Annotated in this window: 56 protein-coding genes and 7 tRNA genes (1 of these 63 cut by a window edge); 42 read left to right on the top strand and 21 right to left on the bottom strand. The window is 51.0% G+C overall.

The window, feature by feature from the left end:
- The 4 genes in view from gyrB to dnaA are tightly spaced (at most 18 nt apart) and all read right to left on the bottom strand, a layout consistent with a single transcriptional unit that may run on beyond the window.
- Positions 1 to 2,067: the 5' portion of a DNA topoisomerase (ATP-hydrolyzing) subunit B gene (gene gyrB / locus BZG76_RS13900; RefSeq protein ID WP_077461796.1), read on the bottom strand. 351 nt of this gene lie to the left of the window's left edge; only the first 2,067 of its 2,418 coding nucleotides appear in the window; its start codon is at positions 2,065 to 2,067; the stop codon falls past the left edge of the window.
- 18 nt (positions 2,068 to 2,085) lie between these two features.
- Positions 2,086 to 3,165: a DNA replication/repair protein RecF gene (gene recF, locus BZG76_RS13895; protein WP_077461795.1), complete on the bottom strand. Its 1,080-nt coding sequence runs from the start codon at positions 3,163 to 3,165 to the stop codon at positions 2,086 to 2,088.
- Between the two features lie 3 nt (positions 3,166 to 3,168).
- Positions 3,169 to 4,269 carry a DNA polymerase III subunit beta gene (gene dnaN / locus BZG76_RS13890; protein WP_025744543.1) on the bottom strand — a complete coding sequence of 367 codons (1,101 nt, stop codon included), beginning with the start codon at positions 4,267 to 4,269 and terminating at the stop codon, positions 3,169 to 3,171.
- Positions 4,270 to 4,271: 2 nt separating this feature from the next.
- Positions 4,272 to 5,669 (bottom strand): chromosomal replication initiator protein DnaA, encoded by a 1,398-nt coding sequence (gene dnaA / locus BZG76_RS13885; protein WP_025744542.1) that lies wholly within the window; start codon positions 5,667 to 5,669, stop codon positions 4,272 to 4,274.
- A 346-nt stretch (positions 5,670 to 6,015) separates the two neighbouring features.
- On the opposite strand from dnaA, the gene BZG76_RS13880 reads away from it, so the two are divergent.
- The 34 genes from BZG76_RS13880 (at position 6,016) to BZG76_RS13715 (ending at position 31,024) form a co-directional block, all read left to right on the top strand.
- Positions 6,016 to 6,768, top strand: a complete 753-nt coding sequence (locus BZG76_RS13880; RefSeq protein WP_025744541.1) for an amino acid ABC transporter substrate-binding protein — start codon at positions 6,016 to 6,018, stop codon at positions 6,766 to 6,768.
- A gap of 57 nt (positions 6,769 to 6,825) precedes the next feature.
- Positions 6,826 to 7,497, top strand: coding sequence for an amino acid ABC transporter permease (locus tag BZG76_RS13875; protein ID WP_077461794.1), 672 nt, complete (start codon positions 6,826 to 6,828; stop codon positions 7,495 to 7,497).
- Positions 7,494 to 8,240, top strand: coding sequence for an amino acid ABC transporter ATP-binding protein (locus BZG76_RS13870; protein ID WP_077461793.1), 747 nt, complete (start codon positions 7,494 to 7,496; stop codon positions 8,238 to 8,240). The genes BZG76_RS13875 and BZG76_RS13870 overlap by 4 nt, the downstream gene beginning before the upstream one ends.
- A gap of 209 nt (positions 8,241 to 8,449) precedes the next feature.
- Positions 8,450 to 8,584 (top strand): 50S ribosomal protein L34, encoded by a 135-nt coding sequence (gene rpmH, locus BZG76_RS13865; protein WP_025672864.1) that lies wholly within the window; start codon positions 8,450 to 8,452, stop codon positions 8,582 to 8,584.
- A gap of 13 nt (positions 8,585 to 8,597) precedes the next feature.
- Positions 8,598 to 8,969: a ribonuclease P protein component gene (rnpA, locus tag BZG76_RS13860; RefSeq protein ID WP_025744540.1), complete on the top strand. Its 372-nt coding sequence runs from the start codon at positions 8,598 to 8,600 to the stop codon at positions 8,967 to 8,969.
- The gene (gene yidD, locus BZG76_RS13855) at positions 8,921 to 9,181 is read left to right on the top strand and encodes a membrane protein insertion efficiency factor YidD (RefSeq protein ID WP_077456636.1); all 261 of its coding nucleotides are present in this window, start codon (positions 8,921 to 8,923) and stop codon (positions 9,179 to 9,181) included. Before rnpA ends, yidD begins: the two co-directional genes overlap by 49 nt.
- Before the next feature lie 2 nt (positions 9,182 to 9,183).
- Complete coding sequence (gene yidC / locus BZG76_RS13850) at positions 9,184 to 10,800, top strand: membrane protein insertase YidC (RefSeq protein WP_077461792.1); 1,617 nt, start codon at positions 9,184 to 9,186, stop codon at positions 10,798 to 10,800.
- 99 nt (positions 10,801 to 10,899) lie between these two features.
- Complete coding sequence (gene mnmE / locus BZG76_RS13845) at positions 10,900 to 12,264, top strand: tRNA uridine-5-carboxymethylaminomethyl(34) synthesis GTPase MnmE (RefSeq protein ID WP_077461791.1); 1,365 nt, start codon at positions 10,900 to 10,902, stop codon at positions 12,262 to 12,264.
- Positions 12,265 to 12,483: 219 nt separating this feature from the next.
- The gene (gene mioC / locus BZG76_RS13840; protein ID WP_077461790.1) at positions 12,484 to 12,936 is read left to right on the top strand and encodes an FMN-binding protein MioC; all 453 of its coding nucleotides are present in this window, start codon (positions 12,484 to 12,486) and stop codon (positions 12,934 to 12,936) included.
- A 392-nt stretch (positions 12,937 to 13,328) separates the two neighbouring features.
- A complete protein-coding gene (gene mnmG, locus BZG76_RS13835; protein WP_077461789.1) occupies positions 13,329 to 15,218 on the top strand; it encodes a tRNA uridine-5-carboxymethylaminomethyl(34) synthesis enzyme MnmG in 1,890 nt (629 codons plus the stop codon).
- A gap of 1 nt (position 15,219) precedes the next feature.
- Positions 15,220 to 15,846, top strand: coding sequence for a 16S rRNA (guanine(527)-N(7))-methyltransferase RsmG (rsmG, locus tag BZG76_RS13830; protein ID WP_077461788.1), 627 nt, complete (start codon positions 15,220 to 15,222; stop codon positions 15,844 to 15,846).
- Between the two features lie 13 nt (positions 15,847 to 15,859).
- Positions 15,860 to 16,657 (top strand): ParA family protein, encoded by a 798-nt coding sequence (locus BZG76_RS13825; RefSeq protein ID WP_025744729.1) that lies wholly within the window; start codon positions 15,860 to 15,862, stop codon positions 16,655 to 16,657.
- A gap of 8 nt (positions 16,658 to 16,665) precedes the next feature.
- On the top strand, positions 16,666 to 17,556 hold the full coding sequence (locus BZG76_RS13820; protein WP_077461787.1) for a ParB/RepB/Spo0J family partition protein: 891 nt from the start codon (positions 16,666 to 16,668) through the stop codon (positions 17,554 to 17,556).
- Between the two features lie 180 nt (positions 17,557 to 17,736).
- The gene (locus BZG76_RS13815; protein ID WP_077461786.1) at positions 17,737 to 18,126 is read left to right on the top strand and encodes a F0F1 ATP synthase subunit I; all 390 of its coding nucleotides are present in this window, start codon (positions 17,737 to 17,739) and stop codon (positions 18,124 to 18,126) included.
- An 8-nt stretch (positions 18,127 to 18,134) separates the two neighbouring features.
- Positions 18,135 to 18,923 (top strand): F0F1 ATP synthase subunit A, encoded by a 789-nt coding sequence (atpB, locus tag BZG76_RS13810; RefSeq protein WP_025744730.1) that lies wholly within the window; start codon positions 18,135 to 18,137, stop codon positions 18,921 to 18,923.
- Positions 18,924 to 18,993: 70 nt separating this feature from the next.
- On the top strand, positions 18,994 to 19,245 hold the full coding sequence (atpE, locus tag BZG76_RS13805; protein WP_025672872.1) for a F0F1 ATP synthase subunit C: 252 nt from the start codon (positions 18,994 to 18,996) through the stop codon (positions 19,243 to 19,245).
- Between the two features lie 52 nt (positions 19,246 to 19,297).
- Positions 19,298 to 19,768: a F0F1 ATP synthase subunit B gene (atpF, locus tag BZG76_RS13800; protein WP_077461785.1), complete on the top strand. Its 471-nt coding sequence runs from the start codon at positions 19,298 to 19,300 to the stop codon at positions 19,766 to 19,768.
- Positions 19,769 to 19,783: 15 nt separating this feature from the next.
- Positions 19,784 to 20,317, top strand: a complete 534-nt coding sequence (gene atpH / locus BZG76_RS13795) for a F0F1 ATP synthase subunit delta (RefSeq protein ID WP_077461784.1) — start codon at positions 19,784 to 19,786, stop codon at positions 20,315 to 20,317.
- A gap of 16 nt (positions 20,318 to 20,333) precedes the next feature.
- Positions 20,334 to 21,875: a F0F1 ATP synthase subunit alpha gene (gene atpA / locus BZG76_RS13790; protein WP_077461783.1), complete on the top strand. Its 1,542-nt coding sequence runs from the start codon at positions 20,334 to 20,336 to the stop codon at positions 21,873 to 21,875.
- A 47-nt stretch (positions 21,876 to 21,922) separates the two neighbouring features.
- Complete coding sequence (gene atpG, locus BZG76_RS13785) at positions 21,923 to 22,789, top strand: F0F1 ATP synthase subunit gamma (protein WP_025744734.1); 867 nt, start codon at positions 21,923 to 21,925, stop codon at positions 22,787 to 22,789.
- A gap of 36 nt (positions 22,790 to 22,825) precedes the next feature.
- Entirely contained in the window at positions 22,826 to 24,229 is a 1,404-nt protein-coding gene (gene atpD / locus BZG76_RS13780; RefSeq protein ID WP_025744735.1) for a F0F1 ATP synthase subunit beta, read from the top strand.
- Positions 24,230 to 24,248: 19 nt separating this feature from the next.
- On the top strand, positions 24,249 to 24,671 hold the full coding sequence (locus tag BZG76_RS13775) for a F0F1 ATP synthase subunit epsilon (RefSeq protein ID WP_077461782.1): 423 nt from the start codon (positions 24,249 to 24,251) through the stop codon (positions 24,669 to 24,671).
- Positions 24,672 to 24,823: 152 nt separating this feature from the next.
- Positions 24,824 to 26,182: a bifunctional UDP-N-acetylglucosamine diphosphorylase/glucosamine-1-phosphate N-acetyltransferase GlmU gene (gene glmU, locus BZG76_RS13770; RefSeq protein WP_077461781.1), complete on the top strand. Its 1,359-nt coding sequence runs from the start codon at positions 24,824 to 24,826 to the stop codon at positions 26,180 to 26,182.
- Positions 26,183 to 26,299: 117 nt separating this feature from the next.
- Positions 26,300 to 26,374, top strand: a tRNA-Gln gene (locus BZG76_RS13765).
- 2 nt (positions 26,375 to 26,376) lie between these two features.
- Positions 26,377 to 26,453: transfer RNA gene (locus BZG76_RS13760), tRNA-Arg, on the top strand.
- Positions 26,454 to 26,495: 42 nt separating this feature from the next.
- Positions 26,496 to 26,580: transfer RNA gene (locus tag BZG76_RS13755), tRNA-Leu, on the top strand.
- Positions 26,581 to 26,619: 39 nt separating this feature from the next.
- Positions 26,620 to 26,694: transfer RNA gene (locus BZG76_RS13750), tRNA-Gln, on the top strand.
- A 9-nt stretch (positions 26,695 to 26,703) separates the two neighbouring features.
- Positions 26,704 to 26,780, top strand: a tRNA-Met gene (locus BZG76_RS13745).
- A 41-nt stretch (positions 26,781 to 26,821) separates the two neighbouring features.
- A tRNA-Leu gene (locus BZG76_RS13740) sits at positions 26,822 to 26,908 on the top strand.
- Positions 26,909 to 26,954: 46 nt separating this feature from the next.
- Positions 26,955 to 27,039, top strand: a tRNA-Leu gene (locus BZG76_RS13735).
- Between the two features lie 153 nt (positions 27,040 to 27,192).
- Positions 27,193 to 27,957, top strand: a complete 765-nt coding sequence (locus BZG76_RS13730) for a DeoR/GlpR family DNA-binding transcription regulator (RefSeq protein WP_077461780.1) — start codon at positions 27,193 to 27,195, stop codon at positions 27,955 to 27,957.
- Positions 27,958 to 27,978: 21 nt separating this feature from the next.
- Positions 27,979 to 29,814 carry a glutamine--fructose-6-phosphate transaminase (isomerizing) gene (glmS, locus tag BZG76_RS13725; RefSeq protein WP_077461779.1) on the top strand — a complete coding sequence of 612 codons (1,836 nt, stop codon included), beginning with the start codon at positions 27,979 to 27,981 and terminating at the stop codon, positions 29,812 to 29,814.
- Positions 29,815 to 30,093: 279 nt separating this feature from the next.
- Complete coding sequence (locus BZG76_RS13720; protein WP_021022741.1) at positions 30,094 to 30,465, top strand: helix-turn-helix transcriptional regulator; 372 nt, start codon at positions 30,094 to 30,096, stop codon at positions 30,463 to 30,465.
- A gap of 187 nt (positions 30,466 to 30,652) precedes the next feature.
- Positions 30,653 to 31,024: a helix-turn-helix transcriptional regulator gene (locus tag BZG76_RS13715; protein WP_021022740.1), complete on the top strand. Its 372-nt coding sequence runs from the start codon at positions 30,653 to 30,655 to the stop codon at positions 31,022 to 31,024.
- A gap of 45 nt (positions 31,025 to 31,069) precedes the next feature.
- Here the strand turns inward: BZG76_RS13715 and ilvA are convergent, their stop codons facing one another.
- Genes ilvA through ilvG form a run of 5 tightly spaced genes read right to left on the bottom strand, consistent with a single transcriptional unit; the run spans position 31,070 to position 37,351 of the window.
- Positions 31,070 to 32,629: a threonine ammonia-lyase, biosynthetic gene (ilvA, locus tag BZG76_RS13710; RefSeq protein ID WP_077461778.1), complete on the bottom strand. Its 1,560-nt coding sequence runs from the start codon at positions 32,627 to 32,629 to the stop codon at positions 31,070 to 31,072.
- Positions 32,630 to 32,631: 2 nt separating this feature from the next.
- Positions 32,632 to 34,473, bottom strand: a complete 1,842-nt coding sequence (gene ilvD, locus BZG76_RS13705) for a dihydroxy-acid dehydratase (RefSeq protein WP_077461777.1) — start codon at positions 34,471 to 34,473, stop codon at positions 32,632 to 32,634.
- A gap of 17 nt (positions 34,474 to 34,490) precedes the next feature.
- Positions 34,491 to 35,432 (bottom strand): branched-chain-amino-acid transaminase, encoded by a 942-nt coding sequence (gene ilvE / locus BZG76_RS13700; RefSeq protein WP_021022737.1) that lies wholly within the window; start codon positions 35,430 to 35,432, stop codon positions 34,491 to 34,493.
- Positions 35,433 to 35,450: 18 nt separating this feature from the next.
- The gene (ilvM, locus tag BZG76_RS13695) at positions 35,451 to 35,708 is read right to left on the bottom strand and encodes an acetolactate synthase 2 small subunit (RefSeq protein WP_021022736.1); all 258 of its coding nucleotides are present in this window, start codon (positions 35,706 to 35,708) and stop codon (positions 35,451 to 35,453) included.
- On the bottom strand, positions 35,708 to 37,351 hold the full coding sequence (ilvG, locus tag BZG76_RS13690) for an acetolactate synthase 2 catalytic subunit (RefSeq protein ID WP_077461776.1): 1,644 nt from the start codon (positions 37,349 to 37,351) through the stop codon (positions 35,708 to 35,710). The genes ilvM and ilvG overlap by 1 nt, the downstream gene beginning before the upstream one ends.
- Before the next feature lie 488 nt (positions 37,352 to 37,839).
- Between ilvG and BZG76_RS13685 the strand changes: the two genes are divergently transcribed.
- Positions 37,840 to 39,363, top strand: coding sequence for a YifB family Mg chelatase-like AAA ATPase (locus tag BZG76_RS13685; protein ID WP_077461775.1), 1,524 nt, complete (start codon positions 37,840 to 37,842; stop codon positions 39,361 to 39,363).
- Here BZG76_RS13685 and BZG76_RS13680 read toward each other — a convergent pair whose 3' ends face one another.
- From BZG76_RS13680 to def, 9 genes are all read right to left on the bottom strand, one after another.
- Entirely contained in the window at positions 39,364 to 40,080 is a 717-nt protein-coding gene (locus tag BZG76_RS13680; protein WP_021022733.1) for a thiol:disulfide interchange protein DsbA/DsbL, read from the bottom strand.
- A 32-nt stretch (positions 40,081 to 40,112) separates the two neighbouring features.
- Positions 40,113 to 41,093, bottom strand: a complete 981-nt coding sequence (locus BZG76_RS13675) for a serine/threonine protein kinase (protein WP_021022732.1) — start codon at positions 41,091 to 41,093, stop codon at positions 40,113 to 40,115.
- A gap of 105 nt (positions 41,094 to 41,198) precedes the next feature.
- Complete coding sequence (gene ccoG / locus BZG76_RS13670) at positions 41,199 to 42,626, bottom strand: cytochrome c oxidase accessory protein CcoG (protein ID WP_077461774.1); 1,428 nt, start codon at positions 42,624 to 42,626, stop codon at positions 41,199 to 41,201.
- Positions 42,627 to 42,804: 178 nt separating this feature from the next.
- Positions 42,805 to 43,080, bottom strand: a complete 276-nt coding sequence (locus tag BZG76_RS13665) for a YihD family protein (protein WP_021022730.1) — start codon at positions 43,078 to 43,080, stop codon at positions 42,805 to 42,807.
- A 94-nt stretch (positions 43,081 to 43,174) separates the two neighbouring features.
- Complete coding sequence (locus BZG76_RS13660; protein WP_077461773.1) at positions 43,175 to 44,206, bottom strand: GGDEF domain-containing protein; 1,032 nt, start codon at positions 44,204 to 44,206, stop codon at positions 43,175 to 43,177.
- A 141-nt stretch (positions 44,207 to 44,347) separates the two neighbouring features.
- Positions 44,348 to 45,724, bottom strand: a complete 1,377-nt coding sequence (trkA, locus tag BZG76_RS13655) for a Trk system potassium transporter TrkA (RefSeq protein ID WP_077461772.1) — start codon at positions 45,722 to 45,724, stop codon at positions 44,348 to 44,350.
- Between the two features lie 22 nt (positions 45,725 to 45,746).
- A complete protein-coding gene (gene rsmB, locus BZG76_RS13650) occupies positions 45,747 to 47,033 on the bottom strand; it encodes a 16S rRNA (cytosine(967)-C(5))-methyltransferase RsmB (protein WP_077461771.1) in 1,287 nt (428 codons plus the stop codon).
- Between the two features lie 108 nt (positions 47,034 to 47,141).
- Positions 47,142 to 48,089, bottom strand: coding sequence for a methionyl-tRNA formyltransferase (fmt, locus tag BZG76_RS13645; protein ID WP_021022726.1), 948 nt, complete (start codon positions 48,087 to 48,089; stop codon positions 47,142 to 47,144).
- Positions 48,090 to 48,096: 7 nt separating this feature from the next.
- Positions 48,097 to 48,609 carry a peptide deformylase gene (gene def / locus BZG76_RS13640; RefSeq protein ID WP_077461770.1) on the bottom strand — a complete coding sequence of 171 codons (513 nt, stop codon included), beginning with the start codon at positions 48,607 to 48,609 and terminating at the stop codon, positions 48,097 to 48,099.
- Positions 48,610 to 48,726: 117 nt separating this feature from the next.
- Here def and BZG76_RS13635 point away from each other — a divergent pair, with 117 nt between their 5' ends.
- From BZG76_RS13635 to BZG76_RS13620, 4 genes are read left to right on the top strand one after another with little or no spacing between them, the layout of a single operon-like run.
- Complete coding sequence (locus BZG76_RS13635) at positions 48,727 to 49,782, top strand: LysM peptidoglycan-binding domain-containing protein (RefSeq protein ID WP_077461769.1); 1,056 nt, start codon at positions 48,727 to 48,729, stop codon at positions 49,780 to 49,782.
- On the top strand, positions 49,772 to 50,881 hold the full coding sequence (gene dprA, locus BZG76_RS13630) for a DNA-processing protein DprA (protein WP_077461768.1): 1,110 nt from the start codon (positions 49,772 to 49,774) through the stop codon (positions 50,879 to 50,881). The genes BZG76_RS13635 and dprA overlap by 11 nt, the downstream gene beginning before the upstream one ends.
- A gap of 2 nt (positions 50,882 to 50,883) precedes the next feature.
- A complete protein-coding gene (locus BZG76_RS13625; RefSeq protein WP_021022722.1) occupies positions 50,884 to 51,357 on the top strand; it encodes a DUF494 family protein in 474 nt (157 codons plus the stop codon).
- A 27-nt stretch (positions 51,358 to 51,384) separates the two neighbouring features.
- Entirely contained in the window at positions 51,385 to 51,942 is a 558-nt protein-coding gene (locus tag BZG76_RS13620) for a DNA topoisomerase family protein (protein WP_021022721.1), read from the top strand.
- Here the strand turns inward: BZG76_RS13620 and BZG76_RS13615 are convergent.
- Both BZG76_RS13615 and purE read right to left on the bottom strand, forming a co-directional pair.
- Positions 51,939 to 53,087, bottom strand: a complete 1,149-nt coding sequence (locus BZG76_RS13615; RefSeq protein ID WP_077461767.1) for a 5-(carboxyamino)imidazole ribonucleotide synthase — start codon at positions 53,085 to 53,087, stop codon at positions 51,939 to 51,941. The genes BZG76_RS13620 and BZG76_RS13615 overlap by 4 nt on opposite strands.
- A gap of 5 nt (positions 53,088 to 53,092) precedes the next feature.
- Positions 53,093 to 53,575, bottom strand: coding sequence for a 5-(carboxyamino)imidazole ribonucleotide mutase (gene purE, locus BZG76_RS13610; RefSeq protein WP_077461766.1), 483 nt, complete (start codon positions 53,573 to 53,575; stop codon positions 53,093 to 53,095).
- A 178-nt stretch (positions 53,576 to 53,753) separates the two neighbouring features.
- Here purE and hemF point away from each other — a divergent pair, with 178 nt between their 5' ends.
- From hemF to BZG76_RS13595, 3 genes are read left to right on the top strand one after another with little or no spacing between them, the layout of a single operon-like run.
- On the top strand, positions 53,754 to 54,671 hold the full coding sequence (gene hemF / locus BZG76_RS13605; RefSeq protein WP_077461765.1) for an oxygen-dependent coproporphyrinogen oxidase: 918 nt from the start codon (positions 53,754 to 53,756) through the stop codon (positions 54,669 to 54,671).
- 3 nt (positions 54,672 to 54,674) lie between these two features.
- Positions 54,675 to 55,499: a shikimate dehydrogenase gene (gene aroE / locus BZG76_RS13600; RefSeq protein WP_077461764.1), complete on the top strand. Its 825-nt coding sequence runs from the start codon at positions 54,675 to 54,677 to the stop codon at positions 55,497 to 55,499.
- Entirely contained in the window at positions 55,496 to 55,756 is a 261-nt protein-coding gene (locus BZG76_RS13595; protein WP_077461763.1) for a DUF1488 family protein, read from the top strand. The genes aroE and BZG76_RS13595 overlap by 4 nt, the downstream gene beginning before the upstream one ends.
- Here BZG76_RS13595 and BZG76_RS13590 read toward each other — a convergent pair.
- Positions 55,753 to 56,292, bottom strand: a complete 540-nt coding sequence (locus tag BZG76_RS13590) for a gamma carbonic anhydrase family protein (RefSeq protein WP_021022715.1) — start codon at positions 56,290 to 56,292, stop codon at positions 55,753 to 55,755. The genes BZG76_RS13595 and BZG76_RS13590 overlap by 4 nt on opposite strands.
- Positions 56,293 to 56,845 lie beyond the last annotated feature (553 nt).

Below are 56,845 nucleotides of genomic sequence, written 5' to 3'. Positions count from 1 at the left end.
CCCATATTCTTTCGAATTCAGGAAGTCATAGCTGACCTGGTACTTATAATCAACGCCATGGGTTCGCACCACCAGCTCAGGCACCCAAACTTGATGCTCTTCATCAAAGCGACAAGACGCTTGATAGTGGCTTTCACCGGTAGATTTGCGATTAAGGATGTCGACAATGTTCTCAACCCACTTCTTCGCGGCCCATTCGTCACGAAGTTCCTCGACCGCTAAACGCGGTTGGTACAGTAGCTCATTCAGCAATGCCGCGGGATAACGACGCTTCATACGCTGAATCAGTTTAAGCACACCATTGTACTCTTTGACCAGCTTTTCAAGCGATTCACCGTGCATCGCTGGCGCATCAGGGTTCACAAATAATGAGGCATTTTCCAGTGCCAGCGCGACCTGATATTGCTCCATCGCTTCATCGTCTTTAATGTACTGCTCTTGCTTACCCTTCTTCACTTTATAAAGAGGTGGCTGAGCGATATAAATATAACCACGCTCAATCAACTCAGGCATTTGGCGATAGAAGAAGGTTAATAACAAGGTACGAATGTGCGAGCCATCAACGTCAGCATCCGTCATGATAATGATGCTGTGGTAGCGTAGCTTATCGGGGTTGTACTCTTCGCGACCAATCCCACAGCCCATGGCGGTGATCAGGGTCGCCACTTCTTGCGACGATAACATCTTATCAAAACGGGCTTTTTCCACATTTAAGATCTTACCTTTAAGCGGCAATATCGCTTGGTTTTTGCGATTACGCCCTTGTTTCGCAGAGCCACCGGCTGAGTCACCCTCCACAATGTAGAGCTCAGACAGGGCGGGATCTTTTTCTTGGCAGTCGGCCAATTTACCAGGCAAGCCAGCTAAGTCCAGTGCCCCTTTACGACGTGTCATTTCACGCGCTTTACGCGCTGCATCACGTGCACGTGCGGCATCAATAATCTTGGAGCACACCACTTTGGCATCGGCTGGATGTTCAATTAAAAAGTCAGACAAGTGGCTGCTCATCGCCGACTCAACCGCCGATTTCACTTCCGATGACACCAGTTTGTCTTTGGTTTGGCTCGAAAACTTAGGATCAGGGACTTTGACCGATACCACCGCCGTCAAACCTTCACGGGCATCATCGCCAGACGTCGCTGCTTTAGCTTTTTTCGAGTAGCCTTCTTTGTCCATAAAGCTGTTTAAGGTTCGCGTCAGTGCACCGCGGAACCCAGCCAAATGCGTACCACCGTCGCGCTGTGGAATATTGTTGGTAAAACAGTAGATGTTCTCTTGGTAACCATCATTCCACTGCATTGAGACTTCGACGCTAACGCCATCATCACGCATATGTTCAAAATGGAACACCGATGGATGAATCGCGGTTTTCTTTTTATTCAAATGCTCAACGAACGCACGGATACCGCCTTCATATTTAAAGTGATCCGATTTGTCTTCCTCGCGCTCGTCAATCAATCGAATCGACACACCCGAGTTAAGGAAAGACAATTCACGTAAGCGCTTGGCGAGGATCTCGTAGTTGAAGTGAATATCCGTGAAGGTTTCTTCACTCGGCCAAAAACGAATGCGGGTACCGGTTTGATCGGTTTCGCCCAGTTGAACCAAGGGACCCAGTGGCTCACCATGAGAAAAATTGAGTTGGTGGGCATAACCGTTACGCCAAATTGTCAATTCAAGCTTTTCTGACAGTGCGTTAACCACAGAGACACCGACACCGTGTAGGCCGCCCGACACTTTATACGAGTTATCATCAAATTTACCCCCGGCGTGCAGCACGGTCATGATAACTTGGGCAGCTGAAACACCCTCTTCTTCGTGAATATCGACAGGGATACCACGACCGTCGTCGCGGACCGACACAGAGCCGTCTTCGTGAATGGTGGTCACGATATCGTTACAATGTCCGGCCAGTGCTTCATCGATCGAGTTATCGACCACCTCAAACACCATATGGTGTAGGCCGGTACCGTCGTCGGTGTCGCCGATATACATTCCCGGACGCTTACGGACGGCATCCAAGCCCTTCAGTACCTTGATACTCGATGAATCGTATTCGTTGGACATTGAGTTACTCTCGCTTATTTATCCTGCGTTAATTTTGCCATGTTCCACATGAAACATCTTACTATTTTCGTCGCAAATTTCCGCGACTTGATCGGCACTAATGGCGCTGACAAAAACCTGCGCCCCGATCCGGGTCAATTCACTGGCGAGCAGTGCCCGGCGGCGGCTGTCTAATTCTGAGGCAAAGTCATCGATCAGGTAAATACAGGCGATGCCTTGCTCTTCGCTATATAGCTGTCCTTGTGCAAGCCGAAGCGCACAAACCATCAATTTTAGTTGCCCTCGAGAGAGCACATCATCGACCGGGGTACCGGCCACCTTGATGCGTAAATCGGCTTTGTGTGGTCCAGACACCGTGTAGCCCATTTGCTGATCGCGTTCGAAGTTAGTCGCCAACAAAGCCTGGTAATCTGCACCGCGCTCCCAGCCTTGGGAGAACCGAAACTGAATCGAGAACTCGGGTAAAAATGCCTGGCATAACGCCGTTGCGCGCTCGGCCACAGCATTAACATAAGCTTGTCGCCAAACACTAATTTGCTCGGCCAAGCTAGCAAGTTCTGCATCCCACACTTGTATATCACGGTAATTGCGCGCAGTTTTAAGCGCGGCGTTCCGTTGCTTGGTGAGCCGCTTGACCCGCGTCCACGCTTCAAAAAAACCGGGTTGGGAATGAAACACCCCCCAGTCAATATACGCACGGCGAAATTTAGGACCATCTGTTAATAGCTCAAACCCTTCAGGGGTAATCAGCTGCAAGGGCAAGACTTTGGCCAGTACCACTAGCTTTTGCCCTTTTTCTTGACCTATTTTAACATCGGCACTGCCGTCTCGGCGCTTTTGAATGCCAACCGGAAGCAAGATCCCATCTTGCGTTTTCACCCGGCCATGGACCGTTAAGCTCGGTTGTTGATGACGGATCACACGGCTGTTCAGTGCGCTGCGAAATGAGCGCCCGTGGCCAAGAAAATGAATCGCCTCCAAGACACTGGTTTTTCCACTGCCGTTGGGGCCAATTAAAAAGTTAAAGCCTGACGACAGTTCGATATCGCAGGCTTCAATATTTCTGAAGTCATGAATGACCAGTCGAGTGAGCGCCATAATCTAGAGGCGAATGGGCATCACGACATACATGGCATCATCGCGATCACAGTCCTCAATCAAAGTACTGCCGACCGCGTCTGTCATTGAAAAACGGACAGTGTTACAGCGCAAAACGTTGAGCACATCTAAAACATAACTGACGTTAAAACCAATCTCGATGGCCTCGCCTTGATAATTCACTTCCAAAAATTCTTCGGCTTCTTCTTGCTCGGGGTTATTGGCAGAGATACGCAGCTCACTGCCATCAATATTCATCCGAACACCACGGAATTTCTCATTCGACAGCACCGCGGCTAACGACAAGGCTTGCTTGAGCTCCGCGCAATTAACCTCAAGTGTCCGAGACGTCGATTGCGGCAGCACACGGCGATAGTCAGGAAATCGTCCATCGACTAACTTCGAGGTAAAGGTCACGTTGCCGACCACCGCACGAATATTGGAGGCACCAATCTGAATATTGACCGGATTCTCACTATCATCCAACAAACGCGCTAGCTCACTGACGCCTTTACGCGGCACAATCACTTGTTGCGCTGGCGCGCTTTCATCCATGGTCAGGTGGCACACTGCCATACGGTGACCATCGGTCCCTACCGTACGTAGCGTTTGTCCATCGGTTTCGAACAGCAAGCCATTGAGATAATACCGCACATCTTGGTTTGCCATTGAAAACTGAGTCGCATCAATCAGGTGATTCAGTTTATTTTGTGGCAGCTGCAGGCTTACATCCGCTTGCCAATCATCGATGTTGGGATAATCGCTAGCCGGCAAGGTGGACAAGGTGAACCGGCTTCGACCCGCTCGCACCACGACACGATCACCTTCTTGAGCAACCGTAATACGGGCTTCACTGTTCAAGCCTTTGATAATATCCATGAACTTACGCGAGGGAACCGTTATCGCCCCATCTTGATGCTCTCCCTCCAACGGTGCCGTTGCATTAAGCTCCACCTCCATATCAGTGGCGGTGAGCTTAAGTTGCTGCTCGGCGACTTCAATCAGAAGATTGCTTAAGATCGGTAAGGTACTGCGCCCACCTAAAGCCCCAGAAACTTGTTGCAGCGGTTGAAGTAGCTGCTCACGCGTAAGAATAAATTTCATAATTAGGACGACAATGTTCGAATCAGGTTAGAGTAATCTTCTTTAATATCGTGACTTTCTTCACGCAGTTGCTCAATTTTACGGCATGCATGCAATACGGTTGTATGGTCACGACCGCCAAAGGCATCACCAATTTCTGGCAAGCTGTGGTTGGTCAGCTCTTTCGATAAGGCCATCGCCATTTGACGAGGGCGTGCAACCGAGCGAGACCGGCGCTTAGATAACAAATCCGCCATCTTGATTTTATAATATTCTGCCACGGTTTTCTGAATATTATCGATAGTGACCAGCTTTTCTTGTAGCGCCAACAAATCGCGCAACGCTTCCCGAACGAAATCAATGGTGATCGCGCGGCCGGTAAAGTTGGCGTTGGCAATGACACGATTAAGCGCCCCTTCCAGTTCACGGACATTCGACCGCAACCGCTTAGCAATAAAGAAGGCAACTTCATCCGGCAAACGAATCGCGTGGTCTTCTGCCTTTTTCATCAAGATCGCCACACGCGTTTCCAATTCAGGCGGCTCGATAGCAACCGTCAGGCCCCAACCAAAGCGTGATTTCAAGCGATCCTCAACCCCATTGATTTCTTTTGGGTAGCGATCGGAGGTCAAAATGATCTGCTGATTCCCCTCAAGCAAGGCATTAAAGGTATGGAAAAACTCTTCTTGTGAGCGCTCTTTATTGGCAAAAAACTGAATATCATCGATCAAGAGTGCATCCACGCTGCGGTAGTAGCGCTTAAACTCTTCGATGGCGTTGTTCTGCAGTGCTTTGACCATGTCTTGCACAAACCGCTCAGAGTGCATGTAAACCACGCGAGCATCTGCCTTTCGATCGGAAATAGCATTCCCCACCGCATGGAGCAAGTGCGTTTTACCCAGACCCGTCCCACCATACAAAAACAGCGGATTATATGCCGCTCCCGGGTTTCCCGAGACCTGCCGTGCCGCCGCGAGTGCAAGCTGGTTCGATTTACCTTCCACAAAGTTATTAAACTTGTGTTTCGGATTCACGTTGGAGCGATGATTGACATCCGATTGCACCGGTGACGGTGCCGGCTCCCAAACGCGTCCACGAGTGGGGGCAGGGGCCGCTTGTTGAGGCGCAGGGGCTGACGCCGGGCCAGCTGGCGCAGATTGCGGCGCAGCAGCAACCGGTTTACTGCCCACTTCAAAGCGCAGCATAGGCACGTCGACACCACAAAACTCATTCAGCAGTTGATTAATCTGATGCAAATATTTATCCCGCACCCAATCAAGCACAAAACGGTTAGGGGCAAACAGGGTCAACGTATTGTCATTGAGTTCGGCTTGAAGTGGCCGTACCCACATACTAAATTCTGTTGCAGGTAAATCATCTTGAAGCCGTTCAAGACACTGCAACCAAAGCGATGATGACACGTTTGACTCCACGCAGTTATACCGAAAAGGAAAAGGTCATAATGGTACTCCTGTCGCGCCCAGATCGCTACCCACAAGATCCCGAAATCAGTGAATAAGATCCGACTTATGCACATAGATCCCACAGATAACCCAGAGATCGCCACAGCCTACCCGCTTTTTACTCACAACATTACGCACATGGTCGTCGTGACCAGTCCGAGAATTCGAGGCCATGTCCCGCATCGATCCGACTCACGCCTGTTAATACGTTATTACTCATAACAACAAGGTATTTCTCGTCCCCTCTTCGCCCCTCTATATTACGTTTCCTATCAATATTGATGTGGTTATTACGGAGTTTTTCATGACTAAATGGATCCTCAACGCCCTGCTCAGCCTGAGCATGGTGATTTCAGTCCCCGCTTTTGCATCAGACACCGTCAAAGTGGGCATGTCTGGCCGATACTTTCCTTTTACCTTTGTCAAACAAGACCAACTACAAGGGTTTGAAGTCGACCTTTGGGATGAGATTGGTCAGCGTAATGACTACGATATCGAGTATGTAACGGCTAACTTCTCGGGCTTATTTGGGCTTTTACAAACTGGCCGTATCGATACGATTTCAAACCAAATCACTATCACCGATGAGCGCCAAGCGAAATATTTGTTTACCAACCCGTATGTCGTCGATGGGGCGCAAATCACGGTTCGTAAGGGCAATGACGCGATTCAGTCCGTCGCAGATTTAAAAGATAAGACGGTCGCGGTGAACTTGGGCTCTAACTTTGAGCAACTCCTTCGCGATCATTCAGCGTCCGATGATATCCATATCAAAACCTACGAAACCGGTATTGAGCACGATGTGGCCCTGGGCCGTGCCGATGCGTTTATTATGGACCGCCTCTCCGCACTACAATTGATCAAAGAGTCGGGCTTGCCTCTACAATTAGCGGGTCAGCCTTTTGAAACCATTGCCAACGCCTGGCCATTTGTTGACAACGACCGCGGCCAGCGCTTACGTGATGAGGTGAACACAACACTCGTCAACATGCGTGATGACGGCACGTTAGCCGATATTTCGATCAAGTGGTTTGGTGCTGACGTCACCCAAAAGTAAGTATTCACCAACATTAAAAAGCCCGCGTTGGCGGGCTTTTTTGTTTAAAGGACTCTCATGGCGTTTGATTTCGATTATATGGTCTCGCTGTTCCCTCTATTGCTTAGCTATTTAGGGATCACCATGGAAATGGCCTTTTTGGGGCTACTTTTCTCCCTCGCCTTAGCCGTCGCCATCGCCTTAATTCGCGTCTTTCGTGTCCCTGGGTTAAATGGCTTAGCGCAAATCTTCATTAGTTTCTTTCGCGGCACCCCTTTATTGGTGCAGTTGTTTTTGCTCTATTATGGCTTACCACAGGTGATCCCCAGTTTAGTGGGGATGGATGCCTTTACTGCAGCCGTGATTGGGATCAGTTTGCACTTTTCTGCCTATATGGCCGAATCGATTCGTGCCGCAATTCTCGGGGTCGATCGCAGTCAGATGGAAGCAAGCTTAGCCATCGGCATGACGACGCGACAAGCCATGCAACGCATTATTTTACCGCAAGCCGTGCGCATTGCTCTGCCGTCGTTGATGAACTATTTCATCGATATGATTAAAGCCACCTCTCTCGCTTTTACACTAGGCGTGACCGAAATCATGGCACAAGCGCAAATGGAAGCCTCATCCAGTTTCAAGTTTTTTGAAGCCTACTTGGCCGTCGCGCTCATTTACTGGGCGATCGTGGTCGCACTCACCCGCGTGCAATATTGGGCCGAAGCACATCTCAATAAGGCGTATCAACGATGATAAAAATAGAAAAGTTGAAAAAAGTCTATCAGGGCATCGCTGTTCTCGATGGGATTGATTTGGCTATCGAACGTGGCGAAATCGTCTGTATTATTGGTCCAAGTGGTACTGGGAAATCTACTTTATTGCGCTGCATTAATTTCCTAGAGCGTGCGGAGCAAGGCGTGATAACAATCGACGAACAACGCGTCGATAGCGGCAATTCAGCCACTCCAAAAAAGGACATTCTGGCGTTGCGGCGTCAAACTGGGTTTGTATTCCAAAACTATGCCTTGTTTGCCCACCTGAGCGTACGCGATAACATTGCTGAAGGCCTGCGCACTGTAAAAGGATGGCAAAAAGCCAAAGCCCGCCAGCGCGCGCAACAGATTTTGGACGATATCGGGCTTGGCGATAAAGGCGACCACTATCCGGCCTCTTTATCGGGTGGCCAACAACAACGCGTAGGGATTGGCCGTGCGATGGCGCTGGAAGCCGAGCTACTGCTTTTCGATGAGCCAACATCCGCGCTCGATCCAGAATGGGTAGGCGAGGTGTTAGCGCTAATGAAAAAGCTCGCCACTCGCCACCAAACCATGCTGGTGGTGACCCACGAGATGCAGTTTGCGCGTGATGTTGCTGATCGTGTGGTATTTATGAACGATGGCAATATTATCGCTCAGGGCACACCGGATTGGCTGTTTAATCACTGCGATGATCCCCGATTGCATAAGTTTTTGAATCAAGTCGGGATCACCGCTTAATTTGCGATCAGTTGGCAAGGATCCTTGCGATCTGCGACTAAGCGCTTATAATTCACGGCCCGAAGTGGCGTGGGTTTTGTGATTGACTAATCGTTAGTCAATGGCTACAATCCGCCCTCTTTGTTGAGAGGCGTCGGAGACAAGCATACTGCTATCCTCCCACGTCGGGTTAACAAACCTAACACTGATCAGTAATAAAGGTAGAAACCATGAAACGCACTTTTCAACCTTCAGTTCTAAAGCGTAAGCGCACTCACGGTTTCCGTGCGCGCATGGCGACTAAGAACGGCCGTAAGGTCATTGCCGCTCGCCGTGCGAAAGGCCGCAAGCAGCTTTCTAAATAATCCGTAGTGATTTGTGAATAAGCTCGCTTATCCTCGGGAGTTACGTCTGCTAACTCCCGAACATTTCAGTGCCGTCTTTCAGCAACCTCATCGCGCAGGTTCGCCGCACTTGACTATACTCGCCAGAAACACCGCGCTCGAACACCCACGTCTCGGTCAAGCTGTCCCGAAAAAGCAAATCAAACTTGCCGTTGATCGCAACCGCTTTAAACGTGTGGTTCGCGAGAGTTTTCGTTTACGTCAGCATCAACTGCCGGCGAAAGACTTTGTGGTTATCGCGAAAAAAAGTGCCAACAACCTGAGTAATCAAGCGCTGCGAGACGAATTGGACAAGTTATGGCAACGTTTGTCGCGACCGCCGCGCAAAAAGCGCTCATCGCGCTGATTCGGGGATACCAACTGGTGATTAGCCCATTAATTGGGCCACGATGCCGGTTCACACCAACCTGCTCCCATTACGCCATCATGGCGATTCAATCCCATGGTGTGATAAAAGGGTGTTGGTTGGCAGGCAAACGTCTATTAAAATGCCACCCTTTGAATGATGGCGGCTACGATCCTGTACCGCCTTGCGACCACCATAACAGAGACAATTAACAATGGATTCCCAACGCAATATCCTGTTGATTGCCCTATTGTTCGTTTCTTTCATGCTATACATGGAATGGAGCAAACCAGAATCCCCGCAGCCGCAGGGACAGGGCGTTGAGCAGCAGCAAACGACTCACAGTGACGTGCCAAGCAGCAATGACGGTAACGATACCACGTCTCTTGATGCACAGCCTGTCTCTGACAAGCTCGTCACCATCAAAACCGACGTATTAACACTAAAAATTGATACGCAAGGCGGTGATGTTGTCCATGCCGAGCTTCCACAATACGATGCTGAGCTGGACTCTGATAATGCCTTCACCCTGCTACATACTAAGCCAGATCATACCTTTGTCGCCCAAAGTGGTTTAATTGGTGCCAATGGCATTGATACCGCTGAAGGCCGCGCACAATACCAGGTGACCCAGAACGACTTCTCTCTCTCAGACGATCAAGACACTTTGCGCGTCCCGATGACAGTCGAAAAAGAAGGGATCAGTTATACCAAAACCTTTGTATTTAAACGTGGTAGTTATGCGGTAGACGTTGAGCATACAATCAATAACCAAACCGATGCGAATGCCAGCGTCACTATGTACACCCAGCTCAAACAAAACTTGCTGGATGATGGTGGTAGCCTAACCATGCCGACTTATCGCGGCAGCGCTTACTCAACGGACGACAAGCGTTACGAGAAGTACAGCTTTGATGACATGGAAAGCAAAAATCTCAGCGTAACCTTTGATCAAGGTTGGGCGGCCATGATTCAACACTACTTTGCCACCGCGTGGATCCCACGAGCCGACAATAATGTGTTGAGCACACGTACCACCTCGCAATACGGTTATATTCAGACCAAAACCAGTGACACCATTCCTGCTGGTACCAGTAAGACCCTAACGGCAACTCTATGGGTTGGCCCGAAACTGCAAGAACAAATGGCCGCCGTGGCGCCAAGCTTGGATCTTGTGGTCGACTATGGCTGGCTCTGGTTTATCGCCAAGCCTTTGCATTGGTTGCTATCAACCATTCAGACCTTTGTCGGTAACTGGGGTCTATCAATCATTATGCTGACCTTTATCGTCCGTGGTGCCATGTACCCGCTTACCAAAGCGCAGTACACCTCGATGGCGAAAATGCGCATGCTGCAGCCTAAACTGCAAGAAATGAAAGAGCGTATTGGTGACGACCGTCAGCGCATGAGCCAAGAAATGATGGAGCTGTACAAGCGCGAAAAAGTTAACCCACTGGGTGGCTGCCTACCGCTAGTGCTGCAAATGCCGATCTTCATTGCGCTCTATTGGGCATTGATGGAATCGGTCGAACTACGTCACGCACCTTTCTTTGGTTGGATTCAAGACTTGTCAGCACAAGACCCTTTCTATGTGCTACCCCTGTTGATGGGGGCGTCTATGTTCCTGATTCAGAAGATGAGTCCAACCACGGTCACCGATCCGATGCAGCAGAAGATCATGACCTTTATGCCCGTGGTCTTCACTTTCTTCTTCTTGTTCTTCCCATCCGGTCTGGTTCTATACTGGTTGGTATCGAACGTAGTCACACTGCTCCAGCAGACGTTAATCTACAAGTCGTTGGAGAAAAAAGGCCTGCATTCGCGCTCGTAAATCAGGCCGCGTCAAGCAATAATAAAAAGGCGACCTGGCGGTCGCCTTTTTCACGTTAATGGCCCACAGGCCTGTCACTGCAATCATAGAGTGTGCATTATGGCTCAAACAGACACTATCGTGGCGCAAGCCACAGCAACTGGCCGGGGCGGCGTGGGAATCGTTCGCGTGTCTGGCCCCCTCGCCCATGAGATTGGCAAAAATATGACCGGACGTGAGTTGGTGCCTCGTCGTGCTGACTACCTCCCCTTTCTCGACCAGGATGGTCAGCCTATCGATCAAGGCATCGCGCTATTCTTTAAAGGCCCTCATTCGTTCACGGGCGAAGACGTGCTTGAACTGCAAGGCCACGGTGGCCCCGTTATCATGGATATGCTCATCCAAAGGATTAGCGCCTTTGACGGGGTACGAGCCGCTCGCCCGGGAGAATTCTCTGAACGCGCGTTTTTAAATGATAAGTTGGATCTCGCGCAAGCAGAAGCCATTGCTGACTTGATTGATGCCAGCTCTGAGCAAGCCGCACGTTCGGCGCTACAGTCGCTACAAGGCGCCTTCTCTAGCCAGGTGAACGCGCTGGTGGAAAAGGTCATTCACCTGCGCATTTACGTCGAAGCCGCAATTGATTTTCCCGATGAAGAAATCGATTTTCTCTCCGATGGTAAGGTCGCCAGCGATCTCAATCACATTATTGAGCACCTCGCCACACTGCGTAAAGAGGCCAACCAAGGCGCCATCATGCGTGAAGGAATGAAAGTGGTAATCGCTGGCCGCCCAAATGCAGGTAAATCGAGCTTACTCAATGCCTTGTCGGGGAAAGACAGTGCCATCGTCACCGATATTGCCGGGACCACTCGCGATGTGCTGCGTGAACACATTCATCTCGACGGTATGCCTTTGCATATTATTGATACCGCAGGCCTACGTGACGCTACCGACGAGGTCGAACGCATCGGCGTGGAAAGAGCGTGGGACGAAATAGAACAAGCAGATCGCGTTTTATTTATGGTGGATGGCACCACCACTGACGCTACCGATCCACATGATATCTGGCCGGACTTTGTGTCCCGTTTACCCCAAGATATGGGCGTGACGGTGATCCGTAATAAAGCCGACATGACGGGCGAGCCTATGGGCCACTGCGATACCAACCACCCAGCGCTTATCCGCCTTAGCGCTAAAACAGGCCAAGGCGTCGATGCACTCCGCCAACACCTCAAAGCCTGTATGGGCTATGCAGGAGGCAGTGAAGGGGGTTTTATGGCACGTCGCCGCCACTTAGACGCACTCGCCAGTGCAGCCGCACACCTGGACATTGGACAAACACAACTAGAAGGCTACATGGCCGGTGAAATATTGGCGGAAGAGTTACGCTTGACCCAGCAGTACCTCAACACCATTACTGGCGAATTTAGTGCCGATGACTTATTAGGAAAAATCTTCTCCTCATTTTGTATCGGCAAATAATTATCCCCAACCTGATCACGGGATCCTTACACAAAGGATCCCTTTATCCTACTGTGTTGATCGCGGTTATCCTTGTTATAAGATCATAAGTTATCCCCATAGTTTTCACCATGATCCCCTCGACTGCATCCCCGAAGATACCCGCAATATTCAGCAAGAATTGACTCCCAGGAACAAGGTCTCAATACTAGGCAAGAGACTCTTAATCGTGAGGATAATATGGCGAATATAACAATTATTACAGGCAGTACCTTGGGCGGCGCGGAATATGTTGGCGATCACCTGTCAGATCAACTACAGGCAAAGGGGTACCAAACAGCGGTTATCAATGAGGGGATCCTCGATGATGTATTGGGCGCCAGCACGCTCTTAGTCGTCACATCGACTCATGGCGCTGGCGACTTCCCTGAGAGCATCACCCCTTTGATGGAACAGCTAATGACCGAACGTCCGATGCTACGTGCGTTGAAATACGGGGTGGTTGGCATTGGCGATTCTAGTTATGACACCTTTTGTGAAGCTGGCATGAAAGCAGACGCCCTATTACAAGATCTCGGGGCCGTCAAAATTGGCGAACGAATCGACATCGATATTCAAGCTCATCCGGTTCCGGAAGATGAAGCGGAACGCTGGTTAACCGATTGGGAGCCATTACTTCAGGCATCTAAGTGAACAATAATTAATCAAACAGACTGTGGATAACTAAGGAATAACCCAGTGATCTTCCTTTAGTTATCCATTTGATAGTTTTTCTTTCTGATCGCCCTGTGGATAAAAGGGCATTTTGATCCCAGGTGATACAGGATCCGATCCAAGGCCACCCACAGAAAGTGATCGTTCCAAGATCCTTGATCTCAATGATCTTTTACCGCTTATCCACTGAGATCCGCTTCCTTAGTAGTAGATCTAATAAAGGATCTATATAAAGATCTTATATATATAAAGCGAAAGCCTTAAGAAGATCAGGATCAAGGTTTGGTTCCTTGTTGAGAGAAAAAGCGCTAGAATGTCGCCCCTTTTGCTTAGTTCATGCGCAAACACTTAACCAGGTTGAGGCTTTAATCATGTTTTACCAGGATCACTTTGACGTCATCGTTGTGGGTGGTGGCCATGCTGGTACCGAGGCAGCACTAGCCGCCGCTCGAATGAATCAAAGAACGTTGTTATTAACCCATAATATCGACACTTTGGGACAAATGTCGTGTAACCCTGCGATTGGCGGGATCGGGAAAGGACACCTGGTAAAAGAAATTGATGCCTTAGGCGGCGCGATGGCGCAAGCTATCGACAAAGGCGGGATCCAGTTTAGAACCCTGAACGCGTCGAAAGGACCCGCAGTACGAGCAACACGAGCACAAGCTGATCGTGCGTTGTACAAAGCGGCGATCCGCCATACCCTAGAAAACACGCCACACCTATCCCTTTTCCAACAAGCCGTGGTGGATTTGATCGTCGATCAGGATCGCGTCACTGGGGTAGAAACAGAAATGGGACTGAAATTCAGCGCAACCACTGTGGTGTTGACTGTCGGTACCTTTTTAGGTGGAAAAATCCATATTGGTATGGATAACTACTCCGGAGGGCGCGCCGGAGATCCACCGTCGAACAAGCTCGCCGATCGCCTACGTGCATTGCCGTTTCGCGTCGATCGTTTAAAAACGGGAACGCCACCGCGTATTGATGCACGTTCAGTCGATTTCTCAGTGATGCAAACCCAACATGGTGATACACCACGTCCGGTCTTTTCATTTTTGGGTGATGTCAGTCAACATCCTCAACAAATGCCTTGCTATATCACGTATACCAATGAAAAAACCCATGACGTGATTCGAGAAAACTTATCTCGAAGCCCAATGTATGCCGGTGTCATTGAAGGGATTGGTCCACGCTATTGCCCATCGATTGAAGATAAAGTGATGCGCTTTGCCGACAAAGACAAACATCAGATCTTTGTTGAACCTGAAGGGCTAACCAGCAATGAGCTGTATCCAAATGGTATTTCCACCAGCTTACCGTTTGATGTGCAAATGGGGATCATTCAATCGATCAAAGGCTTTGAAAACGCCAAAGTGATCCGCCCAGGTTATGCGATCGAGTATGACTTTTTCGATCCTCGCGATCTTAAGCAAACACTAGAAACCAAATTTATTAGCGGGTTATTCTTTGCCGGACAAATCAACGGCACCACCGGCTATGAAGAAGCGGGGGCTCAAGGCTTGCTGGCAGGATGTAACGCGGCGCTGCAAGCACAAGGCAAAGACGGTTGGAGCCCGCGTCGCGACCAAGCGTATATGGGCGTGTTGATTGATGATCTCTCTACCATGGGCACGCAAGAGCCCTACCGTATGTTTACGTCGCGTGCTGAGTATCGCCTATTGCTGCGTGAAGATAATGCGGATATGCGTTTGACGGAAAAAGGCCGTGAGCTCGGTTTGGTCGATGATACCCGCTGGGCGCGTTTTAACCAGAAAATGGAAAACATGGAGCAAGAGCGTCAACGGTTACGTGGCACATGGATCCATCCCCATTCTGACGATGTGGCAGCACTGAACGCGATGCTCAAAACACCGTTAACACGCGAAGCGAATGGCGAAGATCTCCTGCGTCGTCCTGAGTTGCGGTATCGCGATATTGTGACATTGCCAAGTTTTGAACCGGCTCATGCGGATCAGCAAGCCAGTGAACAGGTTGAAATTCAGGTGAAATATGCGGGGTATATTGACCGTCAGCAAGATGAAATTGCTAAATCACAACGTCATGAAAATACCGAATTACCCACTGATCTCGATTACGACCACATAAAAGGTTTATCGAATGAAGTGAAAGGTAAGCTCGCCGATGCGCGCCCTGAAACCGTGGGTAAAGCTTCACGTATCTCTGGCGTCACGCCGGCGGCGATCTCCATTTTGCTTGTCCATTTGAAAAAGCAAGGCATGCTGAAAAAAGGGGCATAAAATGGAACAACAACTCGAACATGGGCTGGCGCAAGCTGGCCTCGTCCTGTCAGCACAACAGCAACAGCAGTTACTGGACTACGTGCGTCTGCTGCACAAATGGAATAAAGCTTACAATTTAACCTCGGTCCGTCATCCTGACGACATGGTGGTGAAACATATTCTTGATAGTCTCGTTGTCTCGCCTCACCTCAAAGGCCAACAGTTTATCGATGTCGGCACAGGACCGGGACTACCAGGCATCCCATTGGCCATTGCTAATCCGGACAAACAGTTCACGCTATTGGACAGTTTGGGTAAACGGATTCGTTTTATCCGCCAAGTTCTTCACGAACTTGGGCTGACAAATGTGACCCCGGTCCAAAGTCGGGTGGAAGACTTTACCCCTGAGCATGGATTTGATGCTGTACTCAGTCGCGCCTTTGCATCGATGAGCGACATGGTGAGCTGGTGTCACCACTTACCGCATGCGCAAGGATGCTTCTATGCGTTGAAAGGACAAGTGGACCAACAAGAAATTGATGCGCTTCCTACTGATTGTTCTGTGACCGATATCAAAGCTTTGAAGGTACCGGGATTGGAAGGGGCGCGTCATCTAGTAATCTTGAGAGCTAAGAGTAACGAGTAGAGGTCGAAAGCACGTGGGTAAAGTTATCGCGGTAGCAAACCAAAAGGGCGGCGTGGGTAAAACCACCACGAGTGTCAATCTCGCAGCATCACTGGCTGCCACCAATCGCAAGGTGCTACTGATCGATTTGGACCCACAAGGCAATGCGACCATGGCGAGCGGCATCGATAAGTACGATGTCCATGCAACGGCCTATGACCTACTCATTGAAGAAACACCGTTCGAACAAGTTGTGGTTGAAAATACGGCGGGAAGTTATCACCTTGTCGCTGCCAACGGTGATGTGACAGCAGCAGAAATAAAACTCATGGAAGTGTTCGCTCGAGAGGTACGTCTACGCACGATGCTCGAGACTGTCGTTGACCGTTATGATTATATTTTTATTGACTGTCCCCCTTCACTGAACCTGCTGACCATCAATGCGATGACTGCGGCTAATTCCGTTCTTGTCCCGATGCAATGTGAGTACTTTGCCCTGGAAGGACTGACTGCTTTAATGGATACCATTAGCAAGCTGGCAAGCGTGGTGAACGCCGACCTTCACGTTGAAGGTGTCTTGCGCACTATGTACGACCCAAGAAACCGATTAGCGACCGAAGTATCGGATCAGATCAAAAAACACTTCGGTGATAAGGTGTATCGTACAGTGATTCCCCGCAATGTGCGGCTCGCGGAAGCGCCAAGTCATGGCCGACCCGCCATGTACTACGACAAACTATCGAGCGGTGCTAAAGCCTACCTCGCCCTTGCGGGTGAAATTCTGCGTCGCGAAGAGCAAGCTCGCTCCTCGCCAGACGCTGTCAATGCCTGAGGAAAACAATGAATTCAGCGAAACGCGGGCTTGGAAAGGGCCTCGACGCCCTATTGGCGACCAGTGCACAAGCACAGTCTTCACAAACAGTGGCCCCTGAATCGACCGATACCAGCAATAGCGAATTACAACAGCTGTCGGTCACCGTGCTGGAGCCGGGTCAATATCAGCCGCGCCAAGGCATGGCTGAAGAAGCACTGGAAGAACTGACGGAGTCAATTCGTGCTCAAGGTGTGATTCAACCTTTAGTCGTGCGTCAGATCGCGGCGGGACGCTATGAGATCATCGCCGGTGAACGTCGTTGGCGAGCCGCTAAACAAGCAGGATTAAAGCAAGTCCCTTGTTTGGTACGAGAAATGAGCAACAAGGTCGCGAGCGCGGTCGCTTTAATTGAAAACATTCAACGCGAAAACTTGAATGCCATGGAAGAAGCGCAGGCATTGGCGCGCTTAGTGGATGAATTTGAACTGACTCACCAACAGCTTGCTGAGTCACTGGGAAAGTCTCGGACCACTATTAGTAACCTACTTCGGTTAAATGGTTTGGAATCCGGGGTGCGGCAATTGCTGCTTAACAAACAACTCGAAATGGGCCACGCACGTGCCTTGCTGGCACTGGAAGGCGACGTACAAATTGATGCGGCTTTGACCGCGGTCAATAAGAAAATGACGGTTCGCCAAATAGAAAAACTGGTAAAAAAAATGCTTTCGCCACCAGTTGAAGCGAAAAAGCCTAAATTATCACCTGAAGTTGAAGCCCTTCAGCAACGCCTAGGCGATAAATTTGGCGTGAGTGTCGCTTTAACACAACAGAAAAACGGCAGTGGGAAATTAGTGATTAATTTCGAAGAATCTGAAAAGTTAGCGCAAATTCTTGCAATTTTCGACGAAGAAATGTGACTTATGCCAGTCGCTTTTTGTTACATAAAAGTGCTTACTGTGATCAGGTTACGCTGTTGTAAAATTTTCCCTGCTTTTTTACATTGATGCGATTGCATTAGTCGGGGCGAAACGTATAATTTTTGCTGTTTTCCCAGCACGGCAACAGTGCTAAGTGGAACGGAATCGAGGAACAAATACATGGTATCGACGCTCGCGCGGCCGGGTCGTGAAATCGCGACAAAATTGGTGCTTTTGCAGGCTGGCGTCGTATTAGCAACGGCAATCTTGATGGCACTTGCTATCAATGTCGACTGGGGAAAATCCGCGTTAATCGGTGGGGGTATCTTTGTGATAGCCAATGCTGTGTTTGCGTCGTGTGCTTTCCTCTTTAGTGGGGCAAGAGCTGCAAAATTTGTGGTCGCGTCCTTCTTTGGCGGTGAAGTCTTAAAAATTTCACTGACCGTCGTCTTGTTTGTCCTTGCTTACCTGTATGTCGAGGTGGAACTTGTTCCCCTCAAACTGGCCTATTTGCTGGCATTAGGGATTAATATCTTTGCGCCAGTTTTATTCATTAACAACAACAAATAGGATGAGTTATGGCTGCGTCAGGTGATGCGCTTACACCGTCTAGCTACATCACTCACCACCTGACACACTTGTCAAGCGGTGAGGGGTTTTGGGCGGTTCATATTGATAGCCTGTTTTTCTCTGTCCTCATCGGTATCGTCTTCTTAGGCATTTTCCGATCAGTGGCAAAGAAAGCATCGACAGGTGTCCCGGGTAAGCTTCAGTGTTTTGTCGAAATCTTGGTTGAGTTCGTTGATGACAATGTCCGCGAAACCTTCCATGGACGCAATCCGCTGATCGCACCTTTGGCCCTGACTATCTTCGTCTGGATATTCCTGATGAATACGATGGACTTAATTCCTATCGATTTTCTTCCTTATCCGGCGGAACACTGGTTGGGTATTCCATATTTAAAAGTGGTTCCAACTGCAGACGTAAATATCACCCTTGCAATGGCGCTGGGCGTGTTCTTCTTGATGATTTTTTACAGCATCAAGATAAAGGGGATCGGTGGCTTTGCTAAAGAGCTAGCGTTACACCCGTTTAATCACCCGATCATGATTCCGTTCAACCTCCTGTTGGAAATAGTTTCGTTACTGGCGAAGCCTATTTCTCTTGGGATGCGTCTGTTCGGTAACATGTTTGCCGGTGAGGTGGTATTTATTCTTATCGCGGCGTTACTGCCGTGGTGGGCGCAATGGCTGGGTTCTGTGCCGTGGGCAATTTTCCACATTCTAGTCATTACGATTCAAGCCTTTGTCTTTATGATGTTGACCGTCGTGTATCTCTCGCAGGCGCACGAAGACTCAGATCATTGATGACATTTTTTAGAAAGCAATTTGTTAGTCATTATTGGCTTATAGCCGACAACGAAAACTGGAGATAGTGATGGAAACTTTATTGAGCTTTTCTGCAATTGCCGTGGGCATCATTGTAGGTCTTGCTTCCCTTGGTACTGCGATTGGTTTCGCCCTGCTGGGTGGTAAATTCCTTGAAGGTGCAGCACGTCAACCTGAGATGGCTCCTATGCTGCAAGTTAAGATGTTCATCATCGCGGGTCTTCTTGATGCGGTTCCAATGATCGGTATCGTAATTGCACTGCTGTTCACGTTCGCGAACCCATTCGTAGGTCAACTGTAAACTGGCTAATAGCTGAACAGACCCTTTAGCTTATGATTAAGGAGGCGCCGTTGTGAATATCAACGCAACTCTGCTAGGCCAGGCAATCGCGTTCACTATCTTTGTGTGGTTCTGCATGAAATATGTATGGCCACCATTGATGCAAGCGATTGAAGAGCGTCAGAAAAAAATCGCTGACGGTCTCGCGGCGGCTGATCGCGCCGCCAAAGACCTGGATTTAGCCCAGGCGAACGCTTCTGATCAATTGAAAGAAGCGAAGCGCAATGCAACTGACATTATCGAGCAGGCCAACAAACGCAAAGCACAAATCCTCGATGAGGCACGTGTCGAAGCGGCTGCTGAGCGCGACAATATCCTAAACCAGGGTAAGGCCGAGTTGGAAGCAGAGCGTAACCGTGCACGCGATGAGCTGCGTAAGCAAGTCGCATCGCTCGCTGTTATTGGTGCCGAGAAAATTATTGAGCGTTCTATTGACCAGAACGCGCATAAAGATCTTCTCGATAAAATCACTGCAGAACTGTAACAAGGAGGGGCAGCAATGTCTGAACTGACAACACTCGCTCGCCCCTACGCGAAAGCAGCCTTTGATTTTGCGGTAGAAAAAGGCGAGTTAGTCCAATGGGCTGAAATGCTTGCCTTTACTGCTGAGATTGCCCGTGATGAACGCGTAAAACATATGTTAGACGCGTCCTACTCTGCCGAGAAATTAGCAGATATTTTCATCACAGTGGGTGGCGATCAGCTCAACGATTTCGGCCAAAATTTGATTAAAATGATGGCGGAAAACAAGCGTCTAAAAGCGCTTCCTGAGGTTTGTGAACAGTTTCTCGCCATGCGCGCGGAATTGGAAAAAGAAGTTGATGTGCAAGTCACGTCAGCGACGGCTCTTTCCGAAGAGCAACAACAAGCCATCAGTGAAAAGCTAATGACGCGTTTTGAGCGCAAAGTAAAGCTGAACTGTAGTGTAGACGAAGCCCTGGTTGCCGGGGTTATTATTCGAGCTGGAGACTTGGTCATCGATAACTCAGTAAGTGGCCGTATGCGCCGCCTGAGCGATGCATTGCAGTCTTGATTTGGGGAATTGGAGCATGCAACTTAATTCCACGGAAATTAGCGATCTGATCAAACAACGCATCGAAAAATTCGACGTTGTGAGTGAAGCGCGTAACGAAGGTACCATCGTGTCAGTCAGCGACGGTATTATTCGTATCCATGGCCTTGCTGATGCGATGCAAGGGGAAATGATTGAACTGCCTGGTAACCGTTATGCGCTAGCATTAAACCTTGAGCGTGACTCTGTAGGTGCGGTTGTGATGGGTCCGTATTCGGATCTACAAGAAGGCATGAAAGTCACCGGTACTGGTCGCATTCTTGAAGTACCGACGGGTCCTGAACTGTTAGGTCGTGTGGTGAACACCTTGGGTGAGCCAATCGACGGTAAAGGACCGATCGAAACCGAAACCACTTCGCCTGTCGAAGTGATTGCGCCGGGCGTTATCGCTCGTCAATCGGTCGATCAACCTGTTCAAACCGGCTATAAAGCGGTTGACTCAATGATCCCTATCGGCCGAGGCCAGCGTGAGCTGATCATCGGTGACCGCCAAACCGGTAAAACCGCGTTGGCGATCGATGCGATCATTAACCAGAAAAACTCTGGTATCTACTCTATTTATGTCGCGATTGGTCAAAAAGCCTCAACCATTGCCAACGTAGTTCGCAAGTTGGAAGAGCATGATGCACTGAAAAACACCATTGTCGTGGTGGCTTCAGCGTCTGAAGCGGCAGCATTGCAATACCTTGCGCCTTACTCAGGTTGTGCAATGGGCGAGTATTTCCGTGACCGCGGTGAAGATGCGCTGATTGTTTACGATGACCTGTCTAAGCAGGCTGTTGCATATCGTCAGATCTCGCTGCTGCTACGTCGTCCACCAGGCCGTGAAGCCTTCCCGGGTGACGTTTTCTACTTGCACTCACGTCTTCTTGAGCGAGCTGCACGTGTAAACGCGCACTATGTCGAAGAGTTCACCAAAGGTGAAGTGAAAGGTAAAACCGGTTCATTAACCGCCTTGCCTATCATTGAAACCCAAGCGGGTGACGTGTCTGCATTCGTACCGACCAACGTTATCTCGATCACCGATGGTCAGATCTTCCTGCAAACTGAGCTGTTCAACGCCGGTATCCGTCCCGCGGTTGACCCAGGTATCTCGGTCTCTCGTGTCGGTGGCTCTGCGCAAACTAAGATCATGAAAAAACTGTCAGGCGGTATTCGTACAGCCTTGGCACAATATCGTGAGCTTGCTGCATTTGCTCAGTTCTCATCGGATCTGGATGACGCAACCAAGAAGCAATTGGATCACGGTCAGAAAGTGACCGAGCTGATGAAGCAGATGCAATATGCGCCAATGTCTGTCTTTGAGCAGGCCATGGTTATTTTTGCGGCTGAAAAAGGCTACTTGGAAGACGTTGAGCTGAACAAGATCGGTGACTTTGAGCAATCTCTGCTCGCCTTTGCGAAGGCGCAGTATGCCGACCTAGCTGCTCAGATTGATGAGTCTGGTGCTTACAACGATGACGTTGAAGCACAGCTGAAAAAGCTGTTGGACGACTTCAAAGCGACCCAGACTTGGTAACATTGTAGGTGGCCACTTAGGTGGTCACCCACTAACGGAGAGTAACTATGGCCGGCGCAAAAGAGATTCGTACTAAGATCGGAAGTGTGAAAAACACACAGAAGATCACTAAAGCGATGGAAATGGTGGCAGCCTCCAAAATGCGTAAAACGCAAGAAGCCATGGAGTCGTCACGTCCATATGCTGTCACTATGCGCAAAGTGATCGGTCATCTTGCACTGGGTAACTTGGAGTACCGTCATCCTTATTTGGAAGAGCGGGAAGCCAAGCGCGTTGGTTACATCATCATTTCTACTGACCGCGGATTGTGTGGTGGCTTGAACATTAACCTGTTCAAAAATGTCATCACAGATATGGAAAGCTGGACCCACAAAGGTGCTGAGATCGATATGGCATTGGTCGGGGCGAAAGCGACCGCTTTCTTTAACAATTACGGCGGAAATGTAGTCGCACAAACCTCTGGTTTGGGGGATACCCCCGTACTGGAAGACCTGATCGGTACGGTCGGGGTGATGCTGAAAAAATACAATGAAGGTGAGCTGGACCGCTTATATGTTGTTTTCAATAAATTTGAGAACACCATGGTGCAGACCCCAGTGATCGATCAATTGCTGCCTTTGCCCAAGTCAGACGACGAGGATATGCAGACTAGCCACGCTTGGGATTATATCTATGAGCCTGAGCCGAAGCCCTTGCTCGATACCTTGTTGGTTCGCTATGCCGAGTCACAAGTGTATCAAGGTGTGGTGGAAAACCTCGCCAGTGAGCAAGCGGCGCGTATGGTGGCGATGAAAGCTGCGACCGACAATGCAGGTAATCTGATTGATGATCTGCAGTTGGTGTACAACAAAGCCCGTCAGGCTGCGATCACCCAAGAGCTGTCAGAGATTGTTTCTGGCGCAAGTGCGGTGTAAAGGCAAAGGTTAACGAACTAGTTTAGAGGAATAACGATGGCTACAGGTAAGATCGTTCAGATCATCGGTGCGGTAGTCGACGTAGAGTTTCCACAAGACGCAGTGCCGAAGGTATATGATGCGTTGAATGTGAAACGTGAAGGCGAGCGTCTGGTGTTGGAAGTTCAGCAGCAGCTAGGTGGTGGCGTAATTCGTGCTATCGCTATGGGCTCATCTGATGGTCTGCGTCGTGGAATCGAAGTAGAAAACTCAGGGGCTGCAATCCAAGTCCCTGTTGGGGAAGCAACGCTAGGACGTATCGTCAACGTTCTGGGTGATGCAATTGATGAGCGTGGCGATCTTGGTGAAAAAGAGCGCTACTCGATTCACCGTGAAGCGCCAACTTACGAAGAACAATCGAATTCCACTGAGCTTTTGGAAACCGGTGTTAAGGTTATCGACCTTATCTGCCCGTTTGCGAAAGGCGGTAAAATTGGTTTGTTCGGTGGTGCGGGTGTTGGTAAAACCGTTAACATGATGGAGCTTATCAACAACATCGCACTGCAACACTCAGGTCTGTCTGTATTTGCTGGTGTAGGGGAGCGTACTCGTGAGGGTAACGACTTCTACTACGAAATGCAGGAAGCGGGTGTTGTTAATATCGAAAACCCTGAAGAGTCAAAAGTGGCCATGGTGTATGGTCAGATGAACGAGCCACCAGGTAACCGCCTGCGTGTCGCACTGACCGGTCTAACCATGGCGGAAAAATTCCGTGATGATGGCCGTGATGTTCTACTGTTCATCGACAACATCTATCGCTATACCCTTGCCGGTACTGAGGTATCTGCACTGTTGGGTCGTATGCCATCAGCAGTAGGTTATCAGCCAACGCTCGCTGAAGAGATGGGTGTATTGCAAGAGCGAATCACGTCTACCCGTACTGGTTCGATTACTTCCGTACAGGCGGTTTACGTGCCAGCGGATGACTTGACTGACCCGTCACCAGCCACCACCTTTGCCCACTTGGATGCAACGGTTGTATTGTCACGTAACATCGCGTCTATGGGTATGTACCCAGCGATCGACCCATTGGATTCGACATCACGTATGTTGGACCCCTTGGTGGTAGGTCAAGACCACTATGATATGGCACGTGGTGTGCAATCTGTGCTTCAGCGCTATAAAGAGCTGAAAGACATTATTGCTATTCTGGGTATGGATGAGCTATCTGAAGAAGATAAGCTAACGGTTGCACGTGCACGTAAGATTGAACGTTTCTTGACTCAACCTTACCACGTCGCTGAAGTGTTCACCGGCCAACCAGGTGTTTATGTTTCGCTGAAAGATACTATTGCAAGCTTCAAAGGCCTGCTCAGTGGCGAGTACGATGATATTCCAGAGCAGGCTTTCCTGTACTGCGGTAGCATCGACGAAGTACTCGAAAAAGCGAAAAACCTGTAAGGCTTGAGTAGGAGGCGATATGGCAGCGATAACCTTCCATCTGGATGTGGTCAGTGCAGAGCGACAATTGTTCTCTGGCCGTGCCGAGCATATTCAGGTGACCGGTAGCGAAGGTGAACTGGGTATTCACGCAGGACACACACCGCTGCTGACCGCTATCACGCCGGGCATGGTGCGTATCGTCAAGCAAGGCGGTAGCGAAGAGATTATTTATCTTTCTGGCGGCACGCTTGAAGTTCAGCCTAGTACAGTCACTGTACTGGCTGATACGGCAATTCGTGGTGAAGAGCTAGACCAAGCCAAGGCAGAAGAAGCGAAGCGTCGCGCTGAGGATAAAATCCATAATCAGCATAAAGACGTCGACTTTGCTCAAGCGGCCAGTGACCTGGCTAAAGCGGTTGCGAAGCTTCGAGTGATCGAACTGACCAAACACAAGCGTTAATCAGGCACTTACGGTAAGAATATAAGCGACGCTTCGGCGTCGCTTTTTTTATGTGCCGCGCGACGTGATATCTGCTAGGTGCGTCTTACCACCAAAAAGCGTTACACTGAGCCTCATTATTTATTCAAATCAACCCTCATCACGGAAAGACTATGCAATACAGTGCGGTTATTCTCGCGGCCGGTAAGGGCACGCGCATGTATTCTCAAACCCCTAAAGTGCTTCACACATTGGCTGGTAAACCAATGGTTGAACATGTGATTGATACCTGCCACAGCCTCGGCGCTTCGCAAATTCATTTAGTGTATGGCCATGGTGGTGAAACCATGCAGCGTGTGTTGGCTCACTCGCCGGTGAATTGGTGCTTACAAGCCGAGCAGCTCGGGACAGGCCATGCAGTGCAACAAGCTGCGCCACATTTCGCCGATGATGAGCAAGTGTTGGTGCTCTATGGCGATGTGCCCTTAATTTCAGAGCAAACCTTAACGCGTTTGCTAGAAGGGCAGCCAGAGGGCGGGATTGGGCTGTTAACTGTGCATCAGGACGATCCAACCGGTTACGGTCGTATTGTGCGTGAAAAAGGGGAAGTGGTCGCGATTGTCGAGCAAAAAGATGCGACTGACAGTCAGCTTGCGATTACCGAAATTAACACCGGCGTATTGGTGGCAACAGGGCGCGACCTACGTCATTGGTTGTCGCAGCTAGACAATAATAATGCCCAAGGTGAGTTTTACCTTACGGATGTGATTGCGCTGGCGCATCAACAAGGCCGGGCTATTCAAGCGGTACACCCCGTCAATGCCGTCGAAGTCGAAGGCGTCAATAACCGCCTGCAGCTCTCTCGTCTTGAGCGTGAGTATCAAAAAATGCAAGCCGAGCAACTGCTACTGAGCGGCGTCATGCTTACCGATCCGGCGCGCTTTGATCTACGCGGCCAGTTGCAATGTGGCCGAGATGTCACCATTGATGCCAACGTCATCATCGAAGGCAGTGTGACCTTGGGTGATAACGTCACTATCGGGACCGGAAGCGTACTGATTGATTGCGAGATTGATGACAACACCTTAATTCGCCCTTATAGCGTGGTGGAAGGTGCTAGCGTCGGGGAAGACTGCACGGTTGGGCCGTTTACGCGGCTACGTCCCGGTGCTGAAATGGCACGCAATGCCCATGTGGGTAACTTCGTGGAAATGAAAAAAAGCCAACTTGGCGAAGGCTCTAAAGCCAACCACCTGACGTATCTTGGTGATACTGAGGTGGGATGCGGCGTGAATATCGGCGCTGGCGTGATCACCTGCAATTACGATGGTGCCAATAAACATAAAACCGTGATTAAAGATAATGCCTTTATTGGATCGGATTCTCAGCTCGTCGCCCCGGTGGTGATTGGTGAAGGGGTCACCGTTGGCGCGGGCAGTACCATCAGTAAAGATGTCGCGGATGGTCAACTAATCATCACTCGCGCCAAACCAAGGACAATTGAGGCTTGGCAACGGCCGAAAAAGAAGTAGAATACTGACTATTGAGCGCGCACAGCGGCTTTTTAGCTTGATAGGCGAAAAGTTGTGCGATTGGTAAAATCAGGTATTGACTCCCGATAAAAACCAGCCTATTATGCGCGCCTCAGTTGGGGTATCGCCAAGCGGTAAGGCAACGGGTTTTGATCTCGTCATTCCCAGGTTCGAATCCTGGTACCCCAGCCAACGCGTCCGTAGCTCAGCTGGATAGAGTACCTGGCTACGAACCAGGCGGTCGGAGGTTCGAATCCTCCCGGACGCGCCATCTTTCTTCAACTACCATGAAGTGAGATGAACAACTTGGAAAGCGGAAGTGGCGGAATTGGTAGACGCACCAGATTTAGGTTCTGGCGCCGCAAGGTGTGAGAGTTCAAGTCTCTCCTTCCGCACCATTTATTAAAGACATGTGGCTGTAAAGCGGCATGAAAAATTGGGGTATCGCCAAGCGGTAAGGCAACGGGTTTTGATCTCGTCATTCCCAGGTTCGAATCCTGGTACCCCAGCCACTTTAGGTCGGCTACGTAGCTCAGTTGGTTAGAGCACATCACTCATAATGATGGGGTCACAGGTTCGAATCCCGTCGTAGCCACCATTATTCTGATTTATTGCAGATGCAGTGAATCACACCGGTTTGCGGCGGTGGCGGAATTGGTAGACGCGCTAGCTTCAGGTGCTAGTGTCCGAAAGGACGTGAGGGTTCAAGTCCCTCCCCCCGCACCAAGACAATTGATACTTAGCCCGCCCGCTGAGTTATCATAAAAAACATGCGGAAGTGGCGGAATTGGTAGACGCACCAGATTTAGGTTCTGGCGCCGCAAGGTGTGAGAGTTCAAGTCTCTCCTTCCGCACCATATTAAGCCCACTAGCTTCAGCTGGTGGGCTTTTTTCGTTTTTGTTATCTGCCAGTCACACTTTTCCGTCCCTCTAACACTTTTCGCCACTTCATCTTGAACTTTGTTTTGTTTTGTTTATCATAAGTTTCGAATCGAAACTTTAGTGGTTATATGTCGAAACGAAACACCCAACAACGCCGTCACACCATTGTGTCCTTGCTAACAGAGCAAGGGCAGGTGAGTGTTGATGCCCTCTCTCAACGCTTTGAAACCTCCGAAGTGACTATCCGTAAAGATTTGGCCGAGCTAGAGAAAAACGGCCTGCTACTGCGCCGTTATGGCGGAGCTGTGCCCGTACCGCAAGAAATGGTATCGGAGCAGGCGGTGAAAGTGTCGAAGCAAAAGCAAAGTATTGCCGATACTGCAGCGGCGCGTATTCGAGATCATAACCGTATCGTCGTCGACAGTGGCACCACGACTGCGGCTTTAATCCCTTTGCTCGACAAAAAGCGCGGTCTAGTGGTGATGACTAACTCATTGCAGGTTGCCAATGCGATTCGTGAGCTTGAACACGAACCCACCTTATTAATGACGGGGGGAACGTGGGATACCCATTCTGAGTCCTTTCAAGGTCAAGTAGCCGAACAAACCTTACGTGCCTATGACTTTGATCAGCTCTTTGTTGGCGCCGACGGCATTGATGTGGTGCGCGGCACGACCACCTTTAACGAGATGACGGGTCTGACACGGGTGATGGCGGAGGTCGCGCGTGAAGTGGTGGTGATGATCGAATCTGACAAGATCAGTCGCCGTATTCCTAATTTGGAGCTTGCCTGGTCCAGCATCGATACCTTGATCACCGATAGCCAACTCGACGACGATCTCAAGCGCGCGATCGAACAAACGGGGACAGATGTGATCTGTGCCGATACCTGATAAACCCAATAAGGAAAGACTATGTGTGGAATTGTAGGCGCTGTGGCGCAGCGTGATGTGGCTGAAATTTTAGTGGAAGGCCTACGTCGTCTTGAATACCGCGGTTATGACTCTGCTGGCGTTGCGATCACGGATGACCAGGGGCAATTAACCCGCGTTCGTCGTTTGGGTAAGGTAGCTGCGCTCTCCGATGCCGTTGCAGCGTCTCATCCGACCGGGGGAACGGGGATCGCGCATACGCGTTGGGCCACCCATGGAGAACCCAGCGAAGCCAATGCCCACCCACACATGTCCGGTAATGATATTGCGGTGGTCCATAATGGCATTATCGAAAACCATCAGACATTGCGTGAACAGCTGCAAGCACGTGGCTATCAATTTGATTCGCAAACCGATACCGAAGTGATCGCTCACTTAGTTGACTGGGAGATGCAACAAAGTGGTGATTTGCTGAATGCATTTCAACGCACCGTCGATCAGCTTGAAGGGGCTTACGGCACTGTAGTGATGGATAGACGCCAACCTGAGCGGTTGATTGCCGCGCGCTCGGGCAGCCCGTTGGTGATTGGATTGGGGGTGGGGGAAAATTTCCTCGCCTCGGATCAGCTTGCGCTTTTGAATGTGACGCGTCGCTTTATTTACCTTGAAGAAGGGGATGTGGCTGATATCTCTCGCCGCGAGGTGACAATTTATAATCAGGAAGGCACACCGGTCGATCGCGAGGTGCATGAAGCCAGTGCTCAATACGATGCCGCCGATAAAGGCCAATATCGCCACTACATGCAAAAAGAAATCTATGAGCAACCCACCGCGCTTACCAACACTATGGAAGGCCGTTTGGGCAACGACCATGTGATTGTGGATGCGATTGGCAATGGCGCCAGCGATATTTTGGCCAAAGCGCAGCACATTCAAATTATCGCCTGCGGGACTTCTTACAATGCGGGCATGGTGGCACGTTATTGGTTTGAGTCGTTGGCTGGGATTAGCTGTGATGTCGAGATTGCTTCTGAGTTTCGCTATCGCCAGTTTGTTACCCGTCCCAACAGTGTGCTCATTACCTTATCGCAATCTGGCGAAACGGCCGATACGCTAGCGGCGCTGCGCTTAGCGAAAGAGCGTGGTTATATGGCGACCATGGCCATTTGTAATGTGGCAGGTTCATCACTGGTTCGTGAGTCTGACTTAGCCTTTATGACGCGAGCAGGGACGGAAATCGGCGTTGCATCGACCAAAGCTTTTACTACCCAGCTGTCCGCGCTACTGATGCTGGTCACCGCGCTGGGTAAAATGCAAGGGCGTATCGGCCGTGATAAAGAGCGTGAGGTTGTCGATGCCTTGCACCATCTCCCCTCTAGCATTGAGCAGGCACTCACGTTTGATAAAGCGATTGAGCAGCTCGCTCAGGACTTTGCTGACAAGCATCATGCGCTCTTCCTTGGCCGTGGTGAGTATTATCCGATTGCCATTGAAGCCGCGCTCAAGCTAAAAGAAATCTCTTACATTCACGCTGAGGCCTATGCCGCTGGTGAGCTAAAGCATGGCCCATTGGCGCTGATTGATGCTGACATGCCGGTGATTGTGATCGCACCGAACAATGAGCTGTTGGAAAAGCTCAAATCAAACATTGAAGAAGTACGTGCTCGTGGTGGCCAGCTCTATGTGTTTGCCGATCAAGATGCCGATTTTACACCGGAAGAAGGCATGAAAATTATCGCCATGCCACACGTGGATGACATCATCGCCCCGGTTTTCTACACCATCCCGATGCAGCAATTGTCGTATCATGTGGCCTTAATTAAAGGCACGGACGTTGACCAACCTCGTAACCTCGCCAAAGCGGTGACGGTAGAATAATCCTGCCTAGTAATCACCACGCTCTGACTAGGAGCGTGGTTGATCATTTATCAGTTACTTCTTCTTTGCTATAAAAATGCGATCTGCATAGGCTTTGTTGCAAAATGCAAATCATTTTGCATTCAATCTCAGGCATGGCGTCTTGAAATGTAAACAGGATGTCGTGTGTGTATCTAACTCTATGATTTTTAATTCTTTATTTGATGCCTAATAACCTGGCCTACATTGTGCATACTCAGGGTATAACGCCAAATATTGATAAGTTGTAGTGAGGAAGCAATGATTGATTCTAAAACCCAAGTAGCAAAACGCATCAAAGAAGCGCGTGAGTGGAAAGGCATCACTCAAGTGAAAATGGCCAAACTACTCAATGTGGCGCGTCAGACTTATTTGGATATCGAAAACGGTAAAACTGAGCCTCGCGTTCGCATGCTTTCCAATATCGCTGAATTGACTGAACGTCCATTAGTGTGGTTTGTCTATGGCGACGAAGATGTTGAGATGCATGATGTTCAATACAAGCAAGATGTGAACCGCTTGCTCGAGCATTTCTCGCGTTTACCCCATGAAGCGCGCACGGCCATTTTAAATCAAAGCGTGAACATGGCGTCGTTCCTTGTGAACTATTCAAAGGCCGCTCAACGCGCATAAGAGCACTGCCTGACCGACTAGATATGCGGGTAAGTGCTTGCTTACTGAGGTAGGCATCCGTAGCGCAGCATCACACTATCGATGTGCGCTACCATGATACGCCTACCGAGCCATGCATAATGCAGGGTTGGTGTTGTGACGGGCTTTTGTTTAATACAGCTCGGGTAGCAGAGATGAGGCATGAATCATGGTGATTTCGACCGCGCATATGGCGCAACGGATCCGTGAAGCACGGGAATTCAGTAAAATCACTCAGGTAGAGATGGCGCAGCGTTTGAATGTCGCGCGGCAAACCTATCTAGATATGGAATCGGGGAAAACCGATCCAAAAATTCTAGCGCTGGTCACGATTGCAGAGATCACCGGACGCCCTTTTAATTGGTTCGTGCATGGTGAGTCTGATGAGCGCGACATTGCCTTCACTCATCGTGACGATTTGGCCGCCTTAACCAGCTTGCTGAGTCAGTTGCCGCAAGTTGCGCGTCAAACCGTTATGGATAACGCACTATCAATTGCTGAGTATGTCGTATCAATGACGCCCGAGCCGCGAAACGAATAAACAAAAAGCCCGATAAACGTTATCGGGCTTTTGCTTATTTGGCGTCTATGTCGCCGAGTGGGAGAGGAAAAAACGAAAGGCGGGATTCGACGTTTCATCTTTCCATTCATAGCCGAGCTCGCGTAAATGCGCGGTAAATGCCAGCAAATCTTGGTCGCCGATCTCAAAGCCACATAAAACACGTCCGTAATCTGAGCCATGGTTTCGGTAGTTAAACAGGCTAATATTCCAGTGGGTGCCCAGTGTTTGTAAAAAATGCAATAGTGCGCCTGGGTATTCAGGAAATTCGAAGCTGTACAGGCGTTCATGGAGGTGGGTTGAGGGACGCCCGCCAATCATGTAACGCACATGAACCTTGGCCATTTCATCGTCGGATAAATCTTCTACCGGATAACTTGCTTGGCGTAGATCCTTGATTATCTGATCCAACTCTTCTTGGCCTCCCAGCAACCGCACCCCGACGAAAATGTTCGCCAGGTTTTCATCCCCATATCGATAGTTAAACTCAGTCACGGCGCGATCGCCCAAAATCTGACAGAAATTGAAAAAAGCGCCAGTGTGTTCAGGGATAGTGACGGCAAGTAGGCCTTCGCGTTTTTCCCCCAGCTCAGCCCGTTCAGAGACGTAGCGTAGCGAGTGAAAGTTGGTGTTGGCACCGGATAACACCGCGGCCATTTGCTTGTCTTTTAGCTGATGTTTTTCAACATAGTGTTTTAGCCCAGCCAGTGCTAACGCGCCTGACGGCTCGGAAATAGCACGGGTGTCTTCAAAAATGTCTTGTACCGCCGCGCAAATGGCATCACTGGACACCGTGATGCTGTCATCAAGGTATTGCTGGCATAGCCGAAAGGATTCATCGCCGATGCGCTTGACTGCAACGCCATCGGCAAAGGTTCCAACCCGATCGAGGGTGACGGGAAAGCCAGCATCTAACGCCGCGCGCAGACAGGCCGAGTCTTCCGCTTCGACACCGATCACCTTGATATTAGGCATCAGTTGTTTGATAAGCACTGCGACGCCGGCAGCGATGCCTCCGCCCCCGACGGGTAAGAAGACATAATCGAGATGACCATTTTGTTGCACTAGCTCAAGACCGATAGTTCCTTGACCGGCAATCACCTGTGGGTGATCAAAGGGCGGAACAAAGGTATAGCCATGCTCATCGGCAAGCTGTTGTGCTCTGCCTTTGGCGTCATCAAAATTATTGCCATATAGCACCACTTTGCCGCCAAAGCCGCGTACCGCATCGACTTTAATCGCCGGTGTTGTACGTGGCATGACGATGGTTGCTTGCACGCCAAGCTTGCTTCCAGATAACGCCACCCCTTGTGCATGATTACCGGCAGAGGCAGCAATCACACCGGCTTGCTTTTGCGCGTCGGTTAACTGGGCCATCATATTATGCGCGCCACGCAGTTTAAATGAATGAACCGGTTGACGGTCTTCGCGTTTGAGCTGCACCTGGTTATCGAAGCGCTCAGACAAGCGTTTCATGGTTTGAAGTGGCGAGGTGATCGCCACTTCATAAACAGGCGCGCGCAAGATATCCCTAAGGTAATCAGCACCGTCCATCGGTTGTGCGGGTAAAGATTGCGCCTGTTGCATGCTTACTCCTCCAATTTACTGCGATCGCGCACCGCGCCTTTATCAGCACTGGTGGCAAGGGTGGCATAGGCTCTTAAGGCGTAAGAAACCTGACGCTGGCGATCTTTCGGTTTCCACCCTCTTGCCTGCGCCTTTTCTCGGCGTGCAGTGAGGGTGGCTTCATCTACCCGCAAGCTGATTTCACGGGTCGGGATGTCAATGTGAATGCGATCACCGTCTTCAACGAGGGCGATGGTGCCGCCGTTAGCTGCTTCGGGTGACACATGACCAATGGATAGCCCGGAAGTGCCGCCAGAAAAACGGCCATCAGTGAGCAGGGCGCACGACTTACCCAGCCCCATCGATTTTAAGTAGGTGGTGGGGTAGAGCATTTCTTGCATCCCTGGTCCACCTTTGGGTCCTTCATAGCGAATCACGACCACATCGCCGGCTTTGACTTTTCCACCGAGAATCGCTTCCACGGCGGTGTCTTGGCTTTCGAAGACCACCGCGGGCCCTTCGAAGGTCAGAATGCTCTCATCCACGCCGGCGGTTTTGACGATACAGCCATTTAAGGCGATATTACCTTGTAGCACGGCAAGGCCACCGTCTTGGCTGAATGCGTGCTCGAGGGTACGAATACAACCATATTGACGGTCATCATCCAGAGTGTCCCAACGACAGCGTTGCGAGAAGGCTTGGGTGGTACGGATGCCCGCCGGCCCTGCTCGATAAAACGCTTTGATGTCTTCATCGTCGGTTTGCATGATGTCATAGTGCGCCAGTTGCTCTTTAAGGCTCATGCCCAGCACAGTTTGCTGGTCCATATTCAGTAAGTTGGCGCGTTGGAGTTCGCCGAGGATCCCCATCACACCACCGGCGCGGTGCACATCTTCCATGTGATACTGCTGGGTGGAGGGTGCCACTTTGCAAAGATGAGGGACTTGGCGTGACATGCGATCAATATCATCCATACCAAAATCGATATCGCCTTCTTGAGAGGCGGCCAGCAAGTGCAAGACGGTATTGGTTGACCCGCCCATGGCAATATCGAGCGCCATGGCGTTTTCAAACGAGGCGCGGTTGGCGATATTACGCGGTAGGATGCTGTCGTCGTCTTGCTCGTAATAGCGCTTGGCGAGCGAAACAATCCGTTTACCGGCGTTGAGAAACAGTTGTTCGCGATCTGCATGAGTGGCGAGCATGGATCCATTACCGGGTTGGCTGAGCCCCAGCGCTTCGGTTAAACAGTTCATCGAGTTGGCAGTAAACATCCCTGAGCATGAGCCACAAGTGGGGCACGCTGAGCGTTCAATTTGCTCGCTTTGCTCATCAGACACATCTGGGTTGGCCCCTTGCATCATGGCATCGACCAGATCGAGTTTAAGGATTTGATCGGAAAGCTTGGTTTTCCCCGCTTCCATCGGTCCGCCAGAGACAAAAATAACGGGCACATTTAAGCGCATGGCGGCCATTAACATGCCTGGGGTAATTTTGTCACAGTTGGAAATACAGACCATGGCATCGGCACAGTGGGCGTTGACCATGTACTCGACCGAGTCAGCGATAATCTCACGCGAGGGCAGTGAGTAGAGCATGCCGCCGTGGCCCATGGCGATGCCATCATCCACTGCGATGGTATTAAATTCTTTGGCAATCCCGCCGGCTTGTTCGATTTCTCGCGCCACCAGCTGACCCATATCTTTGAGGTGGACGTGCCCGGGCACAAACTGGGTAAACGAGTTCACCACCGCGATGATGGGTTTGCCGAAATCATCATCTTTAACGCCGGTGGCACGCCATAGTGCGCGTGCGCCTGCCATGTTGCGACCGTGGGTGGTGGTTTTGGAACGATAGGTTGGCATATTACGACTCCTTTGCCTTATGCGCGCTGGTCGGGGTGAACGGGATCAAGCCAGCCCCATTTGTCTTCGGTAGTGCCATCAAACAGGCCAAAAAAGGCTTGCTGTAGTGAGGCGGTGATCGGGCCTCGTTGACCTTCACCCACTGTAATTTGGTCGACGCTGCGCACGGGGACGATTTCAGCTGCGGTTCCCGTCATAAACACTTCATCGGCCAGATAAAGCGCTTCACGTGCAATCGACTCTTCGCGAATCGTTAGCCCTTGTTCTTTGGCGAGTGTGATGATCGAATCGCGTGTTAGTCCAGGTAAAATCGCGCTGGTGGCCGGTGGGGTACTGATCACGCCATTTTTGACAATAAAGAGGTTCTCACCGGCCCCTTCGGACAGGTAGCCACGCACATCCAGTGCAATGCCTTCTGCGTAGCCATGACGGCGGGCTTCTCCACCCACTAATAAGGACGATAAGTAGTTGCCGCCGGCTTTTGCCGCGGTTGGAATGGTATTGGGGGCGGCACGGTTCCAGCTCGAGACCATGGCATCGACCCCTTGTGCGAGGGCGTCTTCGCCAAGGTAGCTTCCCCAGCTAAAGGCAGCGATGATGATGTCCATCTGTGTCTCTGGCGGTGGACAAACGCCGAGGCCAACATTGCCGACAAAGCCAAGCGGACGAATATAGGCGGAGCGAAGCTGGTTCACGCGCAGGGTTTCTCGGCAACCTTCCATCAGCGCATCCACGCTAAATGGGATCGGAAAACGATAAATCTTCGCCGAGTCTTTAAGGCGCTGCATGTGTTCGCGATGGCGAAATACCACGGGGCCGTTTGGGGTGTCGTAGCAACGTATCCCTTCAAAGACTGAGGTGCCATAGTGCATGGCGTGGGTGAGTACGTGCACAGTGGCATCCTGCCAAGCGATCATTTCCCCGTTAGACCAAATATAATCAGCGGTATTTGTCGACATTCTTTTCTTCCTTTTTGGTTATGCGCGTAGGGACTGTGTGGTCGAAGAGGCCATCATGACCTCTGCCACGTCCCATAGCTTAGTCAGTTGTGGCCGCAAGGTCTCGATCGCGCGTTGGCTTTCGACGGTGACATCAAAAATTACCTGTCCCGAGTCCGAAGGCATTGACATCGTAAACTGGCAGACGGTAAAGCCACGATGACGGATCACGCGCAACACGCGCTCCAACAACTCAGGGCTGTGGGTGGCATGAATTGAAAATTGGTGTTGTGTCATCAGCTTTGCTCCATCATTTGTTGGTTGGCTGCCCCAGGCGGTACCAGTGGCCATACATTTTCCATTTCGTCGATGGCAACATGCAGCAAATACGGGCCCTGATGTGTCATCAAGGTGTTGAGGGCGTCCTCGACCTCGTCTTTGCGCTGGATACTGTGTCCAGGAATATCAAAGGCGCGCGCGAGGGTGAGAAAATCCGGATTGTCAGACAGATCGGTCTCGCTGTAGCGTTGATCGAAAAACAGCTGCTGCCATTGACGAACCATGCCTAAACGCTGGTTATCAAGCAGAATGATTTTAACGGCGATCCCTCGGCGTTTGAGTGTGCCCAGCTCTTGAATATTCATCATAAACGAGCCATCTCCGGTCACTAACACCACCTCATCATTGGGGCGAGCGACTTTGGCGCCCATTGCAGCCGGTAAACCAAAGCCCATAGTGCCCAGCCCTGCTGAGGTTAATAGATTCTCTGGCCGTGATGGGAGTACATGTTGCGCGACCCACATCTGGTGCTGGCCGACATCGGTCGCGACCACCGTACTGGTTGGCATACGTTGCGAAAGGTTGTTCAGCAGTGCCGGCGCATAGATGGCCTCACCTGGGTGGTCATAACGCCACGTGTGCGTCGTTTGCCAGGTGGTGATTTGAGCGCGCCAATCAGGCGATGTGTCAGGGTTTTCTAGGGCGGGAAGCACGAGATTGAGTGGGGCGCAAACCGGTGCTTGTGCGCGGCGCAGTTTGTTGATTTCCGCCGCATCGATATCGATATGCACCACGTTAGCGTGGGGGGCGAATGTATCGAGCTTGCCGGTGACTCTGTCATCAAAGCGTGCGCCGATGACAATCAGCAAATCGGACGCTTGCACCGCCAAGTTAGCGGCTTTGGTGCCATGCATGCCCAACATGCCTAGATAATACGGATAGTGCGGTGCGACGGTGCCTAAGCCTTTTAAGGTACTGACCACAGGCAGTTCACTGCGCGCTAAATAATCGCGCACTGCTTGAGTGGCTTTGCCTAACACCACACCGCCGCCGAGATAGACCATAGGGCGCTGACTGGCTCGGATAAGCGCATTCGCCTGGTCGATATCTGTCTTGTTGAGTGGCGCGATATGTGGCGTGGTGATCTGGACTGTAGTCTCAGGGATCAAGCCTTGCTGTACGTCTTTGGCGATATCGACGAGCACGGGGCCCGGTCGACCTGATTGTGCCACTTCAAATGCTTGTGCGAGTGTGGGGGTGAGCTCAGCGGGATCGGTCACTAAAAAACTGTGTTTGGTGCAGGCTAACGATAAGCCCAGCACATCGATTTCTTGAAAAGCATCGGTACCGATAAGAGGGCTAGCAACCTGGCCGGTGATGGCCACAATAGGGACTGAGTCCATCATCGCATCGGCAAGCCCGGTCACGAGATTGGTGGCGCCAGGGCCTGATGTCGCAATGCATACCCCAGGACGGCCACTGGCTCGGGCATACCCGATCGCAGCCATGGCGGCGCCTTGCTCGTGGCGACAGAGGATATGTTCCACCCCACCGTCAAAAAGGGCATCGTAAACGGGCATGATGGCGCCCCCAGGATAACCAAAAACGGTATCCACCCCTTGTTGTTGTAACGCTTTTACCACCCATTGTGCACCGGTCATCGTCGCCCCTCCCCGTCTAAGCGGGGAGAGCAGGGTTGCGAATAACCTGTCTCTGCGCGCTCCATCATGATTGCTTCCGTTGTCGCGTGGCATCGCCACATGAATGAAAAAAGCCCCCGAACCTTTGGGTTGCGGGGGCTTGGTTGCGATGTTGCTGCTGTCTTTCGCGTACCTACACCCCTCGCGGAATAATGACCACGATGAGGCGAATAATGAGAACGATAGCGAAATTTAACATTTGTCTGTCTTATCTTTTATTGGGCCCATTTTATGAGCGTTTTGTTAATTATGTTTTTGTTTATGCCTGCTTGTTGCAGGTCAGTCACGGAGCCGATCTATCGCCGAGTCTCGTGTTTAATTGTTGTGCATTTGTAGTGGTATCACAGACCTCACTCGCATGACAAGAAAAAATTACTCTCAATCACAGATTAGCGCGGCAGTATAAGAGCTGGGTTTCATAGCGATGACAGTAAGCGGAGTGGGAAAATATGGCATTGGCGATAGTTCACAGTCGAGCCTGTGTCGGTGTAGAAGCGCCGAGTGTGACCGTAGAAGTACATATATCCAATGGTTTACCGGGGTTTGCACTGGTGGGCTTACCGGAAACGACGGTCAAAGAAGCCCGTGATCGGGTACGAAGTGCGATTGTGACCTCGAATTTTGAGTTCCCTTCACGCCGGATCACCGTCAACCTGGCCCCAGCCGACTTACCTAAAGAAGGGGGACGATTTGATTTACCCATTGCACTTGGGATCTTGGTGGCGTCGGGACAGTTGCCAGAAAAGCGTTTGAACGCGTTTGAGTTTTTAGGGGAACTGGTGTTGTCGGGGCAATTGCGGCCGGTTAAAGGCGCATTGCCGGCGGCGCTCGCCAGTCAAAAAGCGCAGCGAGCCCTGGTGGTACCGGATGATAATGCCAATCAAGTGGCACTGGTAGACAATGAGCGGCATGTGTCAGCGCCCGACCTGATTGCCGTGAGCCAACACCTAGCCGGCCAGCAAAGTTTATGTTTAAACGCTGTCCCTGCCGTGAATGACACGCCAGCGGTGACGCGATGCTTACGCGACATTATCGGTCAGCAACAAGGTAAGCGAGCGTTAGAAATTGCCGCCAGTGGCTCTCATAACTTACTTTTTGTGGGTCCTCCCGGTACTGGGAAAACCATGCTTGCGTCGCGTTTATGTGACTTACTGCCACCGATGAATGATGATGAAGCGTTGGCCTCAGCCGCCGTCACCTCTTTGACTCAACAACCTTTGCATGAGGGAAATTGGCGTCAGCGCCCTTTCCGTAGCCCCCACCATTCCAGCTCCATGGCAGCCTTGGTCGGAGGCGGCAGCGTACCGCGCCCTGGTGAGATTTCGCTGTCTCACCATGGGGTATTGTTTCTTGATGAAATGCCGGAGTTTGAGCGTCGCGTACTCGATGCGTTGCGCGAGCCGCTTGAGTCTGGCGAAATTGTGATTTCGCGCGCCAATGGTAAAACCCGGTTTCCGGCTCGCTTCCAACTTATCGGTGCATTAAACCCGAGTCCAACCGGTCATCACGAGGGTGAATTGGCCCGGTCTAACCCACAACAAATTCTGCGTTATTTAGCGCGTTTATCTGGCCCACTGTTAGACCGATTTGATATGTCCATTGATATTCCCGCACTGCCACGAGGCTGTCTTTCTAGTGGCGGAGAACGCGGTGAGTCAACGTCGACGGTAAAAGCGCGGGTAGCGGCTGCGCGTGAGCGTATGCTGGCACGCCAAGGAAAGGTGAATGCGTTGTTGAGTAATCAAGAAATGGAGCTGCATTGTCAGCTCGTTCAGGCTGATGCGGCGTTTTTAGAGCAGGCTTTACATCGATTGGGGTTGTCCGTTCGGGCCTATCACCGCATTATCAAGGTAGCACGTACCATTGCCGATCTTGGCGGCGACGCTCAGATCTCACGACCTCATTTAGCGGAAGCGCTGGGATATCGGGCGATGGATGGCTTATTGCGCCATCTCAACGCCCAAGTCAGCTAATTACTTTTGGGTCAGTAAAAAGTTGATCAACTGGAAGTATTCTTCCGGAGTTTCTACTGTTTTGGGTGTCACGTGATATTTGCCGTTGACGATCACCGCAGGCACACCGCGCAAGCCCGCTTTTTCGAACGATTGGTCGAAACGCTTGGCCATGGAGTTCGCGGCAAAGCTGTTGTAAGCGCTGTCAAATTCTTTGCCATCAATGCCGTTATCGACAAACATTTGGCGAACCTCCGCCAGTGATTTCGGTGGGTTTTGTGCCGCATGAATGCGATCAAACATCACCGGAATAATGGTTTTTTGTGCATCGAGCACAACCGCCGCTGCGTAGGCGCGTGTTACCACACTGCCCATCTCGCCGCCCATAAAAGACACATGGTGTTTTACCACTTTCGCATTATCAGGCACTTGTTGTTTGAGCTGCTGGACCAGTGGTTCAAACTGATAACAATGTGGGCAATAGAAAGAGAAAAACTCGGTCACTGTTGGGGAATCAGTTGCCGGCGTCTCTAGCACCTGGTAATCCTCACCAGCTTTAAAGCGGCCTGGTTTAGCATCCGCTACCTCAATCGGTGTTGCAGGCTCTGCCGACTCTGTTTGCGTCTGCGTGGTTTCGGTTGTTGGGGTGGTGTCTGGTGATGTCTGCGTCACGCTCTCAGGCTCAGAGCACGCGGTTAGGCCTACGACCAGTAGCAAAGGCAACAGTTTTTTAAACATGATTGAATGACTCTCCGTTATCGATTGAGCGCTTACGGATACAGTGTAAGCGGTGGTGCTTCAAGGGCGGCAAGCTGTTCTTTAAAAGCGAGCACCTGACCTTCCCAGTATTTTGCATCAGCAAACCAAGGAAATGCACGAGGAAAAGCCGGGTCTTGCCAGCGTTTTGCCAACCAGGCCATGTAATGCACCATTCTCAGACCTCGCAATGGCTCGATCAGTTGCAATTGGTCGGCGGGGAATTCACGAAATTCGCGATAACCCTCCGCCAAGGTGTCGAGTTGCGCGAGCTGATCGGCGCGACTGCCGTTTAAAAATAGCCATAAATCTTGCATCGCGGGACCGTTACGGGTGTCATCAAAATCGACAAATAGTGGACCGTCTCGCCACAAAATATTGCTGGGATGACAATCGCCATGGAGCCGAATCGCGGGCCACTCCGTGTGCCATCGCGCCGCGATGGCATCGATTAACCGATCGAGATCAGAGAAGAATGTCGCTTGCAGGCTTGCTGGGATCAAGCTGGCTTCTCCTAGCTCGCGGCGCGGCTGATAAAGGTGGCTGTCGAGATCAAATTTAGCGCGAGTTTGAAAAGGCTTAGCGGCGCCCATTTGGTGGATACGACCCAGGTAACGGCCGACAGCTTCGAGCTGATCCCAATTGTCCACTTCAAAGCCGCGACCGCCCACACTGGGGAATAAGGCAAAGCGAAAGCCTGACGCGTAAAAAAGACTGGTTCCCTCTCGTTGAATCGGCGCAACGACGGGAATATCTGCGTCAGCTAGCTCGCGGCAGAAAGCATGTTCTTCATGAATTTGCGCATCGGACCAGCGAGCGGGCCGATAGAACTTGACCACATAGCGCTGGCCATCATCGGCGACAAACTGGGCCACCCGGTTTTCATAGCTGTTCAGCGCGAGCAGGCCGGATTGAGGAAAAATACCGACCGATTCAATCGCATTTAATTGAACGTCGGGAGTAAGAGCATGAAAGTCAAAGCCTATCTCGGTCATACGCCACCTGAGAATGACAAAAGAAACGTTATAGTAACAAATAAAAAGGGCGCTGCCTGCGCCCTGTTTATTTGTCGTGAATGGTTGTTGTGGTGAATTGGCCGATTACAGATCCGTGATAAAGCGGCTTTCTGCCGTTACCCTTTTTTGTTTGTCGCCTGATTCACGCTCCATCACAAAGGTGATGTCGGCAATGCGTTGCTCCATCTCGTACGTATCGACTGCCAGACTAATCGGCAGTGAGAAAACCTCACCCGCTTGTACATTAACGGTTTGTGGCCCGTGCCATGTCACCTCATCCAAGCCTTTAACCGACAGCTGATATACGTCGTCTGTCTGCGTTTTATTTAAGATTTTTAAGGTGTAGGTATTTTCAACCAGTCCTTGGTTGTTAATGCGATACAGTTGATTACGGTCGCGTATCACATCCAGCTCCATCGGCATGACCGACATCGCCAGATAAATAAACATTGCAGTCACAATAACCATGACCGCCCCATAACCCACCAGTTTTGGTCGCATGACCGCGGTTTTCTTGCCTTCGAGCTTGTGCTCGGTGGTGTAGCTGATTAGGCCGCGCGCGTACCCCATGCGATCCATGGTTTCATCACACGCATCGACACAGGCACCACAGTTGATGCATTCATACTGCAAACCATCACGAATATCGATACCTGTCGGACACACTTGCACACATAGGTTGCAGTCAATACAGTCGCCTAATCCTAATGCTTTGGGATCTTTCTTACGTGGGCGAGGCCCGCGTTTTTCGCCGCGTTTGGCATCATAGCCAACGATAAAGGTGTCTTTATCAAACATTGCGGACTGAAAGCGCGCGTAGGGGCACATGTGAATACACATGATCGATCGCATCCAGCCCGCATTCCCGTAAGTACAGGCAGCAAAGAAGATCACCCAAAAGCCGACCCAAAAGCTAGTATCGAACGTGACTAAATCGACCGCGAGCGATTGCACGGGGACAAAGTAACCGACAAACGTGGCGCCCGTGACCAGAGATATGAGCCACCAAGCCGCATGCTTCGCGGCTTTTCGCGCGGCCAATGCCGGCGTAAGTTTGAGCGAGTCTTGTTTTCGGCGTTTGTTGGCCGCCCCCTCCAGCTTTTCTTCAAACCAGATAAAGAGAAAGGTCCATACTGTTTGCGGGCACAAATAGCCACACCACACCCGGCCAAGAAAAGTGGTAATAAAAAAGAGGCCGAAGGCGGCGAGCATCAAAAGTGCAGCCAACAAGGTCAGGTCTTGTGGCCACAACGTGGTGCCGAAAAAATTAAACTTTTGATTGCCTATATCCAGCAAAATGGCTTGTCGGCCTTGATACGGGATCCAGGGCGTTAGCAGAAACAGCAGCATAAAGAACCAGCCCATGTAACGGCGCATTCGCTGGTAATAGCCTTTCACCGCGCGTACATAAATGCGATTACTCGGATTAAAGCGATCGTCGTTACCTTTATGGGTTTTGGGATTGTATTCTTTTGCAGTCACGTCTTTGACGTTAATTTTTTTATCGCTCATGACATTGGCTTTCCTTGGGATAGCGGGTCCATGGTGCATTGCCAGGCCCTAATTATCATTGTGCCTGTGATTGTAGCGCAGCAAACGCCGTGAATACGCTACCAGAGTCATAGTTTGCGATACAGCCACAAACTGAACGAATTCCAACTATAACAGACGATTAGCGAGGGTCTCTGACTCACTCTTTTGTTGGGGTAATGCCTCTCGCCCGTAAAATAGCGGCTTTAAAGTCGTCTTCATTGTCTTTTGCAAGGCCAGGAATAGGCGCGTTGCTATCTTCTAGCCGCATTTTGAGTTGATAGATCAAGGTGTCGTCCGATAGCGTTGTTAAGTCATCGCGATGACCGGCCTCTTGGGCAATCAGATTGAGCATGGTCATGAGCGAGTGATTGGGCGTTTGTTGCCAAGATTGGTTCAGTAGATCGAGCAACTCGTTGATACGATGGCAGTGCATGGCGGGATCCTTAATGTGGCACGTAAAAAATACCATTTTGCCCGACGGCGAGCGGTGAATACTTAGCCAAGATCAAATTCCTCTCAGGCGAGAGTTAATTTATCGGCATCACACGATTACGCCCGAGGTTTTTGGCCTTATAGAGTTGTTGATCAGCACGATAAATGAGGTCGGCGCCAGATTCGCGAGCATGCTCGTCGTACTCTGCGACGCCCATAGACACGGTAATATGATCCAATGTTTGGCCACGACGCCGGTCTTTTATCACCATTCTATCGATAGCGGCACGTAGCGTTTCAGCGGTCCGTTTTGCGCTGTTTAGGCGTCTTTTAGGTAACAGTAGCGCAAACTCTTCGCCGCCGTAGCGGAACGCTTGTACGCCTTCTCGGCAGTAGTCGAGTAATCGCTTGGCGACCTGCTTCAAAGCGATATCGCCGAGCACGTGACCGTATGTATCGTTAAGTTGTTTAAAGTGATCGAGGTCGACGAGGACTAAAGCAAACGGCCAGGTTTGTGCGTTTTCGGTGTACGCATTGAGCTCGCGTTCAAAGGCGGCCCGATTGAGCAGGCCGGTTAAGCCATCATGGGTGGCTTGCTCGGTCATCTCTGCGAGGTTTTGTTTTAGTTGGGCAATTTCTTGCTGGGCATCACTCAGTTGGTGTTTAAAGTAGCGGGTCGATTGAGTCAGAGCTTGCGAGTCTTTCACTACATTACGGACAACGGCGATGGTTTCATCAATGGACAACCCTTCGTTTTCAACGCGAGACAGCTGTTCGAATGTTTTGTCGAGTACCGAGTGAAACGCGTCTGTGTCCTGAAGCGTGTCCGACATCGAATGACTCATCTCTGTCATCATTGACTCAAGGCTTTGCTTAAGGCTGCCAATGTTCTGGCTGTGTTTATCCGCCATATGCTTTTGATACAAGATGTCGCTTTGAAGAGGACTGCACGTGCCATGCTCATGGACGGTGGTATCGACGTCAGCGGTGAGCTTTGCATCGGTATTGGCGACGTAGGTGTACCATAGCGCGTAGTTGGTCGGTGTCGTGGGCACCTTATATTTCATCATCAAAGGGACCGCTTTTTTGAGAAATACGGTCGATTGTTGAAATTGATCGTCTGACATGGCGGTCCTTTCTGCTAAGCAACATAGATAGGCACTTTGTTCAGTGTATACCCAAAGTGACAGGAGTGGCAGCATTGAGGTAAAAAGCGTGAGCCTGCAGACACGGATGTCTGCAGGCTTGTGTTGGCGCAAGAACGGGTGTTAAAGAAAGAACGGGCTGGGTTGGAATAGGCGTTCAACATCCGGAATGTATTTTTTATTCACCAAGAATAACACCACATGATCATCTTGCTGGATCACGGTTTTATCATGGGCAATCAATACTTCATCGCCTCGTACAACCGCACCTATGGTCGTGCCCGGTGGTAACTTTATCTCGCCAATTGCCCGGCCAACCACTTTGGACGTTGACGCATCACCGTGAGCAATTGCTTCAATTGCTTCAGCGGCGCCGCGTCGTAATGACGACACATTGACAATATCGGCGCGGCGTACATGGGTGAGCAACGCCGAAATCGTCGCTTGTTGGGGGGAGATGGCAATATCAATCACCCCACCTTGAACCAAGTCGACATAAGCACCGCGTTGAATCAGCACCATGACTTTTTTTGCCCCTAGGCGTTTAGCGAGCATTGCCGACATAATATTGGCTTCATCTTCGTTGGTGACCGCGATAAAGACATCAATCTGCTCAATGTGCTCTTCGCTGAGTAATTCCTGGTCAGACGCATCGCCACAAAAAACGGTGGTTTCTTCTAATAGCTCAGCCAGGTGTTCAGCACGAGCTGGATTGCGCTCAATTAACTTCACGCTGTACTGGCGCTCAAGTGCCATGGCTAGGCCAGCACCAATATTCCCCCCACCCACAATCATGATGCGTTTGTAAGGCTTTTCGAGGCGCTGCAGTTCACTCATCACTGAGCGGATATGGTTGCTGGCGGCGACGAAAAAGACTTCATCATCGGCTTCGATAATGGTCGTGCCTTGGGGGCGAATCGGGCGGTCACGCCGAAAGATAGCGGCAACACGGGTATCGACATGCGGCATGTGCTCGCGCAGTGCTGAGAGCGCTTTGCCGACCAAAGGCCCGCCGTAATAGGCCTTAACAGCCACCAGGCCCACTTTTTTGTCGGCAAAGCTGACCACTTGTAACGCGCCTGGGTATTCAATTAAGCGACGAATATAATGCGTCACCAGCTCCTCTGGGGCGATAAGGTGGTCAACCGGACAGGCGTCACTGTTAAACAGTTGCTCTTTTACCGCGAGATATTCAGGACTTCGGATCCGAGCAACACGATTGGGTGTGTTAAAGCGGGTAAAAGCGACCTGACAAGCGATCATGTTTGTTTCATCGGAGTTGGTTACGGCAACCAGCATATCCGCATCTTGCGCGCCAGCCTCTTGCAAGGTCGACGGATGGCTGGCAAACCCGTGTACAACACGTAAGTCGTATTTATCTTGCAGTTCGCGAAGCCGTTCTGGGGCGCGGTCAACAATGGTGATGTCATTGTTTTCTCCGACCAGATTTTCTGCCAAGGTACCGCCGACTTGGCCTGCACCCAAGATAATGATTTTCATGTTGTTGTTACTCCCTGCCTCGTTACTTGCCGGTTGGCTTTTTTAGGCATGCGTAATAGAAGCCGTCCATATCGTGTTCTCCGGGGAGAATTTGTCGTCCTGGCTGGTCGTGGGTGCCGGTGCGCAATATTGCTGTTGGCTCGCGAGTTAAAAAGGCGCGAATTTGTGTCGCGTTTTCATCCGGTAATACCGAGCAGGTCGCGTAGACCAGCGTACCGCCTGGCGCCAATTGCTGCCACATTGCGTCTAAAATCTCCGCTTGTAACGTGACCAAGGCTTGAATATCGCTATCGCGTCTTAGCCATTTAATGTCCGGATGGCGACGGATCACACCTGTGGCCGAGCAGGGCGCATCCAGCAAAATGCGATCAAATGCTGGGCCCGTGTGCCAAGCGCTCGGCAAGCGAGCATCGGCGTGTTTCACCTCAGCATTAAGCCCTAAGCGCGATAGGTTCTCTTTGATCCGCGACAAGCGATTTTCATCGGCATCAATGGCAGTGACGATCGCATCAGGCTGATGTTCAAGAATATGACAGGTTTTGCCACCGGGGGCGGCACAGCAGTCGAGAATGTGCTCTGCTGAATCGGGCTGGAGGTAGTCGACAGCGAGTTGTGCGGCGGCATCTTGTACCGATACCCAACCTTGGGTAAAGCCTGGCAAACGTGTTACGTCGCACGGTGCGTCGAGCTTGATAGCGTCCAAAGCTTGGGTGTGCGGAGAACCAGCGATACCAGCCGCTTGCAGTTCAGCAAGGTAACTTGCCTGAGTATGATGCTGGCGGTTTACGCGCAACCACATGGGGGCTTTTTGATGATTCGCCGCGATAATCTCTTGCCACTGGTTAGGGTAGGCCTGTTGAAGACGCGTTAATAACCAGCTGGGATGGCAGTGTTGCCCGGCGGACTCGGCTTGACTGGCATCATCGAGCGAGGCTTGATCGCGTTGATAGTTACGCAATATCGCATTGATAAGGCCACGTAACTGCGGACGCTTGAGTGTTTTGGTCGCGTTGACCGTTTCCGCCACCGCGGCATGGGCCGGAATACGCATATAGCCGAGTTGATAGAGGCCAACGAGTAACAGGTGATGAAACACACGTTGCTTACCTTTTAATGGTTTGTCCATCAAAGCTTGCACGATATGCTCTAAACGCGGCAACCAACGTAAGGTGCCGTAGCAGATCTCTTGCAGTAATGCCGCATCCCGTGGTGCGATGTGCTGCTGCGCAAGTGGCAGTTGCTGCGAGAGGGATTGGCCTTGATCGACCACTTGATATAGAACGCGGGCAGCCGCGGCTCTTACATTCATATGTTTACCCATTAAAAGGCCAAAATGGCATCAGACGATAGCGTCGCCTGTTACATTAAAAAAGGCCAGCGTACTGGCCTTAAACGATGTTGCTACAAAACGCACCCTTTATACTAATTGGGTGCCGGTTTCAAACCACTCGCGACGCGCATTGAGCAGCTCGTGAGCCTGCATGGCTTTCTTGCCCGGTGGCTGTAGGTGTGTCAGCTGAAGAACACCTTTGCCGGTCGCAATTTGAATACCGTGTTTATCAGTGTTAATGACGGTCCCCGGCGCAGCATCAACATCAATATCGAGTGCGTTCGCGCCCCACACTTTGATATTTTGCTCACCTAAGGTGAAAAAACTCACCGGGCGAGGATTGAATGCGCGTACACAGCGTTCGATAAACGCCGCGTCTTGATGCCAATCGATATGAGCTTCTTGCTTGGTTAGCTTTTCGGCGTAATTGGCTTTGGCGTCATTTTGCGGTTCAGCCAATATAATGCCGTTGGCCATATCATTGAGGCAATCAATCAGTGCCTGTGGACCCAGCTCAGCCAAGCGCTCATACAGACTGCCACTGGTTTCTTTGTCATCAATCGGTAAGGTGGCGATTTTTAACATGTCACCGGTATCGAGCCCTTCATCCATCTGCATGATGGTGACGCCGGTTTCGTTATCGCCTGCCCAGACCGCTCGCTCAATCGGTGCGGCACCACGCCAACGTGGCAAAATTGAGCCATGCACATTAACGCAGCCCAACCTTGGGATCGTTAACACGGCTTTCGGCAAAATAAGTCCATAGGCGACCACCACCAGAACGTCGGCATCGAGTGCGGCTAACTCGGCCTGTGCCGTTTCGTCACGCAACGTGCGAGGCTGGTATACCGGGAGTGCATGTTCAATCGCCAGTTGTTTAACTGGGCTCGCCGTGAGCTTTTTGCCCCGTCCTGCTGGTTTATCTTCGCGGCTATAGACCGCAATGACCTCATGCTCACTGTCGAGCAAGGCTTGTAAATGGCGCGCGGCAAAGTCCGGCGTGCCCGCAAATACTATACGCAGCGGTTTGCTCAAAGTGACCTCAGCTTACTTTTTGGTTAGCGCGTTTGAGTTTTTCCATTTTTTGCTTGATGCGTTGGCGCTTCAATGGTGATAGATAATCAACGAATAGCTTGCCTTCTAAGTGGTCAAGCTCGTGTTGAATACAAATCGCCAGTAAGTCGTCTGCATCGAACTGAAATGGATTGCCGTCACGATCGAGTGCTTTGACCGTCACTTCGGCTGCTCGAGGCACTAAGGCACGTGAGCTCGGCACAGAGAGGCACCCTTCTTCAATACCGTCTTCACCTCGCTTTTCGATAATTTCAGGGTTGATCAGCACCATAGGCTCGTCACGCGTTTCTGATACATCGATCACGACCATGCGTTGGTGAAAATCAACCTGAGTAGCGGCAAGACCGATACCGTCTTGGTCGTACATGGTTTCAATCATGTCATCGGCCATTTTCTGGATCTCAGGGGTAACGGTATCCACCGGTTTCGCAACGGTGCGAAGGCGCTCATCTGGAAATGTTAATACGTTCAGTAAAGCCATAACGTCTCGCAAAAATTGAACTGTGCCGAATGCGGCACGGGATAATTGGGTTAATTCTAGACATTTTGCCAGCCAATTGACAGCATCAGCGCGTTCTGTCTGACAAGGAAGACGACGATGACAAAGAAACTGTGTAGGCTTGCTATGGCAGTCCTATTGACAGCGCTACTCCCGTTCAGTGTGGCGGCACAAAAGAGTGAAACACGTTATACCGTTGAGCGTGGCGATACGCTTTGGGATATTGCCGCCACCTTTTTTGCTGACCCTTGGCATTGGCCAAAGGTATGGTACGACAACCCAAGTATAAAGGATCCACACCTTATCTACCCGGGCGATACGTTGACGCTTAAGTGGCAACAAGGGAAACCGCATCTAACATACCAAGCCTCTCACACGATAGCCGCAGACGAACCGGCATCGCCTGTGCCCAGTGTTGCGCCCTTACTCTTACCCCACCTAGCACAAGATACCTTGATTGAGAAAGCACGATTAGTCGCGTTACCCAGGGTGTTGGGCTCGCCTGAGGGGCGTCGCCTTTTATCGGCGGCAGACACTGTGTATATCGATGCCGCATTACACGCGATCGATTGGCAGGTATATCGGGTCGCGCACACCTTTTCGCATCAACGCGCAGATCAAACGGCTGATAATCGCCCACAAATGGTTAGCTTGACGCACGTGGCCAATGGTTCAATCACCGAGGTGGCGTCGAACTATAGCGTGATGACACTGACTCAGGTCAATCAAGAGATACGACCCAATGACGTGCTATTGCCGGCCCCCGACCGTGTTCAGGCGCCATTCTGGCCTTATCCTGCGAAAATCAAAGCGACCTTATTGGGTCACCTTTACGGCAGTGAATACGTGGCTCAAGGGCAGTTAGTCGTTCTGGATAAAGGGGCAAAGGCGCAGGTTTCGGCCGGGCAAGTATTTGAAGTCACTCAACCTGGAAAACAGGTCGTGAATCAGCCAGGTGAGTACCAGTATCAAGCACAAGCCGATAAAACCCCACGTGAGGTCACTGTATTACCGAACGTCAAAGTCGGTGAGCTGATGGTTATCCGCTCCTATCCATGGATGAGTTTGGCTGTCGTACAGCAAGCCACTCAGCCGATTAAAGCGGGTATGCAGGCGATTCCGCCTTCAAGCGCTCGGATCAGTCATGAAAGATGAGACGTTATACGCGTGGTTAACCTTGGCTCAAGTGCCACGGCTACGGGCCAGGCAACGTCGAAAACTCTTATCGACATGGCCGGTCGAGGCTATCCATCAGCAATCTCAGCAGGCGTTGGCCGCGATTGGATTAAGTGAGGATCAATGCCAGGCGATATGCAGCCCAAATCAGGCGTTAATCAATGCCAGCTTGCGCTGGGCCGAGGCGCCCGATTGCCACTTATTGTGTTTTGATCATCCCGCTTATCCCTCGTTGTTAAAAGAAATCGCTAGCGCGCCTCTCATTCTCTATGTTCAAGGTGATCCCAGCGCCTTAGCCAAGCCCCAGCTCGCCATGGTTGGCAGTCGTCATGCCACCCAATCTGGATTGACGACGGCTTATCACTTTGCCAAACAGTTGGCCGACTACGGGTTGACCATTACCAGCGGTTTAGCCTTGGGCATTGATGGGCGGGCGCATAAAGGTGCCTTAGACGGCAATGGACAAACATTGGCGGTGCTCGGCAGCGGGCTAGGGCGTATTTATCCTGCACGTCACCGTGACTTAGCCAGCCAAATTATTACGCAAGGGGCGTTGGTGTCCGAGTTCTGGCCAGATGCGCCGCCACGGGCGGAACACTTTCCTCGTCGTAACCGTCTGATCAGTGGCTTATCAGCGGGCGTATTAGTGGTGGAAGCGGCACCGCAAAGTGGCTCATTGATTACGGCGCGCTACGCACTTGAGCAAAATCGAGGAGTGTTTGCGATCCCAGGCCCAATCGATCAGGTCCAAGCGCGTGGATGCCATCAATTGATCAAGCAGGGCGCAACCTTGACGGACAGTGTGGATGATATTTTAAGTGAAGTAGACAGTTTGGTTCAGTTTGCAGTGAGCCAACAAAGCGAATTATTTAGTGATGCGCCCAAGTTAGATGCCGATCAAGGATTGCCATTTCCCACGCTGTTGGCTAACGTAGGGACTAACGCGACGTGTGTCGACGTACTAGCTGAGCGCTGCAACCAACCGGTTCACGAAATCATGATGCAGTTGTTAGACTTAGAACTCCAGGGGCTTGTAGCAGCAGTACCCGGTGGCTATGTCAGAACGAGGAGGGGCTAGCCATGATGGACATTCTTATGTACCTGTTTGAAACCTACATCCACAGTGATGTCGAGGTCATTATCGATCAGGACGAGTTAGCGGATGAATTGTCCCGTGCGGGTTTTCATCAAGATGATATTTATAAGGCCCTAAACTGGCTGGAAAAATTAGCTCAGTTACAAAACGCGGATAAACAGCCCTATCTAACAGGCAGTGCACAGAGCTCGATTCGTGTATTCACGGAGCAAGAAACCCGTTTTCTCGATCAAGAAAGCCGAGGTTTTTTATTGTTTTTAGAACAAGCTGGGGTGCTGTCACCAGAAACGCGTGAGATGGTGATCGATCGGGTGATGGAGTTAGAAACGCAAGAGTTTGGTTTGGATGATCTAAAATGGGTGATCCTAATGGTGCTGTTTAACGTGCCAGGTAATGAGCGCGCGTATACGCAAATGGAAGACATGCTGTACGACGCACAAGAGGGGTACGTGCATTAACGCTTATCAATAACAGTAAAGGTGTGAATGAATACAGATAACACCCCGAAGACCCAGGAGCGCTGCCCGGAATGTGGCAGCGCTCTTGCGTTTAAATCGGGCAAACGAGGCCCGTTTCTGGCCTGTACGGCCTATCCAGACTGCCACTATACTAAAGCGTTACACCATGGTGATGGCCATGTGGTGAAAGCGCTTGGCGTGACCTGTCCGGCGTGTCAGCAGGGAGAGTTGGTGCTGCGTCAAGGTCGATTCGGCATGTTTATTGGCTGCGATCAGTTCCCGCAATGCACGCATATCGAAAAACCAGATGAACCCGATCACACCACTCTAACCTGCCCAGCCTGCCACAAAGGTGAGCTGGTGGAGCGCACCTCGCGTTACGGAAAGCGCTTTTTTGCCTGTGATCAGTACCCTAAGTGCCATTTTGCCGTGAATGCACAACCGATAGCCGGTACCTGCGAGGCATGTGGTTTTGCACTCTTGGTCGAGCGTAAAAAAGGTGGGAAAACCGTGCATCAATGTGCCGATAAGCCCTGCAGCGCGATTCAAGATGAATCGGCTGCAGAGTCGGAGAGTGAGGATTAATCGGCTTGTGCGGCCAGTGCTAACGCGGCGGACTGTAAACCGTGAAAGGTGTCGCCGGGCAGGTAGCTGGCGAGGCTCGCTAACGTGGTGGCAAGCTCGGCGTTCGAGGTGGCCGTGACATTGATATGGCCCACTTTGCGCCCTGGGAGAGGCGTTTTGTTGTACCAATGCACATGGGCGTCGCGATAGGTCGCAAGCGGGACACTACCTTGACCCAAAATATTGATCATCGCAGCGGGCTGAACTAAACGGGTAGCGCCAAGCGGTAAGCCGCTGACCGCACGCAAGTGGTTTTCAAACTGACAACAGGCGCTACCTTGCTGGGTCCAGTGGCCCGAGTTATGGACTCGAGGTGCGATTTCGTTCACCAGCAAGCGACCGTCAACATCAAAAAATTCGACCGCGAGCACACCCACATAATTGAGTGTGTCGGCAATCTTTTTCACCATTTCAGCCGCTTGTAACTGCAAATCCTGTTCGTCAGGCCGTGCCACCGACAAAGTCAGTACGCCGTTGTGGTGATGGTTTTGGGTTAGGCTGTAGCTGGCAAATTCGCCATTGGCACCACGTACACCAATTAGTGACACTTCACGCTCAAAAGGGATCATGGCCTCAGCAATGATCGCTTGACCATCGCGCTGCTCGGGCGCGGCAAGAAAGGCGTCCAATTCGGCCCATAATGCGCTGAGATTATCACCATCACGATAGCGCCATTGCCCTTTGCCGTCATAACCATCGAGCGTGCTTTTTAACACCAAGGGCGCGCCCAGTGCATCGACGGCCTTTTCCAAATCCGCCTGTGTATACACCACACGGTATGGCGCGTTAGCCACCCCAGCTTGCATCAATAAGGCTTTCTCTATTTGACGGTCGCCACCGGTTAAAATTGCCTGCGCACTGGGTCGTAACTTTCCGCTTTGCTCGCATTGATGCAAAATGTTGGCAGGAATATGTTCAAATTCAGCGGTGATAATATCCGCGCCGGCTATCGCGGTATCGAGCCCTTGACCGAGTGGCTGCTGGGTTAAAGGATGGATAATGTCGCCGCTGCGCACATCATAAGCACTGACGATAAGATTGAGCGGCGCGCCGGCTAATGCCATCATCCGGGCCAGTTGTCCCGCGCCTAACACCAGAATATTCATGGTCGTTACCCTTGTGGGTTAGGCTGAGCGAGAACGGCCTCGGTTTGCGTTTGGCGAAACGCATCCACTTTTGCCATCAAGTCAGGGTCGGCCGTGGCGAGAATTTGTGCCGCAAGGAGGCCTGCATTCGCAGCGCCTGCCTCACCAATAGCGAGCGTGCCCACCGCCACGCCTTTTGGCATTTGAGCAATCGAAAGCAATGAATCCATGCCCTTTAATGCTTTTGACTGGACCGGAACGCCGAGCACCGGCAGGCTGGTGTGTGCGGCGGTCATCCCAGGCAGATGGGCGGCGCCACCGGCGCCGGCAATAATCACTTTAATCCCGCGCTCGGCCGCTTGTTGGGCGTAGTCGGCAAGTAACTGTGGTGTGCGGTGGGCAGAGACAATACGGGTTTCGTAAGGGATGGCAAAGTGATCCAACATAGCCGCTGCATGTGTCATGGTAGGCCAATCGGATTGCGAGCCCATGATGATACCGACAGTCATAATACGTCCTTCTTGATGACAAGCGTGAATAAGATAAGCTGAGCGTGACGCGAATTATACCCAGATTTCATCGCAAGGAAAACGTTTGCGTCAGCGGTGGGAGATGAAATTCCGTCAAGATCCCACTGCGTGGATCAGGTAAAGTACATACATAGTCTCAGTAACAAAGGATGTGAGCGTGGCACACGGTCAGTCGACAATTGATAAGCAAGCCGTGAAGGCTTTTTTCCTCCAGCTTCAAGATGATATTTGCCAACAGCTTGCGCAACAAGATGGTCAAGCGCACTTTATTGAAGATGCGTGGGAGCGTGAGAAAGGGGGTGGTGGCCGCAGTCGCGTCCTACGTCAGGGCCAAGTATTTGAACAAGCGGGAGTGAACTTCTCGCATGTATTTGGCGATCAAATGCCTGCTTCGGCGACAGCACACCGTCCGGAGCTCGCCGGGCGCTGTTTTGAGGCCATGGGGGTGTCGTTAGTGATCCATCCTCATAACCCATACGTGCCAACCTCACACGCGAACGTGCGTTTTTTCATTGCCGAAAAAGAAGGCGCTGATCCTGTGTGGTGGTTTGGCGGTGGCTTTGACCTCACGCCTTTCTATCCGTTCGAGGAAGACTGTCAGCACTGGCATGAGACCGCCAAAGCCTTGTGCGCGCCCTTTGGTGATAGCGTGTACGCTGATCACAAAGTATGGTGCGATCGCTATTTTTATCTGCCCCATCGTGATGAAACCCGTGGCGTCGGCGGGCTTTTCTTTGATGATTTGAACCAATGGCCATTCGAACAGTGCTTTGCCTACACCCAAGCGGTTGGAAAAGGTTTTATCGATGCCTACCTGCCGATTGTACAGCGCCGCAAAGCTACGCCCTATGGTGAGCGTGAACGCGATTTCCAGCTTTACCGTCGCGGACGCTATGTTGAGTTTAACTTGGTGTATGACAGAGGCACGCTATTTGGCTTGCAAAGTGGTGGTCGCACCGAATCTATCCTGATGTCGATGCCGCCGATGGCACGCTGGGAATATAACTGGTCACCTGATGACGATGCGCCGGAAGCGAGACTCTATCGCGATTACCTTAAACCGAGGGAGTGGTAACCAATGACCGATCGTTATTGTGTGGTCGGCCATCCGATTGGCCACAGTAAGTCGCCGCAGATCCACGCCGCGTTTGCGACACAAACCCAACAAGACATCGACTATCAAGCCATTGAGGCGCCGCTTGAAGGCTTTGTGACCACCATGCAGGCGTTTTTTGCGCAAGGAGGGCGCGGCGCCAATGTGACCGTGCCTTTTAAACAGCAAGCGTATGATTGGGCTGATACACTGACAGAGCGTGCCCGCCGCGCCGGTGCCGTGAATACGCTGGTTAAGCAAAGCGATGGCTCCCTACTGGGTGATAATACGGATGGGGCAGGTTTGGTGACGGACTTACACCACCACCATGTGGCACTGCGCGATAAGCGCATTATAGTCGTGGGAGCGGGCGGTGCCGCACGGGGTGTGTTGCTTCCTTTACTAGAGCAAGCGCCAGCATCGCTGATGATTGTCAATCGCACCGAGCAAAAAGCCCAGCAATTAGCCGCTGCATTTGGTGAGGCCGGACCGATCACCAGCCATGCCGTGGATAAACCCATGGCGGCGCCTGTTGATGTGATCATTAACGCGACCTCGGCGAGCTTACATCAAAGCTATCCCCCTCTCCCGCAAGGAGCGATTGGCCCAAACACCACTGTCTATGACATGGTGTATCAAGCTGGCAGCACAACCAGCAACCAATGGGCGCAACGCCAAGGAGCAGGGCGGTGTTTAGACGGCTTGGGTATGCTGGTGGAACAAGCGGCGGAAAGCTTTGCTATATGGCGCGGCTGTCGGCCACAAACCGAACGTGTGCGTGAGCAGTTAAGAGAGGCACTCAATCGATGAATCAGTCCCTTATTCTGGCTGCGGACGAAGCGCAAGTCGATACGGCAAAGGCCCGTGTTTGTTTCTACGGCCAACTTAATAGTGCATTGTTAACATGCGCTGTCCGCTTTACCACCTTATCTGCGCTCGCCGGCTATGCGGTAGACTCGGATAATGCGCAGGCGATTGTCGAACAGGTTTGGTTTGATATTGAAGAGCAAATGGAAGCGGCCATCGAATCAGAAGCGTTTGAACCCGATGGCAGCTTGGTGATCTAGTGCTCGCAGCGGTAGATGTCTTTGGTGTCGACATAGTTTTGCGCTGAGCGGGCAAAATAAGCACGCTCTTTGTCAGTGAGGGGGCGAACCTGTTTGACCGGTGAGCCAACATACAGGTAGCCGCTCTCTAAGCGTTTTCCGGGCGGGACTAAACTGCCAGCGCCAATCAGCACTTCATCTTCAATCACAGCGTCATCAAGAATAATCGTCCCCATTCCCACGAGGACTCGGTTGCCAATCCGGCAGCCGTGTAACATGACCTTGTGGCCGATTGTCACCTCTTCGCCAATGATCAACGGGTAACCTTGTGGGTTTTCGGCATTTTTGTGGGTGACATGAAGGACTGAGCCATCTTGCACATTGGTCCGTGCGCCAATCTGGATATGGTTTACGTCACCACGTGCCGCAACCAGCGGCCAAATACTCACATCATCGCCTAGCGTAATATCGCCAGCCAATACACTGGATTCATCAATATAGACGCGTTCGCCAAGCTGAGGCGTCATGCCTTTATAAGCGCGCAGCTGTTTTGCCATCACAAATCCCTCTTTATATCGCGATACAATGTCAGATAACGCTGACTTTGTTACCAGTTTTACACTCTAGCGAGCAAAAAAACAGCGAGTGACAGTTTTTTTCTAAAAAACCACTAAAAAGGGGTTGCCAATCTGATCAGCTTCCCTATAATGCGCCTCCATCGACACGGCACACAGGGCAAGCGCTCAGCGCCATGTTGAAGTAAAAAATCAAATAAAAATAAACGCTTGACGTGAGTTTTTAAAAGATTAAGATAGCCGCCCACTTAACGCCAAGCGTTAGGGGAGTCAAGAAGAGGTTTTATTTCCGGCCTGAGGGTTGAAAATAAAAGATAAAATTTCTTCTTGACTTTAACGGTAAGGCGCGTAAGATACGCAGCCCTGACCAAGCGAAGCGCAGCTTCGCACAGTCAACGCTCTTTAACAATTTGACCTATGCAATCTGTGTGGGCACTCGTTGAGAATAGACAAAAAGATTTATTCGATGAACTGAGTGACCAATACGAAACAACGTTTACGTTGTTCGGCACAGTTTTACGTTGTTCGGCACAGT

The sequence above is a fragment of the Salinivibrio sp. AR647 genome (assembly GCF_001995415.1).
GTDB classification, from domain to species: Bacteria; Pseudomonadota; Gammaproteobacteria; order Enterobacterales; family Vibrionaceae; genus Salinivibrio; species Salinivibrio costicola.
Note: the sequence above shows the minus strand (reverse complement) of the source record. Positions and strands in the feature narration are given on the sequence as shown.

What these genes read in the sequence shown, in the direction of transcription:
- ccoG (WP_077461774.1), bottom strand. Translation starts at nt 42,626, where the DNA reads ATGAGCGATAAAAAAATTAACGTCAAAGACGTGACTGCAAAAGAATAC.
- BZG76_RS13815 (WP_077461786.1), top strand. Translation starts at nt 17,737, where the DNA reads ATGGTATCGACGCTCGCGCGGCCGGGTCGTGAAATCGCGACAAAATTG.
- rsmB (WP_077461771.1), bottom strand. Translation starts at nt 47,033, where the DNA reads ATGAATGTAAGAGCCGCGGCTGCCCGCGTTCTATATCAAGTGGTCGAT.
- BZG76_RS13595 (WP_077461763.1), top strand. Translation starts at nt 55,496, where the DNA reads ATGAATCAGTCCCTTATTCTGGCTGCGGACGAAGCGCAAGTCGATACG.
- BZG76_RS13675 (WP_021022732.1), bottom strand. Translation starts at nt 41,093, where the DNA reads ATGACCGAGATAGGCTTTGACTTTCATGCTCTTACTCCCGACGTTCAA.
- BZG76_RS13820 (WP_077461787.1), top strand. Translation starts at nt 16,666, where the DNA reads ATGAATTCAGCGAAACGCGGGCTTGGAAAGGGCCTCGACGCCCTATTG.
- trkA (WP_077461772.1), bottom strand. Translation starts at nt 45,724, where the DNA reads ATGAAAATCATTATCTTGGGTGCAGGCCAAGTCGGCGGTACCTTGGCA.
- BZG76_RS13660 (WP_077461773.1), bottom strand. Translation starts at nt 44,206, where the DNA reads ATGTCAGACGATCAATTTCAACAATCGACCGTATTTCTCAAAAAAGCG.
- mnmG (WP_077461789.1), top strand. Translation starts at nt 13,329, where the DNA reads ATGTTTTACCAGGATCACTTTGACGTCATCGTTGTGGGTGGTGGCCAT.
- BZG76_RS13870 (WP_077461793.1), top strand. Translation starts at nt 7,494, where the DNA reads ATGATAAAAATAGAAAAGTTGAAAAAAGTCTATCAGGGCATCGCTGTT.
- mioC (WP_077461790.1), top strand. Translation starts at nt 12,484, where the DNA reads ATGGCGAATATAACAATTATTACAGGCAGTACCTTGGGCGGCGCGGAA.
- ilvM (WP_021022736.1), bottom strand. Translation starts at nt 35,708, where the DNA reads ATGACACAACACCAATTTTCAATTCATGCCACCCACAGCCCTGAGTTG.
- BZG76_RS13665 (WP_021022730.1), bottom strand. Translation starts at nt 43,080, where the DNA reads ATGCACTGCCATCGTATCAACGAGTTGCTCGATCTACTGAACCAATCT.
- atpA (WP_077461783.1), top strand. Translation starts at nt 20,334, where the DNA reads ATGCAACTTAATTCCACGGAAATTAGCGATCTGATCAAACAACGCATC.
- BZG76_RS13875 (WP_077461794.1), top strand. Translation starts at nt 6,826, where the DNA reads ATGGCGTTTGATTTCGATTATATGGTCTCGCTGTTCCCTCTATTGCTT.
- dnaN (WP_025744543.1), bottom strand. Translation starts at nt 4,269, where the DNA reads ATGAAATTTATTCTTACGCGTGAGCAGCTACTTCAACCGCTGCAACAA.
- BZG76_RS13615 (WP_077461767.1), bottom strand. Translation starts at nt 53,087, where the DNA reads ATGAATATTCTGGTGTTAGGCGCGGGACAACTGGCCCGGATGATGGCA.
- BZG76_RS13680 (WP_021022733.1), bottom strand. Translation starts at nt 40,080, where the DNA reads ATGTTTAAAAAACTGTTGCCTTTGCTACTGGTCGTAGGCCTAACCGCG.
- rpmH (WP_025672864.1), top strand. Translation starts at nt 8,450, where the DNA reads ATGAAACGCACTTTTCAACCTTCAGTTCTAAAGCGTAAGCGCACTCAC.
- glmU (WP_077461781.1), top strand. Translation starts at nt 24,824, where the DNA reads ATGCAATACAGTGCGGTTATTCTCGCGGCCGGTAAGGGCACGCGCATG.
- atpG (WP_025744734.1), top strand. Translation starts at nt 21,923, where the DNA reads ATGGCCGGCGCAAAAGAGATTCGTACTAAGATCGGAAGTGTGAAAAAC.
- mnmE (WP_077461791.1), top strand. Translation starts at nt 10,900, where the DNA reads ATGGCTCAAACAGACACTATCGTGGCGCAAGCCACAGCAACTGGCCGG.
- BZG76_RS13775 (WP_077461782.1), top strand. Translation starts at nt 24,249, where the DNA reads ATGGCAGCGATAACCTTCCATCTGGATGTGGTCAGTGCAGAGCGACAA.
- BZG76_RS13590 (WP_021022715.1), bottom strand. Translation starts at nt 56,292, where the DNA reads ATGGCAAAACAGCTGCGCGCTTATAAAGGCATGACGCCTCAGCTTGGC.
- yidC (WP_077461792.1), top strand. Translation starts at nt 9,184, where the DNA reads ATGGATTCCCAACGCAATATCCTGTTGATTGCCCTATTGTTCGTTTCT.
- BZG76_RS13880 (WP_025744541.1), top strand. Translation starts at nt 6,016, where the DNA reads ATGACTAAATGGATCCTCAACGCCCTGCTCAGCCTGAGCATGGTGATT.
- rsmG (WP_077461788.1), top strand. Translation starts at nt 15,220, where the DNA reads ATGGAACAACAACTCGAACATGGGCTGGCGCAAGCTGGCCTCGTCCTG.
- BZG76_RS13635 (WP_077461769.1), top strand. Translation starts at nt 48,727, where the DNA reads ATGACAAAGAAACTGTGTAGGCTTGCTATGGCAGTCCTATTGACAGCG.
- purE (WP_077461766.1), bottom strand. Translation starts at nt 53,575, where the DNA reads ATGACTGTCGGTATCATCATGGGCTCGCAATCCGATTGGCCTACCATG.
- atpH (WP_077461784.1), top strand. Translation starts at nt 19,784, where the DNA reads ATGTCTGAACTGACAACACTCGCTCGCCCCTACGCGAAAGCAGCCTTT.
- aroE (WP_077461764.1), top strand. Translation starts at nt 54,675, where the DNA reads ATGACCGATCGTTATTGTGTGGTCGGCCATCCGATTGGCCACAGTAAG.
- recF (WP_077461795.1), bottom strand. Translation starts at nt 3,165, where the DNA reads ATGGCGCTCACTCGACTGGTCATTCATGACTTCAGAAATATTGAAGCC.
- atpB (WP_025744730.1), top strand. Translation starts at nt 18,135, where the DNA reads ATGGCTGCGTCAGGTGATGCGCTTACACCGTCTAGCTACATCACTCAC.
- BZG76_RS13715 (WP_021022740.1), top strand. Translation starts at nt 30,653, where the DNA reads ATGGTGATTTCGACCGCGCATATGGCGCAACGGATCCGTGAAGCACGG.
- BZG76_RS13620 (WP_021022721.1), top strand. Translation starts at nt 51,385, where the DNA reads ATGAATACAGATAACACCCCGAAGACCCAGGAGCGCTGCCCGGAATGT.
- yidD (WP_077456636.1), top strand. Translation starts at nt 8,921, where the DNA reads ATGGCAACGTTTGTCGCGACCGCCGCGCAAAAAGCGCTCATCGCGCTG.
- dprA (WP_077461768.1), top strand. Translation starts at nt 49,772, where the DNA reads ATGAAAGATGAGACGTTATACGCGTGGTTAACCTTGGCTCAAGTGCCA.
- BZG76_RS13720 (WP_021022741.1), top strand. Translation starts at nt 30,094, where the DNA reads ATGATTGATTCTAAAACCCAAGTAGCAAAACGCATCAAAGAAGCGCGT.
- BZG76_RS13730 (WP_077461780.1), top strand. Translation starts at nt 27,193, where the DNA reads ATGTCGAAACGAAACACCCAACAACGCCGTCACACCATTGTGTCCTTG.
- BZG76_RS13625 (WP_021022722.1), top strand. Translation starts at nt 50,884, where the DNA reads ATGATGGACATTCTTATGTACCTGTTTGAAACCTACATCCACAGTGAT.
- ilvE (WP_021022737.1), bottom strand. Translation starts at nt 35,432, where the DNA reads ATGTCGACAAATACCGCTGATTATATTTGGTCTAACGGGGAAATGATC.
- BZG76_RS13685 (WP_077461775.1), top strand. Translation starts at nt 37,840, where the DNA reads ATGGCATTGGCGATAGTTCACAGTCGAGCCTGTGTCGGTGTAGAAGCG.
- def (WP_077461770.1), bottom strand. Translation starts at nt 48,609, where the DNA reads ATGGCTTTACTGAACGTATTAACATTTCCAGATGAGCGCCTTCGCACC.
- ilvG (WP_077461776.1), bottom strand. Translation starts at nt 37,351, where the DNA reads ATGACCGGTGCACAATGGGTGGTAAAAGCGTTACAACAACAAGGGGTG.
- atpE (WP_025672872.1), top strand. Translation starts at nt 18,994, where the DNA reads ATGGAAACTTTATTGAGCTTTTCTGCAATTGCCGTGGGCATCATTGTA.
- atpD (WP_025744735.1), top strand. Translation starts at nt 22,826, where the DNA reads ATGGCTACAGGTAAGATCGTTCAGATCATCGGTGCGGTAGTCGACGTA.
- ilvA (WP_077461778.1), bottom strand. Translation starts at nt 32,629, where the DNA reads ATGCAACAGGCGCAATCTTTACCCGCACAACCGATGGACGGTGCTGAT.
- ilvD (WP_077461777.1), bottom strand. Translation starts at nt 34,473, where the DNA reads ATGCCAACCTATCGTTCCAAAACCACCACCCACGGTCGCAACATGGCA.
- glmS (WP_077461779.1), top strand. Translation starts at nt 27,979, where the DNA reads ATGTGTGGAATTGTAGGCGCTGTGGCGCAGCGTGATGTGGCTGAAATT.